The sequence below is a fragment of the Variovorax dokdonensis genome (assembly GCF_030316895.1).
GTDB classification, from domain to species: Bacteria; Pseudomonadota; Gammaproteobacteria; order Burkholderiales; family Burkholderiaceae_C; genus Variovorax; species Variovorax dokdonensis.
Window position 1 is genome coordinate 910,053 of sequence record NZ_JASZYV010000003.1, and the last position, 57,217, is coordinate 967,269.

Annotated in this window: 50 protein-coding genes (2 of these 50 only partly in view); 18 read left to right on the forward strand and 32 right to left on the reverse strand. The window is 65.7% G+C overall.

Translation table 11 applies throughout. From position 1 onward, the window contains the following. The 5 genes from QTH91_RS17925 to QTH91_RS17945 form a co-directional block, all read left to right on the forward strand. Positions 1-96: the final stretch of a phasin family protein gene (locus QTH91_RS17925; protein ID WP_286661621.1), read on the forward strand. The gene continues 459 nt to the left of window position 1, outside the view; only the last 96 of its 555 coding nucleotides appear in the window; its start codon lies beyond the left edge, outside the window; its stop codon occupies positions 94-96. A gap of 185 nt (positions 97-281) precedes the next feature. After that, positions 282-1,040: a 3-hydroxyacyl-CoA dehydrogenase gene (locus QTH91_RS17930; RefSeq protein ID WP_286661449.1), complete on the forward strand. Its 759-nt coding sequence runs from the start codon at positions 282-284 to the stop codon at positions 1,038-1,040. Positions 1,041-1,089: 49 nt separating this feature from the next. After that, the gene (dnaG, locus tag QTH91_RS17935; protein WP_286661450.1) at positions 1,090-3,069 is read left to right on the forward strand and encodes a DNA primase; all 1,980 of its coding nucleotides are present in this window, start codon (positions 1,090-1,092) and stop codon (positions 3,067-3,069) included. A 359-nt stretch (positions 3,070-3,428) separates the two neighbouring features. Then, positions 3,429-5,813: an RNA polymerase sigma factor RpoD gene (rpoD, locus tag QTH91_RS17940; RefSeq protein ID WP_286661451.1), complete on the forward strand. Its 2,385-nt coding sequence runs from the start codon at positions 3,429-3,431 to the stop codon at positions 5,811-5,813. A 103-nt stretch (positions 5,814-5,916) separates the two neighbouring features. Further along, positions 5,917-7,146 carry a multidrug effflux MFS transporter gene (locus QTH91_RS17945; protein ID WP_286661452.1) on the forward strand — a complete coding sequence of 410 codons (1,230 nt, stop codon included), beginning with the start codon at positions 5,917-5,919 and terminating at the stop codon, positions 7,144-7,146. 1 nt (position 7,147) lies between these two features. Here the strand turns inward: QTH91_RS17945 and QTH91_RS17950 are convergent, their stop codons facing one another. From QTH91_RS17950 to QTH91_RS17975, 6 genes are all read right to left on the reverse strand, one after another. Beyond that, positions 7,148-7,873, reverse strand: coding sequence for an ABC transporter ATP-binding protein (locus tag QTH91_RS17950; RefSeq protein ID WP_286661453.1), 726 nt, complete (start codon positions 7,871-7,873; stop codon positions 7,148-7,150). After that, the gene (locus QTH91_RS17955) at positions 7,866-8,645 is read right to left on the reverse strand and encodes an ABC transporter ATP-binding protein (RefSeq protein WP_286661454.1); all 780 of its coding nucleotides are present in this window, start codon (positions 8,643-8,645) and stop codon (positions 7,866-7,868) included. The genes QTH91_RS17950 and QTH91_RS17955 overlap by 8 nt, the downstream gene beginning before the upstream one ends. Next, the gene (locus QTH91_RS17960; protein ID WP_286661455.1) at positions 8,642-9,643 is read right to left on the reverse strand and encodes a branched-chain amino acid ABC transporter permease; all 1,002 of its coding nucleotides are present in this window, start codon (positions 9,641-9,643) and stop codon (positions 8,642-8,644) included. The genes QTH91_RS17955 and QTH91_RS17960 overlap by 4 nt, the downstream gene beginning before the upstream one ends. Further along, positions 9,643-10,515, reverse strand: a complete 873-nt coding sequence (locus tag QTH91_RS17965) for a branched-chain amino acid ABC transporter permease (RefSeq protein WP_286661456.1) — start codon at positions 10,513-10,515, stop codon at positions 9,643-9,645. Before QTH91_RS17965 ends, QTH91_RS17960 begins: the two co-directional genes overlap by 1 nt. Positions 10,516-10,638: 123 nt before the next feature. After that, positions 10,639-11,811: an ABC transporter substrate-binding protein gene (locus tag QTH91_RS17970; protein ID WP_286661457.1), complete on the reverse strand. Its 1,173-nt coding sequence runs from the start codon at positions 11,809-11,811 to the stop codon at positions 10,639-10,641. Between the two features lie 182 nt (positions 11,812-11,993). Further along, positions 11,994-12,773 (reverse strand): GntR family transcriptional regulator, encoded by a 780-nt coding sequence (locus QTH91_RS17975; protein ID WP_286661458.1) that lies wholly within the window; start codon positions 12,771-12,773, stop codon positions 11,994-11,996. Between the two features lie 198 nt (positions 12,774-12,971). Between QTH91_RS17975 and QTH91_RS17980 the strand changes: the two genes are divergently transcribed. Further along, the gene (locus QTH91_RS17980) at positions 12,972-14,093 is read left to right on the forward strand and encodes a 5-methyltetrahydropteroyltriglutamate--homocysteine S-methyltransferase (protein ID WP_286661459.1); all 1,122 of its coding nucleotides are present in this window, start codon (positions 12,972-12,974) and stop codon (positions 14,091-14,093) included. A 43-nt stretch (positions 14,094-14,136) separates the two neighbouring features. Next, the gene (locus QTH91_RS17985; protein ID WP_286661460.1) at positions 14,137-15,513 is read left to right on the forward strand and encodes a phospholipase D-like domain-containing protein; all 1,377 of its coding nucleotides are present in this window, start codon (positions 14,137-14,139) and stop codon (positions 15,511-15,513) included. Positions 15,514-15,524: 11 nt separating this feature from the next. Here QTH91_RS17985 and QTH91_RS17990 read toward each other — a convergent pair whose 3' ends face one another. Next, complete coding sequence (locus QTH91_RS17990) at positions 15,525-16,637, reverse strand: ROK family protein (RefSeq protein ID WP_286661461.1); 1,113 nt, start codon at positions 16,635-16,637, stop codon at positions 15,525-15,527. A 130-nt stretch (positions 16,638-16,767) separates the two neighbouring features. Here QTH91_RS17990 and QTH91_RS17995 point away from each other — a divergent pair, with 130 nt between their 5' ends. Continuing rightward, positions 16,768-18,327 carry a glycine betaine ABC transporter substrate-binding protein gene (locus tag QTH91_RS17995; protein ID WP_390367252.1) on the forward strand — a complete coding sequence of 520 codons (1,560 nt, stop codon included), beginning with the start codon at positions 16,768-16,770 and terminating at the stop codon, positions 18,325-18,327. Positions 18,328-18,346: 19 nt separating this feature from the next. Here QTH91_RS17995 and queG read toward each other — a convergent pair whose 3' ends face one another. After that, positions 18,347-19,408, reverse strand: a complete 1,062-nt coding sequence (queG, locus tag QTH91_RS18000) for a tRNA epoxyqueuosine(34) reductase QueG (RefSeq protein WP_286661623.1) — start codon at positions 19,406-19,408, stop codon at positions 18,347-18,349. A 21-nt stretch (positions 19,409-19,429) separates the two neighbouring features. Here queG and tsaE point away from each other — a divergent pair, with 21 nt between their 5' ends. The 3 genes from tsaE to QTH91_RS18015 all read left to right on the forward strand — a co-directional run bounded on the left by tsaE (position 19,430) and on the right by QTH91_RS18015 (position 21,801). Next, positions 19,430-19,915, forward strand: coding sequence for a tRNA (adenosine(37)-N6)-threonylcarbamoyltransferase complex ATPase subunit type 1 TsaE (tsaE, locus tag QTH91_RS18005; protein WP_286661462.1), 486 nt, complete (start codon positions 19,430-19,432; stop codon positions 19,913-19,915). Further along, positions 19,912-21,342 (forward strand): N-acetylmuramoyl-L-alanine amidase, encoded by a 1,431-nt coding sequence (locus QTH91_RS18010; RefSeq protein ID WP_286661463.1) that lies wholly within the window; start codon positions 19,912-19,914, stop codon positions 21,340-21,342. Before tsaE ends, QTH91_RS18010 begins: the two co-directional genes overlap by 4 nt. A gap of 165 nt (positions 21,343-21,507) precedes the next feature. Beyond that, on the forward strand, positions 21,508-21,801 hold the full coding sequence (locus tag QTH91_RS18015) for a glycine zipper 2TM domain-containing protein (protein WP_286661464.1): 294 nt from the start codon (positions 21,508-21,510) through the stop codon (positions 21,799-21,801). A gap of 22 nt (positions 21,802-21,823) precedes the next feature. On the opposite strand, the gene QTH91_RS18020 is transcribed toward QTH91_RS18015, so the two are convergent. Further along, complete coding sequence (locus tag QTH91_RS18020; protein ID WP_286661465.1) at positions 21,824-22,483, reverse strand: DedA family protein; 660 nt, start codon at positions 22,481-22,483, stop codon at positions 21,824-21,826. 46 nt (positions 22,484-22,529) lie between these two features. On the opposite strand from QTH91_RS18020, the gene mutL reads away from it, so the two are divergent. The 5 genes from mutL to QTH91_RS18045 all read left to right on the forward strand — a co-directional run bounded on the left by mutL (position 22,530) and on the right by QTH91_RS18045 (position 29,929). Next, positions 22,530-24,515, forward strand: a complete 1,986-nt coding sequence (gene mutL / locus QTH91_RS18025; protein WP_286661466.1) for a DNA mismatch repair endonuclease MutL — start codon at positions 22,530-22,532, stop codon at positions 24,513-24,515. Positions 24,516-24,670: 155 nt separating this feature from the next. Next, the gene (locus QTH91_RS18030; protein ID WP_286661467.1) at positions 24,671-25,579 is read left to right on the forward strand and encodes an alpha/beta hydrolase; all 909 of its coding nucleotides are present in this window, start codon (positions 24,671-24,673) and stop codon (positions 25,577-25,579) included. 108 nt (positions 25,580-25,687) lie between these two features. Then, positions 25,688-26,656, forward strand: coding sequence for a tRNA (adenosine(37)-N6)-dimethylallyltransferase MiaA (gene miaA, locus QTH91_RS18035; RefSeq protein WP_286661468.1), 969 nt, complete (start codon positions 25,688-25,690; stop codon positions 26,654-26,656). After that, the gene (locus QTH91_RS18040) at positions 26,653-27,318 is read left to right on the forward strand and encodes an ABC transporter ATP-binding protein (protein WP_286661469.1); all 666 of its coding nucleotides are present in this window, start codon (positions 26,653-26,655) and stop codon (positions 27,316-27,318) included. Before miaA ends, QTH91_RS18040 begins: the two co-directional genes overlap by 4 nt. Before the next feature lie 34 nt (positions 27,319-27,352). Then, positions 27,353-29,929: an ABC transporter permease gene (locus tag QTH91_RS18045; protein ID WP_286661470.1), complete on the forward strand. Its 2,577-nt coding sequence runs from the start codon at positions 27,353-27,355 to the stop codon at positions 29,927-29,929. Positions 29,930-29,979: 50 nt separating this feature from the next. Here the strand turns inward: QTH91_RS18045 and QTH91_RS18050 are convergent, their stop codons facing one another. Then, the gene (locus tag QTH91_RS18050; protein WP_286661471.1) at positions 29,980-30,180 is read right to left on the reverse strand and encodes a hypothetical protein; all 201 of its coding nucleotides are present in this window, start codon (positions 30,178-30,180) and stop codon (positions 29,980-29,982) included. 164 nt (positions 30,181-30,344) lie between these two features. Here QTH91_RS18050 and QTH91_RS18055 point away from each other — a divergent pair, with 164 nt between their 5' ends. Continuing rightward, a complete protein-coding gene (locus QTH91_RS18055; RefSeq protein ID WP_390367250.1) occupies positions 30,345-31,442 on the forward strand; it encodes a lipocalin-like domain-containing protein in 1,098 nt (365 codons plus the stop codon). Positions 31,443-31,449: 7 nt separating this feature from the next. Here the strand turns inward: QTH91_RS18055 and chrA are convergent, their stop codons facing one another. The 10 genes from chrA to QTH91_RS18105 form a co-directional block, all read right to left on the reverse strand. Beyond that, positions 31,450-32,661 (reverse strand): chromate efflux transporter, encoded by a 1,212-nt coding sequence (gene chrA / locus QTH91_RS18060; RefSeq protein WP_286661472.1) that lies wholly within the window; start codon positions 32,659-32,661, stop codon positions 31,450-31,452. Between the two features lie 22 nt (positions 32,662-32,683). Next, positions 32,684-33,670, reverse strand: coding sequence for a branched-chain amino acid ABC transporter permease (locus QTH91_RS18065; RefSeq protein WP_286661473.1), 987 nt, complete (start codon positions 33,668-33,670; stop codon positions 32,684-32,686). Positions 33,671-33,683: 13 nt separating this feature from the next. Then, a complete protein-coding gene (locus QTH91_RS18070; protein WP_286661474.1) occupies positions 33,684-34,559 on the reverse strand; it encodes a branched-chain amino acid ABC transporter permease in 876 nt (291 codons plus the stop codon). Between the two features lie 108 nt (positions 34,560-34,667). After that, entirely contained in the window at positions 34,668-35,867 is a 1,200-nt protein-coding gene (locus QTH91_RS18075; protein ID WP_286661475.1) for an ABC transporter substrate-binding protein, read from the reverse strand. 96 nt (positions 35,868-35,963) lie between these two features. Beyond that, on the reverse strand, positions 35,964-36,677 hold the full coding sequence (locus QTH91_RS18080; protein WP_286661476.1) for an ABC transporter ATP-binding protein: 714 nt from the start codon (positions 36,675-36,677) through the stop codon (positions 35,964-35,966). A 1-nt stretch (position 36,678) separates the two neighbouring features. Beyond that, a complete protein-coding gene (locus tag QTH91_RS18085) occupies positions 36,679-37,449 on the reverse strand; it encodes an ABC transporter ATP-binding protein (protein WP_286661477.1) in 771 nt (256 codons plus the stop codon). 250 nt (positions 37,450-37,699) lie between these two features. After that, the gene (locus QTH91_RS18090; protein ID WP_286661478.1) at positions 37,700-39,262 is read right to left on the reverse strand and encodes a DHA2 family efflux MFS transporter permease subunit; all 1,563 of its coding nucleotides are present in this window, start codon (positions 39,260-39,262) and stop codon (positions 37,700-37,702) included. A gap of 24 nt (positions 39,263-39,286) precedes the next feature. Continuing rightward, the gene (locus QTH91_RS18095) at positions 39,287-40,609 is read right to left on the reverse strand and encodes an HlyD family secretion protein (protein ID WP_286661479.1); all 1,323 of its coding nucleotides are present in this window, start codon (positions 40,607-40,609) and stop codon (positions 39,287-39,289) included. Positions 40,610-40,646: 37 nt separating this feature from the next. Further along, positions 40,647-42,206: an efflux transporter outer membrane subunit gene (locus QTH91_RS18100; RefSeq protein ID WP_286661480.1), complete on the reverse strand. Its 1,560-nt coding sequence runs from the start codon at positions 42,204-42,206 to the stop codon at positions 40,647-40,649. After that, entirely contained in the window at positions 42,203-42,751 is a 549-nt protein-coding gene (locus QTH91_RS18105; protein WP_286661481.1) for a MarR family winged helix-turn-helix transcriptional regulator, read from the reverse strand. The genes QTH91_RS18100 and QTH91_RS18105 overlap by 4 nt, the downstream gene beginning before the upstream one ends. 78 nt (positions 42,752-42,829) lie before the next feature. On the opposite strand from QTH91_RS18105, the gene QTH91_RS18110 reads away from it, so the two are divergent. Beyond that, positions 42,830-44,638, forward strand: coding sequence for an ABC transporter transmembrane domain-containing protein (locus QTH91_RS18110; protein WP_286661482.1), 1,809 nt, complete (start codon positions 42,830-42,832; stop codon positions 44,636-44,638). Position 44,639: 1 nt separating this feature from the next. Here the strand turns inward: QTH91_RS18110 and QTH91_RS18115 are convergent, their stop codons facing one another. The 12 genes in view from QTH91_RS18115 to nuoF are tightly spaced (at most 60 nt apart) and all read right to left on the reverse strand, a layout consistent with a single transcriptional unit that may run on beyond the window. Continuing rightward, positions 44,640-45,098 carry a DUF1178 family protein gene (locus tag QTH91_RS18115; RefSeq protein ID WP_286661483.1) on the reverse strand — a complete coding sequence of 153 codons (459 nt, stop codon included), beginning with the start codon at positions 45,096-45,098 and terminating at the stop codon, positions 44,640-44,642. Positions 45,099-45,105: 7 nt separating this feature from the next. Beyond that, a complete protein-coding gene (locus QTH91_RS18120; protein WP_286661484.1) occupies positions 45,106-45,705 on the reverse strand; it encodes an NUDIX domain-containing protein in 600 nt (199 codons plus the stop codon). A gap of 3 nt (positions 45,706-45,708) precedes the next feature. Beyond that, positions 45,709-46,017, reverse strand: a complete 309-nt coding sequence (locus QTH91_RS18125) for a DUF2818 family protein (protein ID WP_286661485.1) — start codon at positions 46,015-46,017, stop codon at positions 45,709-45,711. A 60-nt stretch (positions 46,018-46,077) separates the two neighbouring features. Further along, positions 46,078-47,565: an NADH-quinone oxidoreductase subunit NuoN gene (nuoN, locus tag QTH91_RS18130; RefSeq protein WP_286661486.1), complete on the reverse strand. Its 1,488-nt coding sequence runs from the start codon at positions 47,563-47,565 to the stop codon at positions 46,078-46,080. A 24-nt stretch (positions 47,566-47,589) separates the two neighbouring features. Then, on the reverse strand, positions 47,590-49,065 hold the full coding sequence (locus QTH91_RS18135) for an NADH-quinone oxidoreductase subunit M (protein WP_286661487.1): 1,476 nt from the start codon (positions 49,063-49,065) through the stop codon (positions 47,590-47,592). A 25-nt stretch (positions 49,066-49,090) separates the two neighbouring features. Beyond that, on the reverse strand, positions 49,091-51,124 hold the full coding sequence (gene nuoL / locus QTH91_RS18140) for an NADH-quinone oxidoreductase subunit L (RefSeq protein ID WP_286661488.1): 2,034 nt from the start codon (positions 51,122-51,124) through the stop codon (positions 49,091-49,093). 14 nt (positions 51,125-51,138) lie between these two features. After that, complete coding sequence (gene nuoK, locus QTH91_RS18145) at positions 51,139-51,447, reverse strand: NADH-quinone oxidoreductase subunit NuoK (RefSeq protein WP_286661489.1); 309 nt, start codon at positions 51,445-51,447, stop codon at positions 51,139-51,141. After that, positions 51,444-52,100 (reverse strand): NADH-quinone oxidoreductase subunit J, encoded by a 657-nt coding sequence (locus QTH91_RS18150; protein ID WP_286661490.1) that lies wholly within the window; start codon positions 52,098-52,100, stop codon positions 51,444-51,446. Before QTH91_RS18150 ends, nuoK begins: the two co-directional genes overlap by 4 nt. A 33-nt stretch (positions 52,101-52,133) precedes the next feature. Beyond that, a complete protein-coding gene (gene nuoI, locus QTH91_RS18155; protein ID WP_390367435.1) occupies positions 52,134-52,652 on the reverse strand; it encodes an NADH-quinone oxidoreductase subunit NuoI in 519 nt (172 codons plus the stop codon). 14 nt (positions 52,653-52,666) lie between these two features. Beyond that, a complete protein-coding gene (gene nuoH, locus QTH91_RS18160) occupies positions 52,667-53,743 on the reverse strand; it encodes an NADH-quinone oxidoreductase subunit NuoH (RefSeq protein WP_286661492.1) in 1,077 nt (358 codons plus the stop codon). Further along, a complete protein-coding gene (gene nuoG, locus QTH91_RS18165; protein ID WP_286661493.1) occupies positions 53,740-55,896 on the reverse strand; it encodes an NADH-quinone oxidoreductase subunit NuoG in 2,157 nt (718 codons plus the stop codon). Before nuoG ends, nuoH begins: the two co-directional genes overlap by 4 nt. Positions 55,897-55,911: 15 nt before the next feature. Further along, positions 55,912-57,217 carry the 3' portion of an NADH-quinone oxidoreductase subunit NuoF gene (gene nuoF, locus QTH91_RS18170; protein ID WP_286661494.1) on the reverse strand. 38 nt of this gene lie beyond the right edge of the window, so the window shows 1,306 of its 1,344 coding nt (coding positions 39-1,344); its start codon lies beyond the right edge, outside the window; the stop codon is at positions 55,912-55,914.

Below are 57,217 nucleotides of genomic sequence, written 5' to 3' on the forward strand. Positions count from 1 at the left end.
CAGGCATCCGACGTTGCCGAAGCCAACTTCAACGCCGTCTCGGCCCAAGCCGTGAGCGCTGCCAAGAGCACCGCCACCGCGACCCGCAAGCGCTGATCGCGCCCGGCACGCGCCAGCCGCGCGCGCCGCTAGTTGTCTCCTTGGTTCCCTATGGGATCCAATTGAGCCCCGTCCTGCGACGGGGCTCTCTTTTTTTGTGCGGCCGATTTTTTCACTCCGGGCGGCGGGCCCGCTGCGCTGATTCGATAATGGCCGGCTGACACTGACAAGGAGATGGATTCATGCAGATCGAAGGCAAGGCGTTTCTGGTGACCGGAGGCGCGTCCGGATTGGGCGAAGGCACCGCCCGCATGCTGGCCGAAGCCGGTGGCAAGGTGGTCATCGCCGACATGCAGGAAGAGCGTGGCGAAGCGGTGGCGCGCGAAATCGGCGCGAGTTTCGTCAAATGCGACGTGAGCCAGGAGGCCGATGGCCAAGCCGCCGTGGCCGCGGCCGTCAAGCTCGGCAAGCTGGTGGGTCTGGTCAATTGCGCAGGCATTGCCCCGGCGGAGAAGACAGTAGGCAAGAACGGCCCGCACGCCCTCACTGTCTTCGAGCGCACCCTGCGCGTCAACCTGCTGGGCAGCTTCAACATGATCCGTCTGGCCGCGGACGCCATGAGCAAGAACGATCCGGAGCCGACCGGCGAGCGCGGTGTGCTGATTTCCACGGCGTCCGTCGCGGCCTACGACGGCCAGATCGGCCAGGCGGCCTACAGCGCCTCCAAGGGCGGCGTGGTCGGCATGACCCTGCCCATCGCGCGCGACCTTGCCCGAAATGGCATCCGGAACATGACCATCGCTCCCGGCATCTTCGGTACGCCGATGCTGTTCGGCATGCCGCAAGAGGTCCAGGACGCACTGGCCGCGTCGGTGCCGTTCCCCTCGCGCCTGGGCACGCCGCAGGACTACGCCAAGCTGGCCCGGCACATCATCGAGAACGACATGCTCAACGGTGAGGTGATCCGCCTCGACGGCGCCATCCGCCTGGCGCCACGCTGACTCGTTTTCCGCTGCCGCGGCTCCATCGGCTCGCGGCGCCGCCCCTGCCATGACCATTCCCGCCGGATTTCTCCAGGACCTGATCGCCCGCGCCGACATCGTCGAGATCGTCGGGCGCCATGTGCCGCTCAAGAAGGCCGGCGCGAATTACATGGGCCTGTGCCCCTTCCACGGGGAAAAGTCGCCTTCGTTCTCGGTCAGCCCGACCAAGCAGTTCTATCACTGCTTCGGCTGCGGCGTGCACGGAAACGCCATCGGCTTCCTGATGGAGCACCTGGGCATGGGCTTCGTCGAGGCGGTACAGGACCTGGCCGGCCAGTACGGCATGCAGGTGCCGGAAGAACAAGGCTCGCCGCAGGACCGCGCCCGCGCGGCGGCGGCGCGGCAGAAGCAGGCCACGCTGGGCGACGTGCTGGCGCGTGCCGGCGCCGCCTACAAGGCCGCACTCAAGCGCTCGCCGCGGGCGGTCGAATACCTCAAGGGCCGGGGGCTGAGCGGCGAAGTCGCGCGCCAGTTCGGCCTGGGCTATGCGCCCGAAGGCTGGCGCGGTTTGGCGAGCGTCTTTCCCGAGTACGACGATCCGCTGCTCGTCGAAAGCGGCCTGGTGATCGCCTCCGAAGACGAGGAAGGCAAGCGCTACGACCGGTTCCGCGACCGGATCATGTTCCCCATTCGCAACGTCAAGGGCGAGCACATCGGCTTCGGCGGCCGCGTGCTGGGCGACGAGAAGCCCAAGTACCTCAACTCGCCGGAAACGCCTGTTTTCAGCAAGGGCCGCGAACTCTACGGCCTGTTCGAGGCCCGCACGCCGCTGCGCGAGCATGGCTACGCCCTCGTCACCGAGGGCTACATGGACGTCGTCGCGCTGGCCCAGCTTGGTTTTCCGAACGCGGTGGCAACGCTCGGGACAGCCTGTACGGCCGAGCACGTGCACAAGCTGTTCCGCTTCACGGACTCGGTGGTCTTCAGCTTCGACGGAGATGCCGCTGGTCGCCGGGCTGCCCGCAAGGCCCTGGACGCTGCCCTGCCCTTTGCCAACGACACACGTTCCGTCAAGTTCCTGTTCCTCCCGGCGGAACACGATCCCGACAGCTTCATCCGCGAATTCGGCGCCGAGGCCTTTTCCCGATTCGTCAATGAAGCGACGCCGCTCAGCCGCTTCCTGATCGAGTCGGCCCGCGAAGGCTGCGACCTTGGCAGTGCCGAAGGCCGTGCCCATCTGAGCAGCAACGCTCGCCCTTTATGGAGCGCATTGCCCGACGGTGCCCTCAAACAGCAGCTGCTGGCAGAAATCGCAGGCCTGGTGCAGCTGGACATGAAGGCGCTGCAGGACCTTTGGGCTGCCAGCGCCACGCCACGGCGCCCCGTCCCGCAGGAGGACGACAACGGCGCACCGCCGTGGGAGATGGGCGGCGAAGCCGACTACGAATACATGCCCGGCGCATCTTCCGGCGCCCCAAGTGGCTTTGGCGGCAGCTCTGGCGAACGCGGCAGCTGGAAGAGCCGCGACAAGCGCAGATTCGACGGCGGGCGCGGCCGGCGCGACTGGCAGCCGGCGCGGCCGCGGTTGCCGCGCGTGCAGCCCCTCGGTCGTGCGGAAGTGGCGGCGCGACTGCTGCTGGCGGACATGACCCCTTGGGGCGGGCTGTCGCATGAACTGCACGAACTGCTGTGTGGCACGCCCGCAGACGCCGGCGAGTTGTTCCGCTGGCTGGACGCCCAGTATCACGAGCACGGCAACCAGCCCTGGGCGGCGTTGAGGGAAGGCCTGCGCGGGCATGCCGCCGAAAGCCTGGCGGTACGGCTGATGGCGGGCCCCGACGGCGCTGTCGCCGATGCGGATTCGCCCGAGCATGCCGCGGACGCCCAGGCCGAACTGCGCGACGTGCTTGCGCGCATGCTGATCGAGCACCTGGGCACCCAGCTCACGGAAGCCGCCGAAGCCTTCGGCAGCGATCCGGCAGCGCCGGAACGCTATCGGGCACTTGAAGCGCGGCGCCGCGAACTCCAAATGTCCCTGAGCACCTGATTTCGCGGCCCTCCGGCTGGGGAATCAGGAAATTCAGGGTTTGCGAGAATTGGCGGGCGCTTGAAAAATCAAAGAAACGCTATAATGTAAGGCTTCGTGCAACGTTTACATGTTCGCACGAGCTGGCAAGAGCGACAGCAGCACCTCCGGACCGGCCCCTAGAAGCGCAATGCACATCCCGAAAACACGGGATCAGGGCCAACTACCGCAAGGACTGCACACCAAATGTTCGCCCGACATCTTGCCGGTGCATTTTGTACGCAAGGGTGCGCGCAGCCCCCTCGTGCCCGCCTTTTCTTGCCCGCGCCGGGTTAGTGGCGCCTGTGGTTCGTTAGTCCATTCTTGTTGTTCGAGGTCGTATGCCCAGTTCAAAGAAGCCTGCCGTTTCCGCCGCCAAATCCGCCGCTGGCGCCAAATCGACCAAGGCCGCTCCGGCGGCCAAGAAAGCTGCAGCCGCCGCCAAGACGGCCGTGGCCACCAAGACGAAGCCAGTGACCAGTACCACCGCCAAGACCACCAAGGCTGCCGCAGACGCTGCCGCCGAAACCAAGAAAGTCATCAAGGCCGCCGCCAGCACCGATGCAGCGCCCGCGCCTGCACGCAAGGTGGGCCGCCCGCCCAAGGCTGCCAGCGCCACCACCGCGGCTGCCCCGGCAACCGGCGCCAAGCGTGGCCGCAAGCCGAAGGCCGCCACCACCGCGGCCAAGTCCAAGGGCGAGACCGACGACATCGATCTGTCGGATCTCGAAGAAGACCTCAGCGGTGAGCCGGCACCGGCGGTCGAGGAGAAGGTCAAGCCCCTACGCATGAAGATCAGCAAGGCGAAGGAACGCGCCTTGATGAAGGAATTCGGTCTGGACGAGACCGTCCTGTCCGAGGAAGACCTGGCCAAGCGCCGCCAGCGCCTCAAGACCCTGATCACCCTGGGCAAGACGCGCGGCTATCTGACGCAAGGCGAAATCTCCGATCACTTGCCGGACAAGCTGGTTGACGCCGAGACGATGGAAGTCGTGGTCTCGATGCTCAACGACATGGGCGTGGCCGTCTACGAACAGACGCCCGATGCCGAGACGCTGTTCCAGAACAACGTCGCGCCGACCGCTGCCACGGTCGAAGAAGCCGAAGAAGAAGCCGAAGCCGCTCTGTCGACGGTGGACAGCGAATTCGGCCGCACGACCGATCCGGTCCGCATGTACATGCGCGAGATGGGCACGGTCGAACTCCTGACGCGCGAAGGCGAAATCGAGATCGCCAAGCGCATCGAAGGCGGTTTGATGGACATGATGCTGGCCATCTCCGCATCGCCCGCCACCATCGCCGAGATCCTGCGCATGGGCCAGGAGATCCGCGAAGGCAAGGTCGTCATCTCCACGGTGGTCGACGGCTTCTCCAATCCCAACGAGGCCGACGACTATGTGGCCGAGGAAGACTTCGACGAATTCGACGAAGACGACGACGACGACGGCAACGGCGGCTCCAAGGCGCTGACCAAGAAGCTCGAGGAACTCAAGCGCGAGGCGCTGTCGCGCTTCGACCGCATGGGCGAGCTGTTCGAGAAGATCCACAAGATCTACGACAAGGAAGGCTACGGCTCACCTGCCTATCACAAGACGCAGCAGCAGCTCTCCGACGAGCTGATGACCATCCGCTTTACCGCGCGCACCATCGAGAAGCTGTGCGACATGGTCCGCACGCAGGTGGATGACGTGCGCAAGAAGGAGCGCGAACTGCGGCGCATCATCGTGGACAAGTGCGGCTTCCCGCAGGAAGAGTTCGTCCGCGACTTCTCCGGCGTCGACAAGAAGGGCAACCCCGCACCCTCCAACCTGCTCAACCTGAAGTGGGTCGAAAAGCAGGCCGCTGCGGGCAAGCCCTGGAGCGCCGTGATGCAACGCAACATCCCGCCGATCCAGGAGTTGCAGCAAAAGCTGATGGACACCCAGGCCCAGGTGGTCGTTCCGCTGACGGAGTTGAAGGAAATCAACCGCCGGATGATTGCCGGCGAGACGTCTTCGCGCGATGCCAAGAAGGAAATGATCGAGGCCAACCTGCGCCTGGTGATTTCCATTGCCAAGAAGTACACCAACCGCGGCCTGCAGTTCCTCGACCTGATCCAGGAAGGCAACATCGGCCTGATGAAGGCGGTCGACAAGTTCGAATATCGCCGCGGCTACAAGTTCTCGACGTATGCCACCTGGTGGATCCGCCAGGCCATCACGCGCTCGATCGCCGACCAGGCCCGCACGATCCGCATTCCGGTTCACATGATCGAGACGATCAACAAGATGAACCGCATCAGCCGCCAACACTTGCAAGAGTTCGGCTTCGAGCCCGATGCGTCCATCCTGGCAGCCAAGATGGAGATCCCCGAGGACAAGATCCGCAAGATCATGAAGATCGCCAAGGAGCCGATCTCCATGGAAACGCCGATCGGCGACGACGACGATTCGCACCTGGGCGATTTCATCGAGGACAGCGCCAACACCGCGCCGATCGAGGCGGCCATGCAGGCCGGCCTGCGCGATGTGGTCAAGGACATCCTCGACAGCCTGACGCCGCGCGAAGCCAAGGTGCTGCGCATGCGTTTCGGCATCGAGATGAGCACCGACCACACGCTGGAAGAAGTCGGCAAGCAGTTCGACGTGACGCGCGAGCGTATCCGCCAGATCGAGGCCAAGGCGCTGCGCAAGCTCAAGCACCCCAGCCGTTCGGACAAGCTGCGCAGCTTCATCGATACGCTGTAATCGCCCGCCCCAATGCCGCATTGGGGTCCCGCGCGCCAGTTGCTGTACATGCGACTGGCGCTTTTTATTTGCTGTTTAGGATCTCCATGACCAAGGGCGTTTCATGAATCCCGATGCCGCCACGATCTGGAAAGCGCCGCGCTGGGCGCTGGCGGTGCTGCTCGCCTTGCTGGGCATGCTGGGGCCCTTCTCGATCGACACCTACATCCCCGCGTTCTCCGGCATCGCACAGTCGATCGGCGCGACGCCTGTCGAGATGCAGCAGACGCTGTCGGCCTATCTGTTCGGCTTCGCGTTCATGAACCTGTTCCACGGCGCCCTGTCGGACAGCTTCGGCCGCCGACCGGTCATCCTGGCCGGGCTGGCCGTGTTCACGCTCGCCTCACTGGGCTGCGCCTTGTCGCAGACCATTGGTCAACTGGTCGCTTTTCGGGCGCTGCAAGGCCTGGCGTCCGGGGCAGGGATCGTGGTGTCGCGCGCGGTCATCCGGGACATGTTCCCGCCAGCGGAAGCGCAACGCGTGATGAGTCAGGTGACCATCTACTTCGGCGTGGCGCCTGCGGTGGCACCGATCATCGGCGGCTTCCTGTTCGTGCACCTGGGGTGGCACAGCGTGTTCTGGTTCCTGGTCGCGGTGGGTGTCGTGCTCTTCGTCTTCAACTGGCGCATGCTGCCCGAGACGCTGCATGCGAGCCAACGCCAGCCCTTCCATCCTGCCCCGCTGATGCGCGGCTACTGGACGCTGGTGTCCGACCCGCGCTTCATGCTGCTGGCGCTGGCCAGCGGGGTGCCTTTCAACGGCATGTTCCTCTACGTGCTGTCGGCGCCCGAGTTCCTGGGCCACCATCTCGCGCTGGCGCCGCAGCAGTTTTTCTGGTTCTTCATCCTGACCATCGGCGGCATCATGCTGGGCGCCTGGCAAAGCGGCAAGAAGGCCGGCAGGGTGCGGCCCAAGCGGCAGATCCGCGACGGCTTTCTGATCATGCTGATCACTTCCATCGTCAACGTGGTGGCCAACCTGATGTTCGAGGCCCACGTGAGCTGGGCGCTTTGGCCCCTGGCCGTGTTCGCCTACGGATGGGCATTGATGGTTCCGGCGGTGACGCTGCTGGTGCTCGACCTGCATCCCACGCGGCGCGGCATGGCCTCGTCGCTGCAGGCGGTGATCGGCGCGGTGGCCAACGGCGTGGTCGCCGGCGCCGTGGCGCCGCTGGTGATGCACTCCACCCGCGCGATGGCACTGACTTCCGCCGCGATGCTGGCCATCGGCATCGTGGCCTGGTGGGTGATGCGCCGCCGCTGGCCCGAAGTGGGCGGCGATCACGCCGTCTGAATCAGCGCCCCACGCCCAGCAGACGCCCAAGCAGTTCAGGCTGAGCCTTCAGCGAGGCAGCCGTATCGGCGTGCACCACTGTGCCGTGATCGAGCACTACGGCTTCGTCCGAAATGGCGAGGATCGCCTGCGGATGCTGCTCGACGATGATGGCCGCCAGGCCCTCTTCGCGCGTGATGCGGCGGATGGCGCGCAGCAGTTCCTCGACGATGATGGGCGCCAGGCCCTCCAGGGGCTCGTCCAGCAGCAGGAGCGTCGGGTTGAGCACCAGCGCGCGGCCGACGGCCAGCATCTGCTGCTCGCCGCCCGACAACTGCGTGCCGAGGTTCGTCTTGCGCTCCGCCAGGCGCGGGAACATCTCGTAGACGCGCTCAGGCGTCCAGGCTGCCCCGCGCGACCCTTCACGACCGGGCCGCGCCACGGCCGTCAGGTTCTCGTGCACGGTGAGCGACTTGAAGATGTTGCGCTCCTGCGGCACCCATCCGATGCCGGCGGCCGCACGCTGGTGCGGCGCCAGCTTCGACAAGGCCACCCCGCCGAGCTCGATGCGCCCGCCGTGCTGGCGCGTCACGCCGGCCAGCGTGTTGATCAGCGTGGTCTTGCCGGTGCCGTTGCGCCCCAGCAGTGCCAGCGTCTGGCCCTCGCCCAGCTTGAGCGTGACGTCATGAATGACGACCGCCTCGCCATAGCCGGCACTCAGCTGCTCGATGCGCAGCAATTCAGACATGTTCTTCCTCCCCATGACCCAGATAGACCTCGCGCACGCGCGGGTCGGCGGCAATCTCGTCGGGCGTGCCCTCGGTGAGCAACGTGCCGTTGACGAGCACCGTCATCCGGTCGGCGAAGCTGAAGACCAGGTCCATGTCGTGCTCGATCAACAGCACCGACACGTCGGAAGGCAGTGCGGCAACGGTCTGCAGCAACTCCTCGCGCTCACCGGCCGGCACGCCTGCCACGGGCTCGTCGAGCAAAAGCACCCGAGGTTCGCTCGCCAGCGCGATGGCAATCTCCAGCAGACGGCGCTTGCCGTAGGCCAGTTCGCGCGTCATGACCTGAGCTACGTCGGTCAGGCGGAAGGTGTCGAGCAGCTGGGCCACGCGTTCCATCACGGCGCGGTCACGACCCAGGGGCTGCCACCACTTGCCGCCCAGCCCGCGATGCTGCGACACCACCAGTGCCAGAGTCTGCAGCGGCGTCATCGAGTCGAACAGCTGATTGATCTGGAACGTGCGGACCATCCCGCGCGCGACGCGCTGATGGGGCGCAATGCGGGTGATGTCCTGCCCGAGCAGCTCGATGCGGCCCTCGGTTGGCGTCAGCACACCGGTCAGAAGGTTGATCAGCGTCGTCTTTCCGGCACCGTTGGGGCCGATCAACGCGTGCCGCGCGCCAGGCCGCAACTGCAGCGAGACGTTGTTGGTGGCCGTGATGCCGCCGAACCGCATGACGAGGCCATCGGCCTTCAGCACGGGCGCCGCGATGTTGTTCGCCGGGTTCATGCGCCCACCTTCGCCTTCTTCGGAGCGGCTCCGATGCCGAACCACTTCCACGGGCGCAGCAGCCGCTCGCGCCCCACCAGCACCAGCAGCACCAGCAGCAGGCCGATCCAGAACATCCAGTACTGCGGCGTCACCGTCGACAGCCAGTCCTGGAGCACCTTGAACACGATGGCGCCCGCCACCCCGCCGTAAAGCCAGCCCACGCCGCCGATGACCAGCATCAGCATCACGTCGGCCGAACGGTCGAAGGCCAGCACGTCCAGCGACGCAAAGCCGGTGGTCTGCGCCAGCAGCGCGCCGGCCGCGCCCGCGATGGCCGCGGCCACGGTGTAGATCGCAAAGATGCGGCCCACCACCGGAACGCCGATGGCCATCGAACGCAGGCGGTTGTCGCGGATCGCCATCAGCGTCGCGCCGAAGGGCGAATGGGCGATGCGCCGCATGATCAGGAACAGCACCAGCAGCACCGACAGCGAATACCAGGCGGCCGTGCGGCCATACAGGTCGAAGTCGAACATGCCCAGCACCGGTCCCATGATCACGCCCTGCAGACCGTCGGCGCCGCCGGTGAGCCAGCTCATCTTGTTGGCCAGTTCCAGCAGCAGCAAGGCGGTGCCCAGCGTCACCATCAGCCGCGTGAGGTCAGTCCCCCGGAAGATGGTGACGCTGGCGATGGCCCCTAGGCCGCCGCTCAAGGCGATGGCCACCAGCAGCCCCAGCGTCGGGTCGGGATGCACCAGCTTGGCAAACAAGGCCGCCGCATACGCGCCGAAGCCGAAGAAGGCCGCGTGTCCCAGCGAAACAATGCCCGTGTAGCCCAGGATCAGGTCGAGCGACATCGCGAACAAGGCGACGATGGCGATCTCGTTGATCATCAACGCGTGGGACGGCGTGACGAACGGCAGCACGAAGGCCACCGCCCACAGCACAAATTCCCACCAGCGCCAGCGCGCCCGCTTGAGCAGCGCTTCCTGCAGCGAAGCAATCTGGTTCGACATCAACGTCCCCCCTTGCGCGTGAACAGGCCCTGCGGCCGCCACATCAGAATGACGATCATCAGCAGATAGACCGTGAACGCCCCCATCTTGGGAATGAAATACTTGCCGGCCACGTCGGCAATGCCCAGCAGCAGCGCCGCGAGCAGCGGCCCGGTGATCGACGAAGTGCCTCCCACCGACACCACGATCAGGAAATAGATCATGTACTTGAGCGGGAACGTCGGGTCCATGCCCAGCACTTCGACGCCCAGGGCGCCGCCCAGGCCCGCCAGGCCCGAGCCCATCGCGAACGTCAGCAGGAACACCACGTTGACGTTGATGCCCATGCCGGAGGCCACGCGCGGATCGTCGACCGAGGCACGAAGCCGGCTGCCGAAGCGCGTGCGCGTCAGGAGCAACTGCAGGCCCACCGCCAACACCGCACAGACGGCGATGATGAACAGGCGGTAGTGGCCCATGCCCAGCAGGAAGTGGCCTTCGCCGATCTCGCTGCGCCCGCGCAGGAACTCGGGGATCTGGATGTTCTGCTGCGACGAGCCGACGAAATAGTCGATGGCAGCCACCGACATGAACGCCAGGCCGATGGAGAACAGCACCTGGTCCAGGTGCGACTTGCCGTACATGGGCCGGTAGATCGTGCGCTCGAGCACTGCGCCGAGCAAGGCCGTGGCCACGAAAGCCAGCGGCAGACACGCCAGGAACGGCACGCCCAGGTGCTGCATCGCCAGCACGGTGAGGTAACCGCCAACCATGGCGAATGCGCCGTGGGCGAGGTTGATGAAGTTCATCAGCCCCAGCGTCACGGCAAGGCCTACCGCGAGGACGAAGAGCAGCATGCCGTAGGCGATGCCGTCAAAGAGGATGGTGAGCATTGGATTGCCAAAAAAAGAAAGCCCCCTCGGCCGGAGACACCACGGCACGTAGCCGCACCGTGAGTGTCGCCCCCGCAGGGGGATGGCGGGCGGCACCGGAGTGCCGCGCTGCCTGGGGTCGACTTACTTGGTCTTGCCGGGATCCTTGACTTCCTTGATCACGTCGAATTCCATGTTGTAGAGCTGGCCGTCCTTCTTCTCGACCTTGCGCAGGTAGACGTCCTGCGTGATGTCGCGCGTCTGCGCGTCGATCAGCACGGGGCCGCGCGGGCTTTCGAACATCTGTCCCTTCATGGCGGCCAGCAGCGCGTCGCCGCCGCCCTTGCCCTTGGTGTCTTCCAGCGCCTTGTAGATGATGCGCATGCCGTCATAGCCACCCACGGCCATGAAGTTGGGGCGCATTCCCTTGTTCGCCTTCTCGAAGGCGGCGACGAACTTCTTGTTTTCGGCCGACGGGTGGCTGGCCGAGTAGTGATGCGAGGTGACCACGCCGAGCGCTGCGTCGCCCATGTCGTTGAGCTGATCGTCGTCCGTCACGTCGCCGGTGCCGATGAGCTTGATGCCGGCCTTGTCCATGCCACGCTCGGAGAACTGCTTCATCACCGCCGCGCCGGCGCCCGAGGGAACGAACACGAACAGCGCATCGGGCTTCTCGTCACGCACCTTCTGCAGGAAAGGGGCGAAGTCCGGGCTGCGCAGCGGCACGCGCAGCTTCTCGATCACCTTGCCACCGTTGGCGGCAAAGCGCTCGGTGAAGTACTTCTCGGCGTCGTTGCCGGGACCATAGTCCGACACCAGCGTCACGACCGACTTGATGCCGTTCTTGGGCGCCCAGTCGCCCATGGCCACAGACACCTGCGGGAGCGTGAAGCTGGAACGGACCACATAGGGCGATGCGGCGGTGATCGCCGACGTCGCCGCGGCCATCACCACCATCGGCGTCTTCGACTGCGTGGCCAGGGGCGCGGTCGACAGCGCGGCCGGCGTGATGCCGAAGCCTGCCAGCACGTCCACCTTGTCATTGACGATGAGTTCCTGCGCCAGGCGCTTGGTCACGTCGGGCAGCGTGGTGTCGTCCTTGACGATCAGCTCGACCTTGCGGCCGGCCACGGTGTCGCCGTGCTGAGCCATGTAAAGACGGGCGGCCGCCTCGACCTGGCGGCCGGTGCTTGCCTGCTGGCCGGTCATCGGCAGGATCAGGCCGATCTTGAAAGGCGCGCCCTGCGCCAGCGCAACGGACGATGCCAGCGCGAGCGCGGACAGCCCGGTGATTTGGATGAGATGACGGCGATTCATTCGACAAGCTCCTATTGAATGAGAGGGTCAGTGCGACAAGGTCGTATTTTCAACAATTTGCAACAGTTCGGGCCGAGCGATAGTCCCATTGGGATTGAACCGGCCCGCGATTGTTGCGCGATCACCATAGGCGCTGCGCGATGATCGCGCAGCAAGGGATTGAACTGAACGCATGGCGCAACTCAATGGCGGCGGCGGATCAACTGCACGCCGGGCAAGGCATGGTGCGCGCTGCCGTGCAGCGCTTCATGCAGGTTTCGGCGGGCAATGCGGCTGTGCTCGCGCATGAGCGACTCGGCACGAGCGCCTTCGCGTGACTCGATGGCGTCCAGGACCTGCCGGTGCTGGTCCTGCGCGATGACGAGCATGTCGCGCGCGGCCGGCGAATTGGCCTGCACCACCACGAACCCCGAGGGTGACGCGAAAGGAAGGTTCACCACGCGTTCGAGCTGCTTCGAAAGCAGATGGCTTGCGGCCATCTCGGCCAGCAGCGCATGAAAGCGGGCATTGGCACTCACGTAGCGCGAGAAAGCGGCATCGTCCAAGGCCGGCTCGCGCAGCAGTTCATCGATCTGGTCCAGGCAATCGCGGGCCTCCCGCAAGACGACCGGCGGCGCGCCCCGCTCGGCGGCAAGTCGCGCCACCAGGCCTTCGAGGGTGCCGCGCAATTCGATGGCATCGGACACATCGCGCTCGGAAAACGTGCGCACCGCAAAGCCGCCATTCGGCAATGCTTCGAGAAGCCCTTCCTGTTCCAGCCGCATCAGCGCACTTCGCACCGGCGTGCGCGACACGCCCAGCATCTCGGACACCGCGACTTCCGCAATGCGGGCGCCGCCGCCCAGCTGGCCGGCCAGGATCATCTCGCGCAGCCGCAGTTGTGCCTTCACGGCTTGGGAGCCGGTCGCTTCCTGGACTTCGGCGCCTCCCACATCGGCGCCACGCGATGCCGGCGACGTCATCTGCCGCCCACCCTGCCCGTTGCCACAATCCGTTGACTCACTCGAAACATGGATACGCAATGTATACATTTGCGGCTCAAGAATGTCACTCGTACGGCTGGATTGAGGGTAAACACCAGTCTCCGTGTATACATCGAGCCACATAACGATCGGTTTACGATTCGCTCTTTTCTGCCACCCGCCCCGCACGGAGACCCCATGTCCGAACATGCCCACCTGCCTGCCCGTTTCGACCACGTCGGCAGCTTTCTGCGTCCCGCCTACCTGCTGGAGGCGCGCGAGAAGAAGGCCAAAGGCGAGATCAGCGCCGAGCAGCTTCGCGAAGTCGAAGACAAGGCCATCACCGAGATCGTGAAGTTCCAGGAAGGCATCGGCCTCAAGAGCATCACCGACGGAGAATTTCGCCGCACCTATTTCCACATCGACTTCCTGGAGCAACTGGGTGGCGTGAAGACGGACATCCCGGTCACGATCCGCAAGGCCGACGGCACCGAAGAGCTGGCCCCGCCCGTCATCCGCGTGATCGACAAGGTGCGCCATGCCAAGAACATCCAGCTGGCCGACTTCCAGTACCTCAAGAGCCAGGTCGCGGCCGGCAACACGCCCAAGGTGACCATCCCCTCGCCCACCATGCTGCATTTCCGCGGCGGGCGAGCGGGCATCAGCCGCGAGGCCTACCCCGAGCTGGACCCCACGTTCTACGACGACGTGGCCAAAGCCTACGGCGAGGAGCTGCAGTCCCTGGCCGATGCCGGCTGCACCTACGTGCAGATGGACGACACCAACCTCGCCTACCTTTGCGACGTGAACCTGCGCGAAGCCGCCCGCCAGCGTGGGGACGACCCCAATGAACTGCCGCACCGCTACGCGCAGTTCATCAACAAGATCGTCGCGCACAAGCCGAAGGGCATGCTGCTGGGCATCCACTTGTGCCGCGGCAACTTCAAGAGCACGCACGCTGCAGCCGGCAACTACGAGCCGGTCGCCGAAGCACTGCTCAAGGAAATGGACGTCGACGCCTATTTCATGGAGTACGACGACGCCCGCTCGGGTGACTTCAAGCCGCTGCGCTATCTGCCCAAGGGCAAGACCGTGGTGCTGGGCCTGGTGACCACCAAGTTCGGCGAGCTCGAGGACAAGGACGAGCTCAAGCGCCGTATCGAAGACGCCGCCAAGTACGCCCCGCTGGAGCAGTTGGCCCTGTCGCCGCAGTGCGGCTTCTCCAGCACGGTGCACGGCAACAACATCGCCGTGGAAGACCAGCGCCGCAAGCTGCAGCTGGTGGTGGAGACGGCGCAGGAAGTCTGGGGCTCGACCTGATCGGAAGGCGCTGAGCGCCTTTGCCTGAGGCATCATCGCGCCCATGCCGAACAACGGGCTCGACTGGCTGCCTTCACCGTCCCAGCATTTCCTGGTCGTCGCCGTCGCCCTTCTGGTCTATGTGCTGACCACCCGGGCGCGGCGCGAGCATCGTGCGCCGACCACCGCCATCGCGTGGGTCATGGCGCTGTTGCTGATGCCCTACGTGATGCTGCCGATGTACCTGCTCTTCGGCCAGCGCAAGCTGCGTCCCGCCGGGCACGTTCGCCTGCCACGCACCGGTGCGCACGGGCACTGGGCCGCCGAGCTGATCGAAAGCTTCGACCTGGCGCCGCCCAGCGCCTGCGACATCCGCATGCATGCCGATGGCGTGGCCGCCCGCGACGCGCTGTGGGAAGTGATCGAGGGCGCACGGACGCGGCTGGACATCGGCACCTTCATCATCGGCAACGACCCCTTCGGCCACGACGTGCTCGAACGCCTGGCGCGCCGCTCGCGCGACGGCGTGCAGGTGCGCGTGCTGCTCGATGGCTTCGGAGCGCTGCAGTTGCCGCGCGGGCACTTTGCCGAGTTGCGCGCTGCCGGCGTGCAGGTTTCGGTGTTCCGCCCCGTCTTCAGCCTGCGTCGCACCGGCCCGCGCAACCTGCGCAATCACCGCAAGCTGGCGGTGGCAGACAACGTGTGGCTATGGAGCGGCGGCCGCAATCTTGCGGGCGAGTATTTCTGCGGCAACGCGGCGCACCCCCAGGCTTGGCGCGACCTGTCGTTCGACCTGCGCGGCGGCGCGGCCCTTGCCGCGGCGCGGCAGTTCGAACAGGACTGGGCTTCAGCCAGCGGTCGCATTGTCCAGAGTCTCGACGCACCGGCGCCGATGCCGCCCGGCGAGCACATGGCGCAGTACCTGCCCAGCGGCCCGGACCAGACCGAAGACACCGCCATGGCGTTGCTCATCGACGCGTGCTTTCGGGCCGAGCACCGGCTCTTGGCGATCACGCCGTACTTCGTCCCCAGCGACGGACTGCGCGACGCGCTGCGGCTTGCGGCGCGTCGCGGTGTGCAGGTCACCATCGCCATTCCCCAGAAATCCAACCATCCGCTGGCCGACTTCGTCCGCACTCGCGCCATGCGTGACCTGGCTCGGGCGGGCGTCATCTTCCGCATGCTGCCCTTCATGGCCCATGCCAAGGCCGTCGTCATGGACGACAGCCTGGCCCTGTGCGGCTCGATCAATCTCGACGGACGAAGCCTGCTGCTCAACCATGAGAGCGCCGTCGTCTTCTATGACGAGCAGCAGATCGAATGGCTGGCTCAGTGGATCGAATCCACTGCATCGGCCGGCGAAACCTTCCGTGCCCGCACGCCCGGCCTGGGCCGCGACATCGCCGAGGGCCTGGTTCTGACCTTGGCCTTTCAGCTCTAGAAGCCGGCCGATCAGGATGGAGCGCGAACCGGCTCGCGGTTCACGTACGTCGCATTCCCCAGGCCCGTGCCGATGGTCAGCACGGCCCAGTGACGAACGTCCTGCATGAAAGGCAGCTCGCTCAAGCCCTGGATCACTGCGTCGTTGTGCAAAAGCACCTGCGGTCTTTCACCGCCGATGTCCGGCAGCAACTCGCCGAGCGCCCGAGGCAGATGGAACTTGTCGCGGCTCCAGTCGCCCGGCATGTTGTGGGCGCCGCGCGATATGGCGCCGTCGCGCAGCACGCGACCCGGGCACGCGACGCCGACAAAGGGTGCGAGATCGATCTTTTTGCGCCGCGCATGCGCGGCCAACTCGTGCAGCATCTGCGCAATGCCGTCGAGCAGTTCGCTGCGCGCGGGCTTGTCGTCCGCATGCCGCCATTTGCTTCGCCGAATGACTCGCGCACGCGAAAGGTCGGACGCCTTGTTGCGGCGCGTCTCGACGATGCCGCAGCGAACGTTGGTGCCGCCAATGTCCACGGCCAGGATCGCCTCATGGCGCTCGATCAGCGCAGGCGGCGTCAGGTGGACCCATCCCAGCAGGCCGGCGTCATCCACGTCATGGCAAAGGCGCGCCAACTCCACCGGGCAGTCCTGATGGTGGAGAACCGCGGCAGCCTGCAACAAGGCGTGCTCACCCACGGCGCTGCCGGGAAAGCCGCCGCCAATCACGATGCGCTGCACCTTCTTCCACGAGTCGTGCTGCCGGTACTGCAGGATCACGTCGGCCAGGTCTTCGGCAAAGTCCTCGATCGCGGCATCGAGCATGTCGCTGGCCGCGCTCGCGACCGGCGCGCTGAGCACCTCGTCGAGCACCCGCTTGGACACATGCTCTCCATTCTTGGCGCCACCGTTGCCGGCCAGCGGGTCGCGCAGGTAGCGCTTGCGCTGCCGCTTGCGCCAGGTCTGGAGCAGCTTGCGAAACGCCGTCTGGCTGGCGGCATCGCCAATGAATCCCTTCGCGCCCCGGATGGCGAGGCTGTAGCCTTCGACGCACACCGAAGGCAATTCCATCGTGCCATGGCGCAAGGGCGCGGCGAGCGCCTCGGACTCGCTGGAGGCGGTCGCTGAGTGTTTGGACATGCCCGCACTCTGAGTGAGCGCCGCATCGGGGTGCGGCGGCAAGGGCCTGCATTGCGTGTAGGAACGCGGCGCGTCCACGCCGGGTCATGCCGGGTCGCACTCATCGACGGATCGCCCTAAACTGCGCCCGATGCATTGGCCCTGCCTACGCCGCCGAGTCGGCACCCTGCTCGCGCCTCTCCTTTTGACCCTGCTCGCGGCCTTGCATGCCAGCGACGCCATGGCTGCCGAGACGCTGCGCATCGGCTCCAAGCGCTTCACGGAGTCGTACATCCTTGCCGAGGTGCTCGCCCAGAAGGCGGCCACTGCCCTGGCGGAACCTCCGCAAGTCAGGCAGGGGCTGGGCAACACCGCCATCGTCTACGAGGCGCTGCGCTCGGGCGCGATCGACCTCTATGTGGAATACACCGGCACCATCGCGCTGGAGATCCTCAAGGGCCAGCCGCAGATGTCACGCCAGGACATGCAGTCGGCCCTGGCCGCGCTCGGGCTTGGCCTGGGACCCGCGATGGGCTTCAACGATGGCTATGCGCTGGCCATGCGCGAAGCCAAGGCGCAGCGCCTGGGCATCCAGACCCTCAGCGACCTGGCCCGCCATCCCGGATTGAAGCTGGGCCTGTCCAACGAATTCATCGGCCGCGCGGACGGCTGGAATGGCTTGTCCGAGCGCTATGGGCTGAAGCAAAAGCCCACCGGCCTGGACCACGGCCTGGCCTACGACGCGATCGCAGCCGGCCAGATCGACGTGATGGACATCTACACCACCGATGCCAAGATCGACCACCTGGGTCTGCGCGTGCTTCGCGACAACCTCGGCTTCTTCCCCCGCTACGACGCGGTGGTGCTGTACCGGCTCGACGTTGCCCAACGCTTTCCCAAGGCATGGGCGGCGATTACCGAACTGGAAGGTCGCATCGACGAGCCCGCCATGATCGCGATGAACGCCCGCGCCGAGTTGAACAGCGTCGCTTTCGATGTCATCGCGAAAGACTTCCTCGCAAGCGCCAGGGCCGGCCCCTCTGCCGCCGCCGGCACCGGCGCCGCGGCGCAGGAGCGCGGCTTTGCCGACAAGCTGTTCGGCCCCGACCTTGTGCGACTTGCGCGCCAGCACCTGCTGCTGGTCGTGGCCTCGGTCGGGCTGGCCACGCTGATCGCGCTGCCGCTGGGAATTGCGGTCTTCCGAATGCCGCGCGTGCGGGCGCTGGTCCTGGGGCTGACCGGCTTGCTGCAGACCATTCCTTCGCTGGCGATGCTGGCCATCCTCATCTGGCTCCTGCGCAGCATCGGCACGGTGCCGGCCCTCGTGGCGCTGACGCTCTATGCGCTGCTGCCCATCATGCGCAACACCGTCACCGGGCTGGCCGAGGTGCCCAACGGCCTTCGCGACGCCGGCACGGCCCTGGGCATGACACGGAGCCAGTCGCTGCGCCTCGTGCAACTCCCACTGGCCCTGCCCACACTGGTGGCGGGCGTGCGCACGGCCACCACCATCGCCATCGGCACCGCCACCATTGCGGCGTTCATCGGCGCGGGCGGCTTCGGAGAACGGATCGTGACCGGGTTGGCCTTGAACGACACGCAGCTTCTGCTCGCCGGCGCCCTTCCGGCAGCGGTGCTGGCACTTCTGAGCGAGGCCTTGTTCGAGGCCGTGGAATGGTGGATGCGCCGGCGCAGCGGCCGTACGGATTGAGCAGCCTTCGCACCAGTGCCTAGCGCGACGCGCCGCGATCGCCCTGGCTCAATGCCCACGCCACATGCTCGCGCACCAGCGCGCTCGCATCCTGCGCACGCGACATCAGCGCAGCACGCGCCGACTCGTCACCCCCTCGCAGCGCGTTGCCCAGCGCCACGGCAATGTTGCGCAGCCAGCGCTCATGACCGATTCGGCGGATCGGGCCACCCTCGGTGCGGCGCAGGAACTCCTCTTCGCTCCATGCAAACAGGTCGGCGAGCGAATTGCCCGCCAGCCCTTCGCGCGCATCGAAGTCGGGCAGTTCGCTTCGCACGGCGAACTTGTTCCATGGGCAGGCGAGTTGGCAATCGTCGCAGCCGTAGATGCGGTTGCCCATGAGCGGCCGCAACGATTCGGGAATGGCGCCAGGGTGCTCGATGGTCAGGTACGAGATGCATCGCCTCGCATCGAGGCGATGCGGGCCGATGATGGCGCCGGTGGGGCAAACGTCGATGCAGGCGCTACAGCTGCCGCAATGCGGGCTGACCGGCTCGCTGGGCGGCAGCGCGAGGTCGACGTAGATCTCGCCCAGGAAAAACATCGACCCCGCTTCGCGATTCAGCACCAGCGTGTGCTTGCCGCGCCAGCCCTGGCCGCTGCGCGCGGCGAGTTCGGCCTCGAGCACAGGCGCCGAGTCGGTAAACACACGGTGGCCGAAGGGACCGACCTCTGCGGCGATGCCGTCCGCCAGCTTCTGCAGTCGCGAGCGCAGCACCTTGTGATAGTCGCGGCCTCGCGCGTACATCGAGACCACGCCTTCTTCAGGCCGCCGCAGCCGGTCGAACTCGATGCGCTGCCAGTCGCCTTGCGTGTTGCGCGGCAAATAGTCCATGCGCGCGGTGATCACGCTGACCGTTCCGGGAACAAGCTCCGCGGGGCGTGCGCGCTTGAGGCCATGGGTTGCCATGTAGCCCATCTCGCCATGGAACCCTTGGGCCAGCCAATGCATCAACCCTTCTTCCGCGCTCGACAGGTCGACGCCGGCCACTCCGATTTGGGAGAATCCGAGCGACCTTGCCAACGCCTCGATACGGGACATCCATTGCTTGCTGCCGATCACTTGCCGATTGTAGAAACGCGCCACTGGCCTGACGAGCAGGCCACGCATGATTTCGCCACGCGCCTTCGCGATGCCATTGCGGCCGATGCCGACCTGGGCAATGCCTTCATCGCGCTGCACGGTGACCTGGGCGCAGGCAAGACGACGTTCGTGCGCCACCTGCTGCAGGCCCTGGGCGTGCGCGGCCGCATCAAGAGCCCGACGTATGCCGTGGTGGAGCCGCACACCGCGCAGAGCGGTCTGGCCATTCATCACTTCGACTTCTATCGCTTCAATGATCCGCGCGAATGGGAGGATGCCGGATTCCGCGACATCTTCGCCGCGCCCGGCCTGAAGTTGGCCGAATGGCCTGAAAAGGCCGCGGGCCACATTCCAATTGAAGATCTTGCTATTAAAATTGAAGCGATGAGCGACGACACACGAACCGTCATCCTGCAGGCCAACAGCGCGCGTGGCGCGAGGCTGATCAAGGGCGCGCCGGCATGAAGCGGCGTTCCATGCTCAAGGGCGGCAGCCTGGTCCTCCTGCTGAGCCAGCAGCACATCGCCTGGGGCGCGTCCATCCTCGCCGTGCGCGTGTGGCCCGCCCAAGACTACACCCGCGTCACCATCGAGTCCGACAAGCGCCTGCAATCGCGCCAGCTCACGGTGGGCAATCCGCCCCGGCTGGCGGTCGACATCGAAGGCATCGACCTCGACCCCAAGCTGCGCGAACTGGTCGGCAAGATCCGTCCGGACGATCCCTTCATCAATGGCCTGCGCGTGGGGCAGTTCGCGCCGCAGGTCGTGCGGATCGTGCTCGACCTCAAGCAGACCGTGCTGCCGCAGGTGTTCTCGCTGGCGCCGGTGGCCGCCTACCGCGACCGCCTGGTGCTCGACCTGCATCCGGCCAACCCGATCGATCCCATGGAGGCGCTGATCGCCGAGCGGCTTCGCGACGCACCGGCCAAGCCTTCTGCGCCCGCGCCGGCCACGGCCTTCCAGCAACCCAAAGGCGGCAAGGCCGGCGACCCCCTCGGCGATTGGCTGGCCAAGCAGGAAGGCCATCAACTGCCCATGCCGGGCACGCCCATGTCGCCGTCGGTGCCGGCCAATCCGCCGCTGCCACCGTCGGTGGCACTCGCCACGCCCAAGCCGGCGCCGCCGCCGAGCGTTTCGCCGCCGCCTGTCACGGCCACGGCCAGCCGCACCGACCGCATCATCATCGTCGCGCTCGATCCCGGCCACGGCGGCGAAGACCCCGGCGCCACCGGTCCGCGCGGCACGCGCGAGAAGGACATCGTGCTGCAGGTGGCCTTGCGCCTGCGCGACCGCATCAACCGCGCCAATGTGGGCGGCAATCCGATGCGCGCCTTTCTCACGCGCGATGCCGACTTCTTCGTGCCGCTGGGCGTTCGGGTGCAAAAAGCGCGCCGCGTGCAGGCCGACCTGTTCGTGAGCATCCATGCCGATGCGTTCACAAACCCCAGTGCGCGCGGTGCGAGCGTCTTCGCGCTGAGCCAGCGCGGCGCCTCCAGCAGCGCCGCACGCTGGCTGGCGAACAAGGAGAACGAGTCCGACAAGATCGGCGGCATCAATGTCGGCGAGCAGGACATGCACGTGCAACGCGCCATGCTCGACATGAGCACCACGGCCCAGATCAACGACAGCCTCAAGCTCGGCACCGCCATGCTCGGCGAGATCCGCAACGTCGGCAAGCTGCACAAGGCCAGCGTCGAACAGGCGGGTTTTGCGGTGCTGAAGGCGCCCGACATTCCTAGCGTGCTGGTCGAAACGGCGTTCATCAGCAACCCCGAGGAAGAGAACAACCTGCGCAGCACGGCCTATCAAGAAGACCTGGCCGACGCCCTCATGCGCGGCATCGAGCGCTACTTCGCGCAGAACCCGCCGCTGGCACGCAGCAGGGCGCTCTAAGCATCGCCCGCCCGCAGCACAGCGGGCGATCTGCCGCGGCTTTCGGGCGGCTGCCGACACGGCTTGACGCGCTTGCCCTCACACGGTGCGGTGCCTGATTCCTACAGTCTTGGCGAGCCGTCGCCACCACCATGGAGCCATCCAACAAACCCCTGGAGGCTATCCATGAATGCTCGACTCTTCATTGCTTGCGGTGCCGCTACGGCGGCCCTGGCGCTCGGTGGCTGCGCGACCGGCCCGAGCGGTCAACAGATCGGCACGGTCGGCGGCGCGGTGGTCGGCGGCGCGGTCGGCAATGCCGTGAGCGGCGGCAATGCCATCGGCACGGTGGGCGGTGCGGCCGCCGGCGCGTTGATCGGCAACGAAATCGGCAAGCGCAACGACTACAACCGCAACTACAACAACGGCTACTACAACCCGAACTACAACAACTACCCCGGCTACGGCCCGAGGTATTGACGCCCTAGCGGGCCTTTCGAAATCAAGGCCGGGCGGCGCTGGCGCGTGAGTTGCGCGCTCCGCGCCAAGCCCCGAAGATGGCGATGAGGCCCGGCACGATGATCAGTGCCCAGATGAATTTCTCAAGGTGCTGTTTCACGAACGGCAGGTTGCCGAAGAAATAACCCGCCGTCGCAATGCCCAGCACCCACAGCAACGCGCCGCCGACGTTGTAGGCGCTGAACTTGGCCCTGCTCATCGCAGCCACGCCGGCCACGAAGGGCGCGAAGGTGCGAATGAACGGCATGAAGCGCGCCAGCACGATGGTGATGCCGCCGTAGCGCTCATAAAACGCGTGCGCCTGGTCGAAGGCCCGCCGATTGAAAAAGCGCGACTGCTCCCACTGGAACACCTTCGGCCCCAGGTAGCGGCCGATCGTGTAGTTGCACTGGTCGCCCAGGATGGCGGCCGCAAGGAGCACGCCGCAGGCGATCGGGAAGCTCATCATTCCTGCGCCGCACAGCGCGCCCACGATGAATAGCAATGAATCGCCCGGCAGGAAGGGCATGACCACCACGCCGGTCTCGACGAAGACGATCAAGAAAAGCAAGGCGTAGACCCATGCGCCGTAGTTCACCACGAAGGCTTCGAGGTGCTTGTCGACGTTCAGGATGAAGTCGATGAGAAAGCTGACGATTTCCATGGCTGGGCATTATCCGGGCGACAGACGCCGCTCCTAGAATGCCCGTGTGAGCGCGCTCCCTACTCCCCCCCACATTGCCCCTGCTGCCCAGCGCCGGCCGATTCGCGAATTGCCCGATGAACTGGTCAGCCAGATTGCCGCCGGAGAGGTTGTCGAGCGGCCGGCATCCGTCGTGCGCGAGCTGGTCGACAACGCCCTGGATGCCGGGGCACGCCAGATCGTGGTGCGCCTGCTGGCCGGCGGCGTCCGGCTCATTTCCGTCGAAGACGATGGCCTGGGCATCGCTTCGGACGAATTGGCGCTGGCCTTGCGACGCCACGCCACCAGCAAGATCGCCAGCCTGGCAGAACTGGAAACCGTCGGCACGATGGGTTTTCGAGGCGAAGCCCTGGCGGCCATCCATTCCATTTCCGAGCTGACCCTGCATTCGCGCAGCAGCCAGGCGGCAGACGGCGGGGGCTGGTCGCTGGACGGCCGCTCGGGCGAGCTGCGGCCGGTCGCGCGCGGCGTCGGCACGACGGTCGAAGTGCGCGAGTTGTTCTTCGCCACCCCGGCGCGGCGCAAGTTCCTCAAGACCGACGCCACCGAACTGGCCCACTGCATCGAGGCGGTGCGCCGCCATGCGCTGGCCCGGCCCGAGGTGGGCTTTGCCATCTGGCATGAAGGCAAGCTGGTCGAACAGTGGCGCCCCGCTGCCTCGCTCGACGCGCGGCTGGCCGACACGCTGGGCGCGGACTTCATCGAACGCAGCGTGGCGGTCGATTCGGAAAGCCGCGCGGCCAACGGAAGCACCATCCGTGTGCGTGGCCGGGCCGGCATCCCGGACGCCGCCCGTGCGCGCGGCGACCAGCAGTTCTGCTACGTCAACGGCCGCTTCGTGCGCGACAAGGTGCTGATGCACGCGGCACGCAGCGCCTACGAAGACGTCCTGCATGGCCAGCGCCAACCGATCTACGCGCTTTACCTGGAAATCGACCCGGCGCGCGTGGACGTGAACGTGCACCCCACCAAGATCGAAGTGCGTTTTCGCGAAAGCCGCGAGGTGCACCAGGCCGTGCGCCATGCCATCGAAGATGCGCTGGCCGCCCCGCGCGCGGGGCAGGCAACGGGCGCGGTCGGTGACCAGGGCGATGCGGCCGTGCAGCCCGGCCAGCTTGGCGACGATCCAGGTGGATTGCCCAACGCGGCCCCGCCCTCGTGGCTCGGTGCTGGCAGCACGTCCTTCGCTCCGCCGCGCGCCTGGCCGCAGTCGCCCCTGCAGTTCGCCGCCGAACGCCGGCAGGGCTGGGGCGATGGGGATGCCATGTGGCCCACGCGGCCGGCACCGCTCGATTCGACGTCGAACCCGCCAATGCCGGATGCGCTGGCCCCACGAGGTCCGACCGACGCATCGCTTGCTCGCTTCGCGCCGACGCCTGCCCTGCCCGCCACGCCAGCCGGCCAACCGGATTGGCCACTGGGCCGCGCATTGGCGCAGCTGCAGGGCATCTACATCCTGGCGGAGAACGCGCAGGGGCTGGTCGTCGTCGACATGCATGCGGCGCACGAGCGCATCGTCTACGAGCGGCTCAAGAAGCAACTGGACGGCGCCGCCATCACCAGCCAACCCCTGCTCATCCCCGCCACGTTCGCCGCCACCCCCCAGGAAGTGGCCACCGCAGAAGCCTGCGCCGAGGTGCTGCCCACGCTGGGCCTGGAGATCACGCCCTTTTCCGCGCGCACCCTGGCGGTTCGCGCAGTGCCTGGCGCACTGGCCGATGGCGATCCGATCGAGCTCGCGCGCAGTGTGCTGGCCGAACTGGCCCAGCACGACGCCAGCACCGTGGTGCAGCGCGCCCAGAACGAGCTGCTCGGCACCATGGCCTGCCACGGGGCGGTCCGCGCCAACCGGCGCCTGACCCTGGAAGAAATGAACGCCCTGTTGCGCCAGATGGAAGAAACCGAGCGCTCGGACCAATGCAACCACGGGCGGCCCACCTGGCGCCAGCTGAGCATTCGCGAACTCGACGCCTTGTTCCTGCGCGGGCGCTGAAGCAGGTAGGGTCAAGCGAGCCCGGCCCGGCCCGCCCTTGTAAAGCCGTGCCGGTCTGGCACGCGCGTTGCATCGAATTTCCTGTCGCCGCGCCAGACTTTTGCCCTCCAAGCTAAGCTCGCGCCTCTCTCGGCCAACTGCACTGTCCGTTCCGAATGAAACGCTGGTCCTTCGTCGCGCTTGCCCTGCTGCTCGCTGGTGCACTGGCGGGTGGCTGCTCGACGCTCGACACCCACCAGCGCGAATGGATCTTCCAACCCAGCGACCGCAGTTGGGGCAACACCGCCGACTTGGCCTCGGGGATGGACGAAGTGTGGATCGACTACACGCCCCGCGGCGAGAGCGCGCAGGTGCGGCTGCACGGCTTGTGGCTGGGCGGCAAGGCACCGAGCTCGCCGCAGACGCCCGTCCTGCTTTACCTGCATGGCGCGCGCTACAACGTCGCCGGCTCGGCGCCGCGGATGCAGCGCATGCACGAGCTCGGGTTCGCCGTGCTGGCGGTGGACTACCGGGGCTTCGGCAAGAGCACCAAGGCGCTGCCCTCCGAGGATTCGGCGCGCGAGGACGCGATGGCCGCCTGGAAGTGGCTGGCCGAGCATCACCCCAAGCAGGCGCGCTACATCTTCGGCCACTCGCTGGGCGGTGCGATCGGCATCGACCTGGCCTCGCGCGTGGACGACGAGGCCGGCACCATCGTCGAAGGCACCTTCAGCTCCATCGCGGATGTGGTCAGCACGTTCAAGTGGGGCTGGCTGCCTTTCAAGCCGCTCATCACCCAGCCATTCGATTCGATGGCGCGCGTCAAGCAGATCGGCTCGCCGCTCCTGGTGGTGCACGGTTCGCTCGACAGCCTGATCCGACCCGAGCTGGGCCGCAAGCTCTACGACGCGGCCGCCTCGCCCAAGCTGTTCGTCCTGGTGCAGGGTGGATCGCACTTCAGCACCAACTCGGTGGGGCACGACCAATACCGGGCGGCACTGTCGCAGCTGTTCCGGATGAGCTCGCCGGATACGTTGGACGACCCGGCGCAGGCGGACGCATCGCCGGTCACGCCGCGGTCCTGAAAGCGCGGCTGGCCCATACGCGCCGTGCCCGTTGCGGCGACGGCCAGATCGCCTGGACCGATGGCCTCACGCCGCCGGGGCCGACGCCGCTTTGTTAACCTCGCCCGCATGTCTGCCCCTCCTTCGCTTGCCGCATCCTGGCTCGGCCTGACCGGCCCCACCGCCAGCGGCAAGACGGCAGCCGCGCTGGCGCTCGCGCGCGTGGTGCCGGTGGAGATCATCAGCGTCGATTCGGCCCTCGTCTATCGCGGCATGGACATCGGCACGGCCAAGCCCAACGCGCAGGAACTCGCGCAGGTGCCGCATCACCTCATCGATATCCGCGAGCCGACCCAGGCCTACAACGCCGGCGCATTCGTGCGCGACGCGACGCGCCTGATCGACCAGATCCGATCGCGCGGCCGACTGCCCTTGCTGGTGGGCGGCACCATGCTGTACTTCAACGCGCTGATCAACGGCATCGACGAGATGCCGCAGGCCACGCCCGAACTGCGCGAAAGCATCGAGCACGACGCCGCGCAACTGGGTTGGCCGGCCATGCACGCCCGGCTTGCCGAGGTGGACCCCATCACCGCCGCCCGTCTTTCGCTCAACGACAGCCAGCGCATCCAGCGCGCGCTGGAGGTCTGGCATGCCAGCGGACGCCCGCTGTCGAGCTTTCATGCACAGCGAAGCGACGCACCGCCTACGGTGGCGCCGCCGATGATCTCGCTGGAAGCGGCCGATCGCGCGTGGTTGCACGAGCGCATTGCACTGCGCTTCGACGCCATGCTGGCCAGCGGCTTCCTGGACGAAGTGCGGGCCCTGCGCGCTCGCGGTGACCTGGATGCGGGCATGCCTTCGATGCGCTGCGTCGGCTACCGGCAAGCCTGGGAAGCCCTGGACGGCACATGGCCGATGGCCGAATTGCGCGAGCGCGGCATCGCCGCCACCCGCCAGTTGGCCAAGCGCCAGATCACCTGGCTGCGATCCATGCCACAGCGGCATGTGGTCGAAGCAAGTTCACCCGATGCGCAGGACCAGGTGCTTGCGCAATCTCTCGCCTGGTTGCGCGAGGGTCGGGTGCAGGCGCCATGAAGGCGGGCGTGCGCGGCCTGTCGGTGCAAGCACTGGCCAAGCGCTATGGCGACGCCTCGGTGTTCCAGAACGTGTCGCTCGATGTGGCACCGGGCGAGTTCGTGGCCATCGTCGGCGAGTCGGGCGTGGGCAAGTCCACCCTGCTCAACTGCATGGCGGGGCTCGATCATTGGGACACCGGCCGCATCGTGCAAGACGGCACGGACCTGGGCAGCCTGGATGCGCAGCAGCGCGCCCTCTGGCGTCGACGCCATGTGGGCTTCGTGTTCCAGGCCTTTCATGTGCTGCCGCACCTGGACGTCGCGCAGAACGTGGCGCTGCCCCTGATGCTCCTGGGCCAGCGCGACGACGCGCGCGTGTCGGGCATGCTCGATGCCGTGGGTCTGGCCGGCACCGGCACACGGCTGCCGCAGCAGTTGAGTGGCGGCCAATTGCAGCGCGTGGCGATCGCGCGCGCCCTGGTGCACCGCCCCGCACTGCTGCTGGCGGATGAGCCCACCGGCAACCTCGATCCCGCGACCGCGGCCCGGGTGATGGAACTGCTGGCCAGCCAGACGCGGGAGCACGGCGCATCGCTGGTGCTGGTCACGCATTCCGAAGCAGCTGCCGCGCGCGCCGACCGCGTGCTGCACCTGCGCGCCGAGGGCATCGAAGGCGCCTGAGCGCCTTTTTTCGCACCATGAAGAAGGTCATCTGATGCTGGCCTTGCTGCGCACCTTCTCCTGGCGCGAATTGCGCCATCACCCCTGGCGCAGCAGCGCAGCGGTGATCGCGGTCATGCTGGGTGTGGCCTTGGCCTTCTCGGTGCAGCTCATCAACGCATCGGCGCTCGAGGAGTTTTCCAGTGCCGTTCGTTCGGTCAATGGGCAACCCGACCTGGAACTGAGGGCCGCCCAGGGCAGCTTCGACGAGCGCGTGTTCCCGCTGGTCGCCGGCGCGCCGCAGGTGGCATTGGCCAGCCCCGTTCTGGAAGCGCAAGTGCAGTGGCTGCAGGCGGACGGCAGCCGCGCCGGCCTACGGGTGATCGGCGTCGATGCCCTGGTGCTGCCAACGCTCGCGCCTTCGCTGATGCCCGTGCCCGCACCGGATGCGGATCGGCTGGCGGTGCTGTCGCCGAACCAGGCCTTTCTGAACCCGGCCGCGCAGGAACTTGCCGGCCCGCAGGCGCAACGCATCCGCATCGAAATCGGCGGCGAAGCACGCACGCTGCAGGTGGCCGGTCACGTCGCCGCCGGAGGCTCGCCGTTGGCCGTGATGGACATCGGCGCCGCCCAGGACCTGCTGGCGCGCCAGGGTCGACTGAGCCGCATCGACCTGCGCCTGCGGCCCGGTGCAGATCGCGCCGCGCTGGTCCGCGAGCTCGAGCAATCGCCGGCGTGGCCCAGCGGCATCCGGGTGGCCGAGCCGGGCGATGCCGCAGCGCGAGTGAGCAACCTGTCGCGCGCCTACCGCGTCAACCTGACGGTGCTGGCGCTGGTGGCCTTGTTCACCGGCGCCTTTCTGGTGTTCTCGGTGTTGTCGCTCAGCGTGGCCAAGAGGGCCCAGCAGTTCGCGCTGTTGGGTGTGTTGGGGCTCACGCCACGCGAGCGGCTGCGGCTGGTGATGCTGGAGTCCGGCGTGCTGGGCCTGATCGGCAGCCTGGCCGGACTGGCCTTCGGCACGGGCTTGGCGGCAGCGGCGCTGCGTCTGCTGGGCGGCGACTTGGGCGGCGGGTACTTTCCCGGCGTTCAGCCCACGCTGCGCTTCAGCCCGGTGGCAGCCGCCGCCTACGGCCTGCTCGGGCTGCTTGCGGCGTTGGTCGGGGGCTGGTGGCCGGCGCGCGCCGCGCAGGTCATGCCCGAAGCCCAGACGCTCAAGGGCCTTGGCGCGACGCAGGCGGCGTCCGGCTCGCGACGCTCGCGCTGGCTGGGAATCGGGCTCATGCTGGCCGGCGGCGTGCTGGCGCTCGCCCCGCCCGTGTTCGGCGTGCCGGTGGCCGCCTATCTCGCGGTGGGCTTGCTGCTGGTCGGCGGCATCGCCACGCTGCCGCTGCTCATCCAGGCGCTCTACGACCGTCTCGCGCCCTGGCTGGAGCCGCACCTGTTGCCCATGCTGGCGCTGGAACGCGCCCGCCGAATGCGCGGCACAGCGGCGGTGGCGGTGAGCGGCGTGGTCGCGAGCCTGAGCCTGGCCGTGGCACTGACGGTGATGGTCGCCAGCTTTCGCGACTCGGTGGCGCACTGGCTCGACGCCGTGCTGCCCGCACAGCTTTATCTGCGCGGCGCAGGCAGCGGCGCATCGACCGCGGGCGCGTTGGATGCCGCGGCCTTCGACCCGGCGTTCGTGCAGGCCGTCGGCGCGCTGCCCGGCGTGGCGCGCACGGCCACGCTGCGCACACGCTCGCTGCTGCTCGACAGCACGCGCCCGCCGGTGACCTTGATCGCACGTTCCATCTCCGGCGATGCTGCGAGCGAACTGCCGCTGGTCGGCGAGCTGAAGCCGGTGCCGGCCGGTGCCGTCGCCATCTATGTGAGCGAGGCGATGGTCGACCTCTATGGAGCCAGGCCGGGCCAGGTGTTCGAACCGCTGGCGCGAGTCTTCGAGATGCCGCAAGGACAGCGCGCGCCTTCCTTCTTCGTGGCCGGTGTCTGGCGCGACTACGTGCGGCAGTTCGGTGCCATCACGCTGAGTGCGCGGGACTTCGAGACGCTGACCGGAGAACGCGCGGTGAGCGACGTCGCCATCTGGCTGCGAGAGGGCGCAAGCGAAGAAGCCGTGCAATCCTCGCTGCGCGAACTCGCAGCGCGGCGCCTGGGCAGTGCGGAGGCTGTCGAGATCAATGCTGCAGGTGCGATCCGCGCCAACTCGCTGCGCATTTTCGATCGCAGCTTCGCCGTGACGTATTGGCTTCAGGCGGTAGCGATCGGCATCGGCCTGTTCGGCATTGCGGCGAGCTTCAGCGCGCAGGTGCTGGCGCGGCGGCGTGAATTCGGCTTGCTCACGCATCTGGGCTTCACGCGCGGGCAGGTGCTGGCCGTGGTGGCAGGCGAAGGCGCGGCCTGGACGGCCGTTGGTGCGCTGGCGGGACTCGCGCTCGGCCTGGCGGTGTCACTGGTGCTGGTGCACGTGGTGAACCCGCAGAGCTTTCATTGGACGATGGATCTCGCCGTGCCGTGGCTACGGCTGGCGCTGCTGTGCGCGGCGGTGATGGTGGCGGGCACGCTCACAGCCTGGCTGTCGGGTCGTGCGGCGGCCGGCCGCGATGCGGTGCTGGCCGTGAAAGAGGATTGGTAGCCGTCGCCCTGCGCCGTGCAAGCACCGCGCAGAGCGAGCCGCTCGCGAGTTCAGCTGGCTGCGGCCGTCTTCGGGGCCTTCTTGCTGGCCATGTGCTTCTTGCTGCTCTTCTTCGAGCTTTGCTTGCTCGACTTGGCCTTGGTGGAGTGGGCGCTGGTGGCGGGCTTGGCGGCGTCGGTCGTCGCTGCGAACGACGAACCGGCGGCCAGGGCAAATGCGGCAGCGATGAGGGAAAGGGCAATGCGCTTCATGGTATGAGATGTTGGAGTGAGGAAGCGACCCGTACAACGCGCACGAGTCACGATGTTTAACGCGGCCGAAGAAGCACGGATGACTGCCGCACCACTTTTCTTTTTTGCCCGCACGCTCGAATGCAAGCAAGGACAATCACAACGTGACTCGCAAGGAAAGCCCATTGAAAGCATCACCCGCCGATCTGCAGCGCCGACGGCTGCTCGCCTTCGCAGGTGCGACAGGACTGGTGGGTTGGGCGCCCCTGCCCGCGTGGGCGCAGACGATGCAAGGCCCGGTGTTTCCCCGCGACTTCGGCAGTCATCCGGAGTTCGCCACCGAGTGGTGGTACATCACCGGCAATGCGCGCACGTCGGCGGGCGCGGCGCGCGAGTTCGGTTTTCAACTGACCTTCTTCCGCTCGCGCGTGGCCGCCGCGCAGCCCATCCAGTCGGCCTTTGCCGCGCGCCAGTTGATCTTCGCGCATGCCGCGATCACCGATCTGCAAGGCCAGCGTCAAGTGCACGACCAGCGCATTGCGCGTGCCGGCATGGGCGTGGCTTTCGCCAGCGAGCAGGACACCGACGTGCAGTTGCGTGACTGGCGCCTGCGACGCGATGCCGCGAGCCGCCGCTACGAGGCTCGCCTGCCGGCGTCCGACTTCGGACTCTCTCTCAACTTCGCGCCCACGCAACCGGTCCTGTTGCAAGGCAAGGCCGGCCTTTCGCAAAAAGGGCCGGAGCCGCAGGCCTTCAGCCACTACTACAGCGAGCCGCAGCTGAGCGCCTCGGGGACGCTGCAGGTGCTCGGTCAGGAGTTCGCCGTTCAAGGCCGGGCCTGGCTGGACCATGAGTGGAGCGATGGCTACCTGCCCGATCGCGCCGTGGGCTGGGACTGGATCGGCATGAACCTCGACGACGGCAGTGCGTTGATGGCGTTCATCATGCGCGACCGCGACGGCAAGACCGTGTGGGCCGGCGGGAGCTTCCGCGATGCGGCTGGTGCAAGGCGCGTCTTTGCTGCAGACGAGGTCCATTTCGCCGCGGGTCGCGTCTGGCAAAGCGCGGCAACGCAGGCACGCTATCCGGTGGAGTGGACGGTGGGCACGCCGTCGGGGACCTTTGTCGTGCGCACGCTGCTCGACAACCAGGAACTCGACAGCCGCGGCTCCACCGGCACGGTGTATTGGGAAGGCCTGTGCGACCTTCTCGACACGCAGGGCCAACGCGTGGGCCGCGGCTACCTGGAAATGACGGGCTACGCGGCGCCCCTGAAGATGTAGAGCGCCCTCAGCGCGCGAGCATCCACCCACCGATCGCCGCGAACGCGACGACCACAACGGCCGACTGTCGGCCGATCGTCAACAAGCCGAGTGCGGCCACGGCCAGGGCGACATCGGACCACGAATGGATCGCGCTGGTCCACACCGGGTTGTACAGCGCGGCCGCCAGGATGCCGACCACCGCGGCATTGACCCCGGCCATCGCGCGCCGCACATCGTCCCGCTGTCTCAAGCCTTCCCAGAATGGCAACGCACCCGCCACGAGCAGGAAGCCAGGCAGGAAGATGGCCAGCAGCAGAACCAGTCCGCCCGTCCATCCACCCAACGGCGTCGTCATCGCCGCGCCGAGATAGGCCGCCAACGTGAACAGTGGCCCCGGCACTGCCTGGGCGGCGCCGTATCCGGCCAGGAAGGCATCGTTGCTCACCCAACCGTTGGGCACCACGCTGGCCTGTAGCAAAGGCAGCACCACATGGCCGCCGCCGAAGACGAGCGCGCCAGACCGGTACACGGCGGCCACGGCCGACAGCGCCGGCAGCTGCGCGACGGCGGCCAGGACCGGCAGCAGCGCGAGCAGGAGGAAAAATAGCAGCAGCAGGATCGCGCCGGTCTTCTTGCTGACGCCGTACTCGTGATGCCTGGGATGCGGTGCGTGCCGCAGTCGCAGCGCCCAGCGACCGACGATGGCGCCCGCGACGATCGCGGCCAGCTGCCCGAAGACCGAGGGCACGGCCGCCACCAGCAACGCGGCGGCGATTGCGATGCCCGCCCTCTGCCAATCGGGGCACAGCGAGCGCGCCATCGCGACGACGGCCTGTGCGACAACGGCGACCGCCGCGATCTTCAGCCCCTGCAGCACGCCAGATTGGGACAGCCCTGCCCATCGCGTGAAGCCGATCGCCAAGAGGATGAGCGCCACGGCGGAAGGCAATGTGAAGCCGGCCCAGGCACCCAACGCACCCAGCCAGCCCGCGCGGCCCAGTCCGATGGCCATGCCGACCTGGCTGCTGGCCGGCCCCGGAAGAAACTGGCAGAGCGCGACCAGGTCCGCGTACGACCTGTCATCGAGCCAGGCGCGACGCTCGACGAACTCCGCGCGAAAGTAGCCCAGGTGCGCGACCGGGCCACCGAAGGCAGTCAGCCCCATCTTCAGGAAGGCCACGAAGACCTCCAGGGCCGAATGCGATGCGGCAGGCCTTCGTGGCGAGGTGTTGGGCATGGCGCCCGAACGGCTTGCGGGCCTATCCGCCCCGCGCGCGCCGCCGGTCGAAAAAGGCGATCACCTCACCCATGATGCCGCGGCGGAAGGCCAGCACGCACACCACGAAGATCAGGCCCGTGACGATGGTGACGGACTCGCCCAGCGTGCGGAACCAGTCGACATGGCTCAGCGACGCCAGCAGGTCACCGAACTCGCCGACCTTGTTCTCCACCAGCACCACCACGGCAGAACCCACCAGCGGGCCCGACAAGGTGCCCAGGCCGCCCACCAGCGTCATCAGGATGACGTGGCCGGACGCGCTCCAGTGAACGTCCGACAAGGTGGCAAAGCCCAGCACCAGCGCCTTGAGCGAGCCAGCCAGACCCGAGATGGCGGCCGAGATGACAAAGGCCAACAGCTTGTAGCGATTGACCTCGTAGCCCAGCGAGATGGCGCGCGGCTCGTTCTCCTTGATGCCCTTGAGCACCTGGCCGAACGGCGAATGGATGGTGCGTGCGATGAGCAGGAAGGCGGCCACCACGATGACGATCGTCACGTAGTAGAGCGTCAGGTCGTCGCGCAGGCTGACGATGCCGAACAGCTTGCCTCTGGGCACGCCCTGCAAGCCATCTTCGCCGTGGGTGAAGGGCGCCTGCAGCGCGATGAAGTAGATCAGCTGCGCCAGCGCGAGCGTGATCATCGCGAAGTAGATGCCTTGCCGGCGTATGGCCAGCCATCCGAAAGCCAGGCCGAGCAAGGCGCCCACACCGGTGCCCAGGAGCAAACCCAGTTCCGGCGTGAAGCCCCATACCTTCATCGCGTGGCCGGCCGCGTAGGCCGCGCCGCCAAAGAAGGCCGCGTGCCCGAATGAAAGCAGGCCCGTATAGCCCAGCAGCAGGTTGAATGCCGATGCGAACAGTGCGAAGCAAAGCAGCTTCATCACGAACACGGGATAGAAGCCGATGAACGGTGCCACCAGCAACCCGGCCAGCAGCAGGAGATAGACGACGAGGGATATCTTCTTCATGGTCTTGCCTCGCTCACTTCTCGCTGCCGAACAGGCCGGCGGGGCGCAGCAACAGCACCACGACCATGATCAGGAAGACGACGGTGGACGACGCTTCGGGATAGAACACCTTGGTCAACCCCTCGATCAGGCCCAGTCCCAGGCCGGTCAGGATGGCGCCCATGATGGAGCCCATGCCCCCGATCACCACCACGGCGAAGACGACGATGATCAGGTTCTGCCCCATCAGCGGCGAGACCTGAATGACGGGCGCCGCCAGCACGCCGGCAAAGGCCGCAAGCGCCACGCCGAAGCCGTAGGTGAGCGTGACCATCAGCGGAACGTTCACGCCGAAGGCCTCGACCAGGCGCGGGTTTTCGGTGCCTGCACGAAGGTAGGCGCCCAGGCGGGTCTTCTCGATGGCCCACCAGGTGGCAAAGCACACCACGAGCGAAGCCACCACCACCCATGCGCGGTAGTTGGGCAGGAACATGAAGCCCAGGTTGGTGGCGCCACGCAACTGCTCCGGCGCGCTGTAGGCAAGGCCCGAGACGCCGTAGATCGAACGGAAGCCGCCCTCCAGCAAGAGCGTGATGCCCAGCGTGAGCAACAGGCCGTAGAGATGGTCGAGCTTGTAGATCCAGCGCAGCAGCGATCGCTCGACCACCATGCCGAACAGGCCGATCAGGATCGGTGCCGCAATCAGCATCACCCAGTAGTTGATGCCGAAATAGGTGGCGGCCATCCACGTGGCGATGGCGCCCATCATGAAGAACGCGCCGTGCGCGAAATTGATGACGTTGAGCAGGCCGAAGATCACCGCCAGCCCAAGGCTGAGGATCGCGTAGAACGACCCGTTGACCAGCCCCAGCAGGAGCTGGCTGAGCAGAGCGGGCATTGAAATGGTCATGAGAGCGAAGCGGTGTCAGTCGTAAGGCACGTTGGATCGAAGCACCGCGGCCAGGCCCCGAGGGCCCTGGCCGCGGCGCGGCTGGTCAGGCAGATGCCGCCTGCCCGGTCATTTCCACAGGGCGCACTTGGTTTCGGCCTTGGTGGTGTAGACCTCGTCGCCCTTGATGGTCTTGACCACCTTCAGCAGATCCCACGGGCCCTTGGATTCGCTCGGCTTCTTGGCCTCGACCAGCAGCATGTCGTGCACCATGCGGCCGTCGGGGCGGATGACGCCCTTGGCATAGAAGTCGTTGATCGGCGTCTTCTTGAGCTGCTCCATCACCTTGTCGGCATCGGTCGTGCCGGCCGCCTTGACGGCGTTCAGGTAGGCCATGGTGGCGGAGTAGTCCGCGGCCTGGATGTCGCTCGGCTTGTTGCCCGTCTTGGCTTCGTAGCGCGTGGCCCACTTGCGAGTCTCGTCGTTGTAGTCCCAGTACCAGCTGGTCGTGTGCAGCAGGCCCTGCGTGGCTTGCAGGCCCAGGCTCTTCACGTCGGTCAGGAACACCAGCAGGCCGGCCAGCTTCATGGTCTTGTCGATGCCGAATTCCTTGGCGGCCTTGATCGAGTTGACGGTGTCGCCGCCCGCGTTGGCCAAGCCCAGCACCTGTGCGCCCGAGCTTTGCGCCTGCAGCAGGAACGAAGAGAAGTCCGACGCGTTGAGCGGCGCGCGCACCGCGCCCTTGACCTCGCCGCCCTTGGCCTTCACGACCTTGGTGGTGTCAGCTTCCAGCGCGTGGCCGAAGGCATAGTCGGCCGTCAGGAAGAACCAGCTCTTGCCGCCGGTGTCGACCACCGCGCCGCCCGTGCCCTTGGCCAGGGCCACCGTGTCGTAGGCATAGTGAACGATGTAGGGGCTGCACTGTTCGTTGGTGAGCGCCGATGTCGCGGTGCCGTTGGTCATGAACACGCGCTTCTTCTCGGTCGCCACCTTGGCCACCGCGAGGCCCACGCCCGAGTTGGTGCCGTGGAAGATCATGGTGGCGCCGGCGGTGTCGATCCACTCGCGCGCCTTGGAGGCACCGATGTCGGCCTTGTTCTGGTGATCGGCCGTGAGCAGCTCGATGGGCTGGCCCAGTGCCTTGCCGCCGAAGTCGTCGATGGCCATCTGGATGGCGGCGGCGCCACCCTTGCCTTCCAGGTCGGCGTAGAGGCCGGACATGTCGGTCTCGAAGCCGATCACGACCTTCTGCTGTTGTGCCTGTACGGCATGGCTGGCCAGGCCCGCGATACCGAGCACCAGGACCAGAGCTTTCAGATTGCGCTTCATGGAGTGTCTCCTTGGGTGGTTTTCAAAGCTGTTGAAGGGTTGGGGAAACGGGGAGCGAACAGCGCCCCGCGGCGAAATCTTTGCATTCGGTCGGTGCTAGACGCCCAGCAGTTCGCCCAGCACCGGCATCTTCGAATCCAACTCCTTGGCTCCGAACGCTTCGACGATGCGGCCGTGCTCCATGACGTAGAAGCGGTCGGCCAGCGGCGCGGCGAAGCGGAAGTTCTGCTCCACCATCACGATCGTGTAGCCCTTGGCACGCAGCGTGTGGATCATGCGGGCCAGCGCCTGCACGATCACCGGCGCCAGGCCTTCGGAGATCTCGTCGAGCAAAAGCAGCCGCGCGCCCGTGCGCAGGATCCGCGCCACCGCGAGCATCTGCTGCTCCCCGCCGGAAAGGCGCGTGCCCGGGCTGTGGCGCCGCTCTTCGAGGTTGGGGAACATCTCGTAGATCTCCGCCACCGACATGCCCTGCCCCGCTCCCTTGAGGGCCGGCGGCAACAACAGGTTTTCCTCGGCCGACAGGCTGGCGAAGATGCCGCGCTCCTCGGGGCAGTAGCCCACACCCTGGTGCGCGATGCGGTGCGTGGGCATGCCGATCGTTTCCACGCCGTTGATGAGGATGTGGCCCTTGCGGCTGCCGGTCAGTCCCAGGATCGCACGCAGCGTGCTGGTGCGGCCTGCGCCGTTGCGGCCGAGCAGCGTGACGACCTCGCCAGGCTGCACCACCATGTCCACGCCATGCAGCACATGCGATTCGCCGTACCAGGCATGCAGGTCTCGGATTTCGAGGGCGGGAGTGCCTGCCATGTCAGTGCGCCCCCTCGAGCTGGCCTTCGGTGGTGCCCATGTAGGCCTCCATCACCTCGGGGTTGGATGAGACCTGCGCGTAGCTGCCTTCGGCCAGCACGGCGCCGCGCTGAAGCACGGTGATGGTGTCGGCAATGTCTGCCACGACGTTCATGTTGTGCTCCACCATCAGGATGGTGCGACCGGCGGACACGCGCTTGATCAGCTCGGCCACGCGATGCACGTCCTCATGGCCCATGCCCTGGGTCGGCTCGTCCAGCAGCATGAGCTCGGGCTCCATGGCGAGCGTGGTGGCAATCTCCAGCGCACGCTTGCGTCCATAGGGCAGGTTGACCGTCAGTTCCTGTGCGGCGTCATCCAGGCCCACCTGTGCCAGCAGGTCGAGCGCACGCTGGTTGAGCGGCTCCAGCGTTTTCTCGCTCTTCCAGAAATGCATCGAGGTGCCCAGACGGCGCTGCAGCCCCAGGCGCACGTTCTCCATCACCGTCAGGTGAGGGAACACGGCCGAGATCTGGAACGAGCGGATGATGCCGCGCCGCGCGATCTGCGCCGGTCGCTCGCTGGTGATGTCCTGCCCGTTGAAGAAGATGCTGCCCGCCGAAGGCACCAGGAACTTGGTCAGCAGGTTGAAGCAGGTGGTCTTGCCGGCGCCGTTGGGGCCGATCAGGGCATGGATCGCTCCGCGCTGCACCTTGAGATCGACATTGCTGACAGCGGTGAAGCCCTTGAACTCCTTGGTGAGCTGGCGCGTCTCGAGAATGATGTCGCTCATCTCGCTGGGGCGCCTGAAGGAAAAGAAGTTGGACGTGGGTTCATGCGATTCGACCGGGCGCAGAGGGCGCGAGGTCGAGTCGCATTGTTGTGGCGTCTTGTTGCAATTTCCTACTGGGGCAAATGCGGATGCTGCGCTGCACCCATCGCATGGTCCATGCCGCACACGGCGCGCGCCAAGCGGGCCCGCCGCGTGCGCTGCGCCGCGCTACTGTCGTTCAAGCGACAGTTGATGCGGCGCTTGCCCCGTTTCAGTGCGCGCCGGCTGCAGCGTCGCTGGCACCGCCGCCGCGTTGCGGCCGGGACAGCCACACCAGCGGAATCAGGAACAGGAACAACACGGCCGAGGCATAGAAGATGTCGGACGTGGCCAGCATGAACGATTGCTGCGTCACCAACTGATTGACCTGCGCCAGCGCCTGGCCCGAGTCAAGGCCGGCGCTGCCCAGCCCGGACAGCGCGCTCGTCGCCGCGTGGCTGCCCTGCGTGACCGACTCCACCAGATGCGCGTGATGCAAGGTGGCGCGGTTCTCCCACAGCGTGGTCGTGATGGACGTGCCCATCGCGCCTCCGGTGATGCGCAGGAAGTTCGACAGGCCCGACGCGGCGGGAATGCGATCGGGCGTCAGTCCCGACAGCGTGATGGTCACCAGCGGGATGAAGAAGAACGCCATCGCCACGCCCTGCACCAGTGTCGGAATCATGATGGTCATGAAGTCCGCCTGGGTGTTGAAGCGCGAGCGCATCCAGAGCACGAGCGCAAACACGAGGAACGAGAACGTCGCGTAGCGACGCGCATCGACCTTGCCCACGGTGAGCCCCACCACGGGCGACAGGACGATCGCCAGCAGCCCCACAGGCGCCATCGCCATGCCCGCCTGCGTGGCGGTGTAGCCCATGAACTGCTGCAGCCAAAGCGGCAGCAACACCACGTTGCCGAAGAACAGGCCATAGGCCACGGCGGTGGCCACGGCACCCGTCCAGAAGTTGCGGCGCTTGAACAGCGACAGGTCGACGACCGGATGCTTTTCGGTCAGCTCCCACGCCAGGAAGAACAGGAACCCGACGCCCGCCAGGACCGCGAGCAGGACGATCTGGCCGGAATGGAACCAGTCGAGCTCCTTGCCCTTGTCGAGCATCAGTTGCAGCGAGCCCACCCAAAGCACCAGCAACGACAGGCCGATGATGTCGATGGGCACGCGGCGCGTATCGCTTTCACGGTCGCGATAGATCGCCAGCGTGATCAGCGCCGCCAGGATGCCGACGGGGATGTTGATGTAGAAGATCCAGGGCCACGAGACGTTGTCGGTGATCCAGCCGCCCAGCAGCGGCCCCATGACCGGCGCGACCAGCGTGGTCATGGACCACAGGGCCATCGCCATGCCCGCCTTGGCCCTCGGGTAGCTCGAGAGCAGCAGCGTCTGGGACAGCGGAATCATCGGTCCGGCCACGAAGCCTTGCAGCGCCCGGAAGGCGATCAGCGAGGTCATGTTGGGCGCCAGGCCACACAACCAGGACGTGATGACGAACAGCAGGATGCTCGCCACGAACAGGCGCACCTGCCCGAAGCGCTGCGTTAGAAAGCCGGTGAGCGGAACCGCGATGGCATTCGCCACCGCGAAGCTGGTGATGACCCAAGTGCCCTGGGTCGTGCTCACGCCCAGGTCGCCGGAGATCGCCGGCAGCGAAACGTTCGCGATCGACGAATCGAGCACGTTCATGAAAGTGGCGGCCGACAGGGCCACCGTGCCCCACATGCGCGCGGAGCCTTCCAGCGGCGGCAGCGGAACGTGTGCGGGTTGAGCAGAAGCCATCGCGAAGCGAAAAGAGCGTACGGATCAGGAAGGATTGGCTTCTGCGCCGCGTGCGGCGGTGCCGTGCAGCGGGCTCTTGGGCGAATGCGCCTTGCTGCCCGACTTGGGCGCCTCACCGCTTCCTGCAACCCTGGGCTCGCCCAGGTTGGCCGCCACGATGCGGTCGACCAGCGCGTTCGCACCCTGGTCGAGTTCGCCATACACATCGGTCTGCGTTGCGGCGGCAGGACGCGGCGCGTCGGCGAGCATCTTGCCGCTCTTGTCGGACACGTCCACCTCGACATCCATCGACAGACCCACGCGCAGAGGCGAGGCCTTCACTTCCTTGTTGTCCAGCTCGATGCGCACCGGCACGCGCTGCACCACCTTGATCCAGTTGCCGGTGGCGTTCTGCGCCGGCAGCAGCGCGAACGCTGCACCGGTACCCACACCCAGGCCCGCGACGTGGCCGGCGTATTCGATCTTGCCGCCGTACATGTCGGCCGTGAGCTTCACGGGCTGGCCGATGCGGATGTTGCGCAGCTGCACTTCCTTGAAGTTGGCATCCACCCAGACCTTCTGCAACGGCACCACCGACATCATCGGCGCCCCAGCCGCCACACGCTGGCCCAGTTGCACGGTGCGCTTGGCCACATAGCCGTCGACCGGCGCGACGATGTTGACGCGCGCCTGGGCCAGGTAGGCTTCGCGCAGCTTGGCCGCGGCGGCCTTCACGCTGGGGTGGTCGGCCACGCTGGTGCCTTGGGTGAGCGCCTGATTGCTGGCCAGTTGCTCCTTGGCGGCCGTCACACCGGCCTGCGCCGCGGCAAGCGCGCTCTTGGCATTGGACAGCGCCGTCTCGGCATGGTTGAGTTCTTCCTTCGACACCGCCCCGTTGCCCGACAGAGCCTTGCGGCGCTTGAGATCGTCTTCTGCGCGGGCAATGTCCGACCTGGCCTTGGCGATGTCGGATTCCTTGAGCGCCACCTGGGCCGACAGCGAGCCGTTGTTCAGATACAGCGTGCGCACCTGACGCACGGTCTGCGCCAGCGCGGCCTCGGCCTGCTCCAGCGCCACGGTGGCATCGGCGGGATCGAGCCTGACCAGCGGCTGGCCGGCCTTGACGTAGTCCGTCTCGTCGGCACCGATGCTCATGACCGTGCCGGAAATCTGCGGCGTGATCTGCACGACGTTGCCCTGGACGTAGGCGTTGTCGGTGGTTTCGTAGTGACTGGCCACCAGCCATTCGTAGGCGCCCCAGCCCGCTCCGAGGACGACGACGGCCGCCGCCAGGGCGGTCAGGGCCTTGCGGCGCTTGCCGTTGCCGGGAGCCTGCTCGGCAGGCGCAGTGTTTTGAGCGTCGGACATGATGATTCTTCCTGTAATCGTCTAACTGTGTTTGGGATCAGCGCTGCACGGTCGCGGCGGCGCTGGCGGCGTGGGCCTGGGTGTTGGCGGCTGGGGCGGCGCCGGCCGAAGCAGCGGCGTCTTCCTGCGGCCGATAGCCGCCGCCGAGAGCCTGGGCCAGTTGTGCCTGCGTGGAGAGAGCGCGCGCGGCCAGGTTGACCTGGTCACGCCGTTGAGCCAGCACGCTGTTCTCGGCTGTCAGGACGTCCAGGTAGGTGCCAAGTCCTGCGCGATAGCGCTGCAGGGCGATGTCGTAGGCGCCTTCGGCGGCCTGCTGGCCCTCGCGCTGCTGCACCTGCTGGCGAGCCACCGACTTGACCGACGCCACTTGGTCGGCCACGTCGCGAATCGCATCGATCACGGTGCCGTTGTAGCTTTCGACGGCCGCGTCGAGGTCGGCGTTCTTGCCGCGCAGGTTGGCGCGCAGCCGGCCGCCTTCGAAGATCGGCAGCTTCACGGCTGGGCCGACGCTCCACATGAAGCTCGAGATGTTGAGCAGCTTGTCCACGCCCAGGGCCTGGTAGCCGATGGAGCCGACCAGATCGATGTTCGGATAGAACTGCTTCTTGGCATAGCTCACGTCTTGCGTGGCCGCCTCCACGCGCCAGCGCGCAGCCACCACGTCGGCGCGATGGCCGAGCAGGTCGGCCGGCAGATGCGCCGGCATGGCGGGCACGGAAAGCTTGTCGAGTTGAGGCGCCTGCAACCTGCTCGTGGCATTGGGCTGCGCCACCAGTGCATCGAGTGCGTGATGGGCAATGGCGATCTGCTCGTCCAGCTCTTCGATGCGCTGGCGGGCCTCAGGCAGTCCGGCCTCGCTCTGTCGCAGTTCGAGCCGAGTGTCCAGCCCCGCGCTTACGCGATCGCGCACCAGCTTGAACGTTTCCTCGCGCTGAGCCAGCGTGCGGCGCGCCACGCCCTGCAGGGATTCGAGCCGGGCCCATGCGATGTAGGCGCTGGTCACGCGCGACGACAAAAGGATGCGCGCCGCCTGTTCTTCGGCCTGAGCGGCATTGCTCGCGCCCACGGCAGCAGCAACGGCCGCGCGGTTCTTGCCGAAGAAGTCCAGCTCCCAGCCGGCGTCGAGTGTGAGCGAGCCACTGTTGATCACCGCGCCGGCGAGCGGCTCGGGAACGGTGTAGTTCTCGCTGAACTTCTGGCGCGTGACGCCGAGGTCGGCGTTCACTTGAGGCAGGCTGGCCGAGTGGGCAACGTCGATCGCCGATTGCGCCTTGGCCAAACGCGCGCGGGCCGTTCCCAGGCTGGGGTTGCCCTGGAGGGCCTGTTCGACCAGTGCGTCGAGTTGCGGATCGCCGTAGGCGCGCCACCACTGGGCATCGATCTCGGCGGTGGCGATGTCGCTCACGCGGGCCGTGCTTGCGGGCGCTGCGGACGCATCCTGAAGCCCCAGAGAAGCGGCGTCGCGCATGCGCGCCTGCGAATCGATGCCCGACATGTCGGCACAGCCCGACAGAAACGCCAGAGCGGCCAACGTGAGTGCCGTGGCAGCCGTCTTGACGCCGCGACGTGCCGGCTCGGATGAATGGATGAAAGTCATTCTTGCTTCTCTCCGCGGGCGTTGATGACCTGCGCGTTTTCGAGGATGCGGCGCAGGTAGCCCTTGAGTTGTTCCCACTCCTCGACGGAGAAACCCGCGAGGTATTCGTTCTGGACGCGCGCAAGGATGCTCGGCACTTCCTGTGCGGCCGCCCTGCCCTCGTCGGTGAGTTCGATGTTGACGACGCGCCGATCGGCCACGGAGCGGACTCGGCGGCAGAGATTCTTGGCTTCCAGGCGATCGAGCAGCCGGGTCATGGCGCCGGCATCCAGGCCGCATTCGCGCGCCAGTTCGGCCACCGTGTTCACGTTGCCCACATGCAGCTTGTGCAGCGGCATCCATTGCGGATAGGTGGGCTGGCCCGGCTCGCAGATGCTCGTTTCCACGGTCTGCGACAACGCCGCGAGGATGCGCTTCATCATGTAGCCAATGCTTTCGTCGACGACGTAGGCGTGCGGCTTGTAGAAGTCGACTACCGCTCGATCGCGTGGCGATTGGCTGTCGTTTGCCGAATCGTCGGCGTTGGAATCTGCCCGATTTGTCATGCCTAGATAATAATTGCCTCGGCATTTATTGTCAAGGTTGACTTTTGGTGTGGCAAGCGTTGGTTAAAATGCGGGCACATGGCCGCCGTCGCTCCCCCCTCCTCCTCCGATTCGTCCGCACAACCTGCCAGCAAGGCTTCGCCACGTTCGCTCTCGGGGCTGGGCCCATTTCTGCGTCCCTACCGCCTGCAGATCAGCCTGGCGGGCGTCTTCCTCGTACTGGCGGCCGTCACCACGCTCGTGTTTCCTATCGCGCTGCGTGGCTTGATCGATGGCGGGCTCATCAGCGGCGACCGGGGCCAACAGGTCATGGGACTGGCCGAGCACTTCCTCGAACTGTTTGCCGTTGCCGTTGCGCTGGGCATGTTTTCGGCAGCGCGCTTCTATACGGTCAGCTGGCTGGGCGAGCGCGTCACCGCCGATCTGCGCAACGCGGTCTATACCCACGTGCTGCGTCAGAGCCCGGCGTTTTTCGAGACCACGCAAAGCGGCGAAGTGCTGTCACGGATCACCACCGATACGACGCTGGTGCAGACCGTCGTCGGCTCATCCCTGAGCATGGGCCTGCGCAACGCGGTGATGGGCATCGGCGCCCTGGCGATGCTGGTCTGGACCAACCCCTATGTGATGACGCAGGTGCTGCTGATCCTGGTGCTCATCATCCTGCCGAGCATGTGGTTCGGCCGGCGGGTGCGACGGCTTTCGCGTGCGAGCCAGGACCGGGTGGCCGACTCCAGCGCCATCGCGGCGGAGGTGCTGAACGCCATTCCCGTGGTGCAAAGCTATACCGCCGAGACGCGCGAGTCCGAACGGTTCCGCGCCTCCACCGACAGCGCATTCAAGACGGCCGTGCGCCGCGCCAAGGCGCGCGCGGTGCTGGTGGCCTTCATCATCATCGCCACGTCCGCTTCGCTGCTGTGGGGGCTGTATGAGGGCACGCAGGCGGTATTGCACGGCGAGATCACGCCCGGCCACCTGGGGCAGACGGTCGTCTACGTGATCATCCTGGCCAGTTCGGCGGCCGTGCTCGGAGAGGTCTATGGCGACCTGCTGCGCGCGGCCGGTGCCACCGAGCGCCTGATGGAACTGCTGCACGCCGAATCGGACATCGCCTCGCCGCAGTCGCCAGCGATTGCGCCGCAGCCGGTGGGCGGCAGCACGCTGGAATTGGAAGGGCTCACCTTCCACTACCCTTCGCGGCCCGATACCGCCGCGCTGCGCGACTTCAGCCTCACCGTTCGCCCTGGCGAGACCGTCGCGCTTGTCGGGTCGAGTGGCGCGGGCAAAAGCACCGTGCTTCAGTTGCTGCTGCGTTTCTACGATCCTCAGCAAGGCCGCATCCGCCTGGATGGCGTACCGCTCGATGCGTTGGCCCTGGACGATCTGCGTGCCCGCATCGGCCTTGTTCCGCAGGACGCAGTGATCTTTTCGGCCAGCGCGATGGAGAACATCCGCTACGGACGGCCCGAAGCCAGCGACGACGAGGTCCGCGCGGCGGCGACAGCCGCCTTCGCAGACGAATTCATTGGCGCCCTGCCGGAGGGATATCACACCTTCCTCGGGGAGCGCGGCGTGCGCCTGTCTGGCGGCCAACGCCAGAGGCTCGCCATCGCACGCGCGATCCTCAAGAACGCACCGCTGCTGTTGCTGGACGAAGCCACCAGTGCTCTCGATGCGCAGAGCGAGCGGATGGTGCAGGCCGCCCTTGAAAGCGCCATGGAGAACCGCACCACTGTCGTCATTGCCCATCGTCTGGCAACGGTGCAGAAGGCCGATCGGATCGTGGTGATGGACCACGGTGGCATCGTCGAGCAAGGCACGCACGCCGATCTCGTGGCGCGCGGCGGTGTCTACGCCCGACTGGCCGCGCTGCAGTTCAGCGCCTGAGCTACTGCAACGTTTCCTTGAGGGCCTTGGGCAGCGCGACCTGCATCACGGCAATGCCCTCGTCGGCCAGCGCTTCGGTTTCTTCTCGGGTCGCCTGACCACGTATGCCCCGCTCCGGTGCGTCGCCATGGTGAATGCGCCGCGCCTCGTCGGCAAAGCGATCGCCGACGTCTTCGGTGGCGGCAATGAGTTCGCGCACGGCGCGCAGCCAGCGCCCCTGGACCTGCATGGCAGCCTGCGCAGCTTGCCTTTCTTCTTGACTGGAAGGCTGTACAGCGACGGGGGTTGGTGCGGCACCGAGATTGAGGCGCGGGGCAGACAATTGCTTGGCCACCGCCTTGTCGCCGCACATGGGGCACTCCACCAGGCCGGCGGCCTTTTGCTCCTCGAATGCATCGTGCGAGGCAAACCAGCCTTCAAAGGCATGTCCGACACCGCACTTGAGATCCAGCACCTTCATGGGCGCATTATCCCGCCGGGTTGGCTTGGTGCGGAGTCATCCAGTCCAGTGGCCATGCCCCAGACAGGTATTGGGTCAGCCAAAGCATGCAGGTGAGACTTTTGGCATCGGTCACTGTGCCGTCGCGGCACCACCCCAGCAATTGATCGACGGGTGCGGCAAAGACGTCCAGAAACTCGCCGTGGTCGAGCTGGCGCTCCCCCGCAGTCAGGCCGCGCGCGAAATAGACGTGAATGATCTCGGTCGAGTAAGCCACCGCCAAATGCATGGCCCCGGCATGTGCCCATTCTCGCGCGCGATAGCCGGTCTCTTCCAGCAGTTCCCGCTGTCCGCAGATGAGCGGATCCTCGCCTGCGTCCAGCTTGCCTGCCGGGAACTCGACCATGACGCGCTCGACCGGATAGCGAAATTGGCGTTCGAGCACGACTCGTCCGTCGTCAAGCAAGGGAACAACCACCACAGCGCCGGGGTGGATCACATATTCGCGGGTAGCGCTGTGACCGTCCGGCAGACGAACGGTATCGCGCCGTGCCGTCAGAAAGTTGCCCTGGAACAGCAGTTCGCTCGCGGTAGCGACTTCCTTCAGGTGCGGATCGTCGTTCGTCAAGTGTCAGCTCCGATGTTTGAGCAGGTATCGCCAGGTAAAGCCGGGAAAGGCCAGCACGAGGAACAGCGCGGCGGAGACGGCATAGAACTCCCACCCTTGGGCAAAGTTCTGGCCCAGCCTCTTCTCGAAGAGCATGCCCACGCCACCCACCACAAAGAAGAGCACGACCAGTTCCGCAAGGCGAACCGGTAGCGACTTATGGGCCGACCCAAGCGGCACGACCGCCATGAGGCGGTCGTTCAAGAAAGGCAGGTTGGCGCCAAGCAATGCCAACGCCAACACGACCCAGACCGAAGCATTGAGCGCTGTCATGTCAATCAGTTGGGCGTACGGGCCGCGCGCAGTCGTTCAGGCTGGCGGGCCACCACCAACTCAGGTCGCCAGCGTGGCCACGATGGCCTTGGCACAAAGCGTCATCAGGCCGCCGGGAACGATACCCAGCACCAGGATCAGCGCGCCATTGAGCGACAGCACGGCACGCACGTCGCCAGGGGCCGAGACGGTCGTCGCCGTCACCGGCTCGTCGAAGTACATCACCTTGACGACGCGGATGTAATAGAACGCACCGATCAGCGACGCCAGAACCGCAAACACCGCGAGGCCGATGTAGAGGCCCTGGCCCGTACCGATCAGCGCCTGCAGGACGGCAAGCTTGGCATAGAAGCCGACCATCGGCGGGATACCAGCCAGCGAGAACATCGCAATGGCCATGACGGCCGCGTACAGGGGGCTGCGCTGGTTGAGCCCAGCCAGATCAGTGATCTCTTCGCTCTCGAAGCCTTCGCGAGCCAGCAGCAAGATGATGCCGAAGCTTGCCAGCGTCGTCAGCACGTAGGTGATGATGTAGAACATCGACGCGCTGTAGGCGAACTGGGCGTTCAACGTATTGCCGTTGACCACGCCCGCCGCCAGACCCAGCAGCATGAAGCCCATCTGAGCGATCGTCGAATAGGCGAGCATCCGCTTGAGATTGGACTGCGCAATCGCGGCCAGGTTGCCGACCAGCAAAGACGCCACCGCAAGCACGATCAGCATCTGCTGCCAGTCAAACGCCAGCGGCAGCAGACCTTCGACCAGCAGACGGATGATGATCGCGAAAGCCGCCAACTCTGGCGCCGCGCCGATCATGAGCGTGATGGCTGTCGGTGCGCCGTGATAGACGTCAGGCAGCCACATGTGGAAGGGCGCCGCGCCGACCTTGAAGGCCAGTCCCGCCACGACGAACACGAGGCCAAAGACCAGCACCTGATGCTTGACCGAGCGGCTGGCGATTACCTTGAACACCTCGTTCACATCCAGGGTGCCAGTGGCGCCGTAGATCATCGAAAGCCCATAGAGCAGGAACCCGCTCGCGAGTGCGCCCAGCACGAAATACTTCATGGCGGCTTCGCTCGCCAGCACGTTGTCGCGACGCAGGGCGACGAGCGCGTAGCTCGACAGGGTGAGCAATTCCAGACCCAGGTAGATGACCAGGAAATTGCTGCCGGAGATCATCACGAAGATGCCCAGCAAGGCCAGCATCGACAGCGTGAACATCTCACCGCCACGAAGCATGTCCCGATCTGCAGCGTAGGGCCGGCCATAGACCAACGTGACCATCAGTGCCAGCGTGGCGAAGCACTTGAGCCAGTTGCCCATTGGATCGCTGACGACCATGCCACCGAAGCCGAAGACGGTCTGGCCCGCAACGGCATTCGATCCGGAAAGGTACGCCACCACGGCGAGGGTCAGCAGCGTCAGGATATAGGTGCGCGTGCGCCGGGCATCGGTACCCATCAAGTCGACCAGCGCAATGATGCAGGCCATCACCAGAAGAACAATCTCCGGGTAGACGGTGATCCAGCTGAGTTTGTCAATCATCTCGTTCTCTTGTTCGGGCTGGACTTATGGAAGCTTGGAGATCGCCACGTGGCGCAACAGCTCCGTGACCGAGGCATCCATCACGTCGGTAAAGGGCTTGGGATCGAGACCCATCCAGAGCACCGCGATGGCCAGAAGCGCCAGCATCAGGAACTCGCGACCATTGATGTCGGTGAGCTCCTTGACGTGGTCGTTGGCGACCGGGCCCATGTAGACGCGCTTGTACATCCACAGCGTGTATGCCGCGCCAAAGATCAGCGCCGTGGCTGCACCCAGGCCAAGCCAGAAGTTGGCCTTGACGGCACCGAGGATGACCATCCATTCGCCGACGAAACCCGCCGTGGCCGGCAGGCCACAGTTGGCCATGGCGAACAGCAGCGCGAAGGCCGCGAACTTGGGCATTGTGTTGACGACTCCGCCGTAGTCGGCGATCTGCCGGGAGTGCATACGGTCGTACAGCACTCCGATGCACAGGAACATGGCGCCAGAGACAAAGCCGTGGGCGATCATCTGCACCAGGCCGCCGGCGACGCCCAGGTCGTTGAAGATGAAGAAGCCCAAAGTGACGAAGCCCATGTGCGCCACCGAGGAGTACGCCACCAGCTTCTTCATGTCCTGTTGGACCAGGGCGACCAAGCCGACGTAGATCACGGCGACCAGAGAGAGTCCGATCATCAGCCACGCCCATTCGTGGGCAGCGTCCGGGGCGATCGGCATCGAGAAACGCAGGAAGCCATAGGCGCCCAGCTTCAGCATGATGGCGGCCAGCACTGCCGAGCCGCCGGTAGGTGCCTCGACGTGCACGTCGGGCAGCCAGGTGTGGACCGGCCACATCGGCACCTTGACGGCAAAGGCTGCGAAGAGCGCGAAGAAGATGAGCGTCTGCACATGGCCGCTCAACTTGACTTGGTGCCATTCCAGGATGTCGAAGCTGCCACCGGATGCGTTGTAGAGGTAGATCAGTGCAACGAGCAGGAGCAGCGAGCCCAACAGCGTGTACAGGAAGAACTTGAACGCTGCATAGATCCGGTTCGGACCGCCCCAGATGCCGATGATCAGGTACATCGGAATCAGCGTCGCCTCGAAGAAGACATAGAACAGCACGCCGTCGAGTGCGGAGAACACACCGATCATCAGTCCTGACAGGATCAGGAATGCGCCCATGTATTGGTTGACGCGCTCGGTGATCACCTGCCAGGCCGAGATCACCACGATCACGGTGATGAACGACGTGAGGAGCACGAACCACAGCGAAATGCCGTCCACGCCCAGGTGGTAGTTGATGTTGAAGCGCCCGATCCAGGGCGACTTCTCGACGAACTGCATGGCGGCCGTACCCAGCTGGAAGCTGGTGTACAGCGGAACGGTCACCACGAAGCTGACCAGCGAGCCGATCAGCGCGACCCAGCGCACCAGCGGCGCGCGGTCGTCACGCCCGAAGGCCAGCAGCACGGCGCCAAAAGCGATCGGCACCCAGATGGCAAGACTCAGCAAACCCATTTTTCTTTTTCTCCAGTGCCGCCGCTTATCGCTGGAACCACACGAAGTAGGACATCAGCACGAACACCCCGAGCAGCATGGCGAACGCATAGTGATAGATGTAGCCCGACTGGAACCAGCGCACGACACCCGCCAGGCGCCCCACCAGTTTCCACGAACCGTTGACGACCGCGCCGTCGATGAGCGCCTGGTCGCCGCCCTTCCAAAGGCCGACGCCGAGTGCTCGTGCGCCGCGTGCGAGCACGTTCTCGTTGAACCAGTCCATGTAGTACTTGTTCTCGAACAGCACGTACACCGGACGGAAGACGCGGGCAATCGCTTGGGGGATGCTCTGGTTGACCAGATAGAAGTACCAGGCGACGACCACGCCGGCCAGCGCCAGCCAGAACGGCCAGGCGGTCAGCCCATGGATCGCCATGGCGATCGGGCCATGGAATGCCTCTTCCATCTCCGTCATCGCGTGGTGACGCGCGGCGTCGATAAAGATCGAGTCCTTGAAGAACTCGCCGTACAACATCGCATCAATGGCCAGGTAGCCGATCACGACTGACGGGATCGCCAACAGAATGAGCGGCAGTGTCACGACCCATGGCGACTCGTGCGGCTTGGCGTCATGCCCATGGCCGTGCTCATCATGGCCGTGAGCGTGGTCGTCGTGATGCGCATCCGGATTCTGGTCGTAGCGCTCCTTCCCATGGAAGACAAGGAAGTACATCCGGAACGAGTAGAAGGCCGTGATGAACACACCCGAAAGCACAGCGAAGTACGCGAAGCCCGAACCCCACAGGTGGCTTTCGTGCACCGCTTCGATGATGCTGTCCTTCGAATAGAAACCCGAGAACAGGGGCGTTCCGATCAGGGCCAGTGAGCCGACCAGCGACGTGATCCACGTAATGGGCATGTACTTGCGCAGCCCGCCCATCCAGCGGATGTCCTGGTTGTGGTGCATGCCGATGATCACCGAGCCCGCACCAAGGAACAGCAGCGCCTTGAAGAATGCGTGCGTCATCAGGTGGAACACCGCCACCGAATAGGCCGATGCACCCAGCGCCACCGTCATGTAGCCGAGTTGCGAAAGCGTCGAATAGGCGACGACACGCTTGATGTCGTTCTGGATCATGCCCAGGAAGCCCATGAACAGGGCCGTGATGGCACCGATCACCAACACGAAAGAGAGCGCGGTATCCGACAACTCGAACAGCGGGGACATGCGCGCCACCATGAAGATGCCCGCCGTCACCATCGTGGCGGCGTGGATCAGCGCCGAGATCGGCGTTGGGCCTTCCATCGAATCCGGCAGCCAAACATGAAGCGGGAACTGTGCGCTCTTGCCCATCGCACCGATGAACAGGCAGATGCAGGCCACGGTGATCAGCATCCAGTCGGTGCCGGGCAGCGTCAAGCCAGCCAATTCGGTCTTCTTGGCGAACACCTCGCCGTAGTTGAGCGATCCGGCGTACGCAGCCAGCAGGCCAATGCCCAGGATGAACCCGAAGTCACCCACGCGGTTGACGAGGAATGCCTTCATGTTGGCGAAGATCGCCGTCGGCTTGGTGTACCAGAAGCCAATCAGCAGGTACGACACCAGGCCCACTGCCTCCCAGCCGAAGAACAGCTGCAGCATGTTGTTGCTCATGACAAGCATCAACATGGAGAAGGTGAACAGGGAGATGTAGGCGAAGAAGCGGTTGTAGCCTTCGTCTTCCTCCATGTAGCCGATGGTGTAGATGTGAACCATCAGCGACACGAACGTGACGACGCACATCATCATCGCCGTCAGGCCGTCGACCAGGAAGCCGACTTCCATCTTGAGGCCGCCGACCACCATCCATTCGTAGATGGTGGCGTTGAAACGCGCACCGTCGACCGCGACGCTCCAGAGCGTCATCGCCGAAATGACGAAGGCAATGGCCACGCCCAGGATCGTGATGGAATGGCACGCGCGGCGACCAAGCAGGTTGCCGCCGAACTTGGTACCGAAGATGCCGGCGACGACGGAACCGACCAGCGGCGCCAGTGGAACAGCCAGCAGTGTGGATGCGGACAGGGTTGAGCTCATGAATGTCTTACCTATCAGCCCTTGAGCTCGTTGAGTTCGTCCACGTTGATGGTCGACTTGTTGCGGAACAACAGCACCAGGAGCGCGAGGCCGATGGCCGACTCGGCGGCCGCCACGGTCAGGATGAAGAACACGAAGACCTGGCCGTGCATGTCGCCCAGGTAGTACGAGAACGCAACGAAGTTGATGTTGACCGCCAACAGCATCAGTTCGATGGCCATCAGCAAGATGATCAGGTTCTTGCGGTTCAGGAAGATGCCGATTACCGACAGCGCGAACAGGATCGCGCCGAGCGACAGAAAGTGTCCGAGTGAGAGGGTCATGCCTTGGCTCCCGGTTGAGCGGCGTCAGAGGGCTCCTGGGCGGGCTCTGCGGCACGAGTCACCGGCATCTGGACGATGCGCACGCGATCCTTGGCCTTGACGCGGACCGCCTCGCTGGCGTCGATCGACTTGCTGTCCTTGCGCTTGCGCAGCGTCAGGGCAATGGCCGCAATCATCCCGACCAGCAGGATCACCGCAGCGACTTCGAGCGGATAGAGGTATTCGCTATAGAGCAGCTTGCCCAACTCCATCGTGTTGGACGTGCCGGGGACAGCAGCAAGCGCGGCACCGCGCGGAGCGCCATCCATGCGAAAGCCCCCCATCAGCACGGCCGCCATTTCGAGCGCGATCAAAGCGCCGACAGCGGCGGCCAACGGAAAGTGCTTCCAGAAGCCCTTGCGCAGTTCCGTCACGTCGATGTCCAGCATCATCACGACGAATAGAAAGAGCACCATCACGGCCCCGACGTAGACCAGCACCAAAGTGATGGCCAGGAACTCGGCGCGCAGCAGCAGCCAGATGGCCGATGCCTGGAAGAACGTGAGCACCAGATACAACGCCGAGTAAACGGGATTGCTCGCGGTGATGACGCGGAATGCTGCGAACAGCAGCACCGCGGAGAACAGATAGAACAGGCCGGTCGTGACGTCCATGGTCGTTTTTCTTTTGGGGCTGGGCCGACCGCTTCAGCGGTATTTGGCGTCAGCTGCCTTGGCAGCGGCGATTTCGGGCTCGTAGCGGTCGCCAACGGCCAGCAACATGTCCTTGGTGAAGTACAAGTCGCCTCGCTTTTCGCCGTGGTACTCGAAAATGTGTGTCTCGACGATGGAATCGACCGGGCAGCTTTCTTCGCAGAATCCGCAGAAGATGCATTTGGTCAGGTCGATGTCATAGCGCGTCGTGCGGCGCGATCCGTCATCCCGTACGTCAGACTCGATCGTGATGGCCATCGCCGGACAGACGGCTTCGCACAGCTTGCAGGCGATGCAGCGTTCTTCGCCGTTTTCATAGCGGCGCAGCGCGTGCAGGCCGCGGAAACGCGGGCTCAGCGGCGTCTTTTCCTCGGGGAACTGAACGGTAATCTTGCGGCTGAAGGCGTACTTGCCCGTGACGGCGAGCCCCTTGAAGAGCTCGACCAGCATGAAGGACGACAAGAAGTCCTTCAGCGAGAACGGAGCGGCAGCGGTAGTGGAGTTCGTGGACATGATGGTGGCTTCCGTCATTTCCAGATGTTGAAGGGGGTCTGCATCCATGCGCCGACCACCACCAGCCACACCAGCGTGACCGGAATGAAGATCTTCCAACCCAGACGCATGATCTGGTCATAGCGGAAGCGGGGGAATGTCGAGCGCACCCACAGGAACATGGTCACGACGCAGAACGTCTTGATGCCCAGCCAGATCCAGCCCGGAATGAAAGCGAGGAAATCGAAGGGAGGCAACCAGCCGCCCAGGAACATGATCACGCACAGGATCGAGACGAGCCACATGTTGGCGTACTCGGCCAGGAAGAACATGGCGAAGCTCATGCCCGAGTACTCGATCATGTGACCGGCAACAATTTCCGATTCGCCTTCCACAACGTCGAAGGGGTGGCGATTGGTCTCGGCCAGGCCGGAGATGAAGTACACGAGGAAGATCGGAAGCAACGACAGCCAGTTCCAGGACAGGAAGCCCACGCCCATCGAAGCGAAGTGGCCCTTGCCCTGTCCGGTGACGATGTCCGTCATGTTCAGGCTGGCCGAAACCATGAGCACCACCACGAAGCAGAAGCCCATGGCGATTTCGTAGCTCACCATCTGTGCCGAGGCGCGCAGCGCGCCCAGGAAGGCGTACTTCGAGTTCGACGCCCAGCCGGCGATGATCACGCCGTACACCTCCAGCGAGGTGATGGCCATCACGAACAGCAGGCCGGCATTGATGTTGGCCAATGCGACGTCCGGACCGAAGGGAATCACTGCCCACGCGGCCAGGGCCGGCATGATGGTCATGATCGGGCCGAGGAAGAACAACCCCTTGTTGGCCACCGTCGGCGCGATGATTTCCTTGGTCAGCAACTTGAGCGCGTCGGCAATCGGCTGAAGCAGGCCCAGCGGCCCGATGCGATTGGGGCCGATACGGATCTGCGTGAACCCAATGGCCTTGCGCTCCCACAGGGTCAGATAGGCCACCGCACCCATGAGCGGAAGCACGACCACGACGATCTTGATGAGCGTCCAGATGACGGGCCAGACCACCCCCGTCCACCAACCCGCCGAAGCCAGGCCAAGTCCGAAGCCGTAGATCGAATCGATCATGCGAGCACCTCCTGCTCGGCGGCGGCTTGTTCAAGGGCACGACGCGCGTCTGCAGTCAACTGCAGAGATGGCGCTCGGCGCACGATTCCATCGAGTTGGTAGATGCTCGCGACGACGGGTTCGGGCAACGCGCCTTGCGCGATGGCCGGCTGTGCCAAAGTGGCATTGCTCATGCGCTCAGCCGGCACATTGCCGGTGACGCCCGCGGCTTGCAAGACGTCCGCGGTGCTCTCGTATTCGAACCCGGAAAGCCCCAACAGATTACCCAGCACGCGCAGCACTTTCCAGCCCGGGCGGGCTTCGCCCATCGGCTTGACCACGGCGTGGAAGCTTTGAACGCGACCTTCGGCATTGACGAAGGAGCCAGGCGTTTCGGAGAACGGGGCGATCGGCAGGAGCACGTCGCTGAATTCCAAGTTGGACTTGAAGGGGCTCAGCGTGACGACCATCTGTGCTTGCGACAGCGCTTGCGCAGCTTGGGCACCCGCGGCCGAGTCGAACACCGGCTCGGTGTTCAGCAACAGCACGGCCTTGAGGCCACCTGCCAGCATCTGGCCGGCATTCAGGCCGTCCTTCTGGGGCTGGGCGCCCACGCATTGAGCGCCGACCGTGTTGGCCGCCTCGGTCAGGTAACCCACCGTTGCGCCGGTCTGAGCACCGATCCAGTTGGCCAAGGCCAGCAAGGCATCGGCCTGCGCGTGATGCGCGGCTGCGTTGCCCAGCAACACTGCCTTGCGCTCACCGCCCAGCAGCGAGTCGGCCATGGCGCGGGCTGCGTCATCGGCTTCGACGCCCGAGATCGGCGCGGCCACACCCTTGGCTTGCGCCACGGCAGAAGCAACACGGCCCAGCGCAGCCACCCACTGGGCGGAATCCGTGACGGTCGCGTTGGCCACGGTCATGGCCCAGGCTTCGCGGTCGGCGAACAACTTGTTCGACGTGATGGCGCTCAGTACCCCGCCCTTGCGGATGGCCTGGCGGATGCGCTGCGCGAACAGCGGATGGTCCTTGCGCAGGTTCGAACCCACGACCAGCACACGCTGCATCGTCGACAGCGAGGCAATCGAAGTGCCAAGCCAGCGCACGCCCTCGCCTGCCGCGTCGAACTGCGCGCGGCGCAGACGGTGATCGATGTTGTCGCTACCCAGGCCGCGGGTCAATTGACCAGCGAGGATCAACTCTTCCAGCGTGCTGTGCGGGCTGACCAAGGTACCGATGCTGCCTGCGCCGTGATCGGTCTTGATCTGCTTGAGGCCATTGGCCACGTATTCCAAGGCAGTCTGCCAATCAACGGTCTGCCATTGACCGCCCTGCTTGAGCATGGGCTGCGTCAGGCGCTCGGGGCCATTGAGGGCTTCGTACGAGAAGCGGTCGCGATCGGCGATCCAGCACTCGTTGACCTCTTCGTTCTCGAGCGGCACGACGCGCATCACGCGGCCGCTCTTGACCTGCACGATCAGGTTGGCACCGGTGGAGTCATGTGGGCTGACCGACTTGCGGCGCGACAGTTCCCAGGTGCGGGCGCTGTATCGGAATGGCTTGCTCGTCAGCGCACCAACGGGGCAGATGTCGATCATGTTCCCCGAGAGTTCGGAGTCCACGGACTGGCCCACGAAGGTTTCGATCTCGGAGTGCTCGCCTCGGTGCGACATGCCCAGTTCCATCACGCCGGCCATCTCCTGGCCGAAGCGCACACAACGGGTGCAATGGATGCAGCGGCTCATCTCTTCCATGCTGATGAGCGGGCCTACGTCCTTGTGGAAAACAACGCGCTTCTCGTCGTCGTAGCGCGACGCGGAACCGCCGTAGCCCACCGCCAGGTCCTGCAGTTGGCATTCGCCACCTTGATCGCAGATCGGGCAGTCCAGCGGGTGATTGATGAGGAGGAACTCCATCACCGACTGCTGGGCCTTGATCGCCTTGTCGCTCTTCGTGCGAACGATCATCCCCTGCGTCACGGGCGTGGCGCAGGCCGGCATCGGCTTGGGTGCCTTCTCGATGTCGACCAGGCACATGCGGCAGTTGGCCGCGATGGAAAGCTTCTTGTGATAGCAGAAGTGCGGAATGTAAGTACCGGCCTTGTCGGCCGCATGCATGACCATGCTGCCTTCGGCGACTTCCACCTTCTTGCCGTCGAGTTCAATTTCAACCATGGGGTGTTTCCGGTCTCAGACCTTGGCCGCGGCCGGCTTGGCAACATAGCCCGGGATCATTGCCTCGAACTCGTGCCTGAAATGCTTGATCATCGCGCGCACCGGCATTGCGGCGGCGTCGCCCAATGCGCAGATGGTGCGGCCCTGGATGTTGTCAGCCACCGAATTGAGCAGGTCCATGTCGGTAGCCTTGCCTTCGCCGCGGTGGATACGGTCGACCAGGCGCCACAGCCAGCCCGTGCCTTCACGGCAAGGCGTGCACTGACCGCAGGATTCGTGCATGTAGAAGTACGACAGCCGCTTGAGCGACTCGACCATGCACCGGCTGTCGTCCATCACGATGACGGCGCCCGAGCCCAGCATCGACCCAGCTTTGGCGATGGAGTCGTAGTCCATCGTGCACTCCATCATGATCGAAGCCGGCAGTACCGGAGCGGACGAACCGCCTGGGATCACCGCCTTCAGCGTGCGGCCCTTGCGCACGCCACCGGCGAGCTCCAACAGCTTGGAGAACGGCGTGCCCATCGGCACTTCATAGTTGCCCGGCAGTTCAACGTCACCCGAAACCGAATAGATCTTCGTGCCGCCGTTGTTCGGCTTGCCGCATTCCAGGTAAGCCTGACCACCGTTGTTGATGATCCAGGGCACCGCGGCGAAAGTCTCGGTGTTGTTGATCGTCGTCGGCTTGCCGTAGAGACCAAAGCTGGCCGGGAACGGCGGCTTGAAGCGCGGCTGGCCCTTCTTGCCTTCCAGCGATTCGAGCAGCGCGGTTTCTTCTCCGCAGATGTAGGCGCCGAACCCATGCGCAGCATGCAACTGGAAGTTGAAGTTGCTGCCCATGATCTTGTCGCCCAGGTAGCCGGCGGCACGGGCCTCTTCCAGGGCTTCCTCGAAGCGATCGTAGGTCTGGAAAATCTCGCCGTGGATGTAGTTGTAGCCGATGCTGATGCCCATCGCATAGGCGGCGATGGCCATGCCTTCAATGACGATGTGCGGGTTGAATTGAAGGATGTCGCGATCCTTGCAGGTACCCGGCTCGCCCTCGTCCGAGTTGCACACCAGGTGCTTCTGGCCCGGAAACTGCCTCGGCATGAAGCTCCACTTCAGGCCGGTGGGGAAACCTGCACCACCACGGCCACGCAGGCCTGAACCCTTGACTTCGGCGATCACCTGGTCGGGCGTCAAACCCTCGGTCAGGATCTTGCGCAGCGCCTTGTAGCCGCCACGCGCCTCATAGTCGGCCAGGCGCCAGTTGGTGCCATCCAGCCCGGCATAGATCTGGGGCTCGATGTGACGGCCATGAAAGCAGGTCTGGACTCCG

Coding starts and splice junctions, on each gene's coding strand:
- QTH91_RS17930 (WP_286661449.1), top strand. CDS start 282: ATGCAGATCGAAGGCAAGGCGTTTCTGGTGACCGGAGGCGCGTCCGGA.
- dnaG (WP_286661450.1), top strand. CDS start 1,090: ATGACCATTCCCGCCGGATTTCTCCAGGACCTGATCGCCCGCGCCGAC.
- rpoD (WP_286661451.1), top strand. CDS start 3,429: ATGCCCAGTTCAAAGAAGCCTGCCGTTTCCGCCGCCAAATCCGCCGCT.
- QTH91_RS17945 (WP_286661452.1), top strand. CDS start 5,917: ATGAATCCCGATGCCGCCACGATCTGGAAAGCGCCGCGCTGGGCGCTG.
- QTH91_RS17950 (WP_286661453.1), bottom strand. CDS start 7,873: ATGTCTGAATTGCTGCGCATCGAGCAGCTGAGTGCCGGCTATGGCGAG.
- QTH91_RS17955 (WP_286661454.1), bottom strand. CDS start 8,645: ATGAACCCGGCGAACAACATCGCGGCGCCCGTGCTGAAGGCCGATGGC.
- QTH91_RS17960 (WP_286661455.1), bottom strand. CDS start 9,643: ATGTCGAACCAGATTGCTTCGCTGCAGGAAGCGCTGCTCAAGCGGGCG.
- QTH91_RS17965 (WP_286661456.1), bottom strand. CDS start 10,515: ATGCTCACCATCCTCTTTGACGGCATCGCCTACGGCATGCTGCTCTTC.
- QTH91_RS17970 (WP_286661457.1), bottom strand. CDS start 11,811: ATGAATCGCCGTCATCTCATCCAAATCACCGGGCTGTCCGCGCTCGCG.
- QTH91_RS17975 (WP_286661458.1), bottom strand. CDS start 12,773: ATGACGTCGCCGGCATCGCGTGGCGCCGATGTGGGAGGCGCCGAAGTC.
- QTH91_RS17980 (WP_286661459.1), top strand. CDS start 12,972: ATGTCCGAACATGCCCACCTGCCTGCCCGTTTCGACCACGTCGGCAGC.
- QTH91_RS17985 (WP_286661460.1), top strand. CDS start 14,137: ATGCCGAACAACGGGCTCGACTGGCTGCCTTCACCGTCCCAGCATTTC.
- QTH91_RS17990 (WP_286661461.1), bottom strand. CDS start 16,637: ATGTCCAAACACTCAGCGACCGCCTCCAGCGAGTCCGAGGCGCTCGCC.
- QTH91_RS17995 (WP_390367252.1), top strand. CDS start 16,768: ATGCATTGGCCCTGCCTACGCCGCCGAGTCGGCACCCTGCTCGCGCCT.
- queG (WP_286661623.1), bottom strand. CDS start 19,408: ATGTCCCGTATCGAGGCGTTGGCAAGGTCGCTCGGATTCTCCCAAATC.
- QTH91_RS18010 (WP_286661463.1), top strand. CDS start 19,912: ATGAAGCGGCGTTCCATGCTCAAGGGCGGCAGCCTGGTCCTCCTGCTG.
- QTH91_RS18015 (WP_286661464.1), top strand. CDS start 21,508: ATGAATGCTCGACTCTTCATTGCTTGCGGTGCCGCTACGGCGGCCCTG.
- QTH91_RS18020 (WP_286661465.1), bottom strand. CDS start 22,483: ATGGAAATCGTCAGCTTTCTCATCGACTTCATCCTGAACGTCGACAAG.
- QTH91_RS18030 (WP_286661467.1), top strand. CDS start 24,671: ATGAAACGCTGGTCCTTCGTCGCGCTTGCCCTGCTGCTCGCTGGTGCA.
- miaA (WP_286661468.1), top strand. CDS start 25,688: ATGTCTGCCCCTCCTTCGCTTGCCGCATCCTGGCTCGGCCTGACCGGC.
- QTH91_RS18040 (WP_286661469.1), top strand. CDS start 26,653: ATGAAGGCGGGCGTGCGCGGCCTGTCGGTGCAAGCACTGGCCAAGCGC.
- QTH91_RS18045 (WP_286661470.1), top strand. CDS start 27,353: ATGCTGGCCTTGCTGCGCACCTTCTCCTGGCGCGAATTGCGCCATCAC.
- QTH91_RS18050 (WP_286661471.1), bottom strand. CDS start 30,180: ATGAAGCGCATTGCCCTTTCCCTCATCGCTGCCGCATTTGCCCTGGCC.
- chrA (WP_286661472.1), bottom strand. CDS start 32,661: ATGCCCAACACCTCGCCACGAAGGCCTGCCGCATCGCATTCGGCCCTG.
- QTH91_RS18065 (WP_286661473.1), bottom strand. CDS start 33,670: ATGAAGAAGATATCCCTCGTCGTCTATCTCCTGCTGCTGGCCGGGTTG.
- QTH91_RS18070 (WP_286661474.1), bottom strand. CDS start 34,559: ATGACCATTTCAATGCCCGCTCTGCTCAGCCAGCTCCTGCTGGGGCTG.
- QTH91_RS18075 (WP_286661475.1), bottom strand. CDS start 35,867: ATGAAGCGCAATCTGAAAGCTCTGGTCCTGGTGCTCGGTATCGCGGGC.
- QTH91_RS18080 (WP_286661476.1), bottom strand. CDS start 36,677: ATGGCAGGCACTCCCGCCCTCGAAATCCGAGACCTGCATGCCTGGTAC.
- QTH91_RS18085 (WP_286661477.1), bottom strand. CDS start 37,449: ATGAGCGACATCATTCTCGAGACGCGCCAGCTCACCAAGGAGTTCAAG.
- QTH91_RS18090 (WP_286661478.1), bottom strand. CDS start 39,262: ATGGCTTCTGCTCAACCCGCACACGTTCCGCTGCCGCCGCTGGAAGGC.
- QTH91_RS18095 (WP_286661479.1), bottom strand. CDS start 40,609: ATGTCCGACGCTCAAAACACTGCGCCTGCCGAGCAGGCTCCCGGCAAC.
- QTH91_RS18100 (WP_286661480.1), bottom strand. CDS start 42,206: ATGACTTTCATCCATTCATCCGAGCCGGCACGTCGCGGCGTCAAGACG.
- QTH91_RS18105 (WP_286661481.1), bottom strand. CDS start 42,751: ATGACAAATCGGGCAGATTCCAACGCCGACGATTCGGCAAACGACAGC.
- QTH91_RS18110 (WP_286661482.1), top strand. CDS start 42,830: ATGGCCGCCGTCGCTCCCCCCTCCTCCTCCGATTCGTCCGCACAACCT.
- QTH91_RS18115 (WP_286661483.1), bottom strand. CDS start 45,098: ATGAAGGTGCTGGATCTCAAGTGCGGTGTCGGACATGCCTTTGAAGGC.
- QTH91_RS18125 (WP_286661485.1), bottom strand. CDS start 46,017: ATGACAGCGCTCAATGCTTCGGTCTGGGTCGTGTTGGCGTTGGCATTG.
- nuoN (WP_286661486.1), bottom strand. CDS start 47,565: ATGATTGACAAACTCAGCTGGATCACCGTCTACCCGGAGATTGTTCTT.
- QTH91_RS18135 (WP_286661487.1), bottom strand. CDS start 49,065: ATGGGTTTGCTGAGTCTTGCCATCTGGGTGCCGATCGCTTTTGGCGCC.
- nuoL (WP_286661488.1), bottom strand. CDS start 51,124: ATGAGCTCAACCCTGTCCGCATCCACACTGCTGGCTGTTCCACTGGCG.
- nuoK (WP_286661489.1), bottom strand. CDS start 51,447: ATGACCCTCTCACTCGGACACTTTCTGTCGCTCGGCGCGATCCTGTTC.
- QTH91_RS18150 (WP_286661490.1), bottom strand. CDS start 52,100: ATGGACGTCACGACCGGCCTGTTCTATCTGTTCTCCGCGGTGCTGCTG.
- nuoI (WP_390367435.1), bottom strand. CDS start 52,652: ATGTCCACGAACTCCACTACCGCTGCCGCTCCGTTCTCGCTGAAGGAC.
- nuoH (WP_286661492.1), bottom strand. CDS start 53,743: ATGATCGATTCGATCTACGGCTTCGGACTTGGCCTGGCTTCGGCGGGT.
- nuoG (WP_286661493.1), bottom strand. CDS start 55,896: ATGGTTGAAATTGAACTCGACGGCAAGAAGGTGGAAGTCGCCGAAGGC.